Annotated in this window: 53 protein-coding genes and 2 pseudogenes (1 of these 55 cut by a window edge); 31 read left to right on the top strand and 24 right to left on the bottom strand. The window is 66.6% G+C overall.

Annotated features, from left to right (window positions below):
- Positions 1 to 102: pseudogene (locus EB75_RS30065) on the top strand (SCO1664 family protein); the annotation flags it as partial.
- Positions 103 to 170: 68 nt separating this feature from the next.
- A complete protein-coding gene (locus EB75_RS24865) occupies positions 171 to 836 on the top strand; it encodes a GNAT family N-acetyltransferase (RefSeq protein ID WP_073697924.1) in 666 nt (221 codons plus the stop codon).
- A 63-nt stretch (positions 837 to 899) separates the two neighbouring features.
- Here the strand turns inward: EB75_RS24865 and EB75_RS24870 are convergent, their stop codons facing one another.
- Complete coding sequence (locus EB75_RS24870) at positions 900 to 1,157, bottom strand: hypothetical protein (protein WP_073697925.1); 258 nt, start codon at positions 1,155 to 1,157, stop codon at positions 900 to 902.
- A gap of 138 nt (positions 1,158 to 1,295) precedes the next feature.
- Between EB75_RS24870 and EB75_RS24875 the strand changes: the two genes are divergently transcribed.
- Genes EB75_RS24875 through EB75_RS24890 form a run of 4 tightly spaced genes read left to right on the top strand, consistent with a single transcriptional unit; the run spans position 1,296 to position 5,682 of the window.
- Complete coding sequence (locus EB75_RS24875; protein ID WP_073697926.1) at positions 1,296 to 2,075, top strand: 3'(2'),5'-bisphosphate nucleotidase CysQ; 780 nt, start codon at positions 1,296 to 1,298, stop codon at positions 2,073 to 2,075.
- Positions 2,076 to 2,113: 38 nt separating this feature from the next.
- Positions 2,114 to 3,352: a cysteine--1-D-myo-inosityl 2-amino-2-deoxy-alpha-D-glucopyranoside ligase gene (gene mshC, locus EB75_RS24880; protein ID WP_073697927.1), complete on the top strand. Its 1,239-nt coding sequence runs from the start codon at positions 2,114 to 2,116 to the stop codon at positions 3,350 to 3,352.
- A 30-nt stretch (positions 3,353 to 3,382) separates the two neighbouring features.
- A complete protein-coding gene (locus tag EB75_RS24885) occupies positions 3,383 to 4,258 on the top strand; it encodes an SDR family oxidoreductase (protein WP_073697928.1) in 876 nt (291 codons plus the stop codon).
- Positions 4,255 to 5,682 (top strand): DUF1254 domain-containing protein, encoded by a 1,428-nt coding sequence (locus EB75_RS24890; RefSeq protein WP_142239807.1) that lies wholly within the window; start codon positions 4,255 to 4,257, stop codon positions 5,680 to 5,682. Before EB75_RS24885 ends, EB75_RS24890 begins: the two co-directional genes overlap by 4 nt.
- On the opposite strand, the gene EB75_RS24895 is transcribed toward EB75_RS24890, so the two are convergent.
- Positions 5,679 to 6,536 carry a PAC2 family protein gene (locus tag EB75_RS24895; RefSeq protein ID WP_174557722.1) on the bottom strand — a complete coding sequence of 286 codons (858 nt, stop codon included), beginning with the start codon at positions 6,534 to 6,536 and terminating at the stop codon, positions 5,679 to 5,681. The two genes, EB75_RS24890 and EB75_RS24895, sit on opposite strands and share 4 nt — an antisense overlap.
- A 265-nt stretch (positions 6,537 to 6,801) precedes the next feature.
- Between EB75_RS24895 and metH the strand changes: the two genes are divergently transcribed.
- The 3 genes from metH (at position 6,802) to EB75_RS24910 (ending at position 12,753) form a co-directional block, all read left to right on the top strand.
- A complete protein-coding gene (metH, locus tag EB75_RS24900) occupies positions 6,802 to 10,557 on the top strand; it encodes a methionine synthase (protein ID WP_073697930.1) in 3,756 nt (1,251 codons plus the stop codon).
- Position 10,558: 1 nt separating this feature from the next.
- The gene (locus tag EB75_RS24905; protein WP_073697931.1) at positions 10,559 to 11,224 is read left to right on the top strand and encodes an HAD family hydrolase; all 666 of its coding nucleotides are present in this window, start codon (positions 10,559 to 10,561) and stop codon (positions 11,222 to 11,224) included.
- A 77-nt stretch (positions 11,225 to 11,301) separates the two neighbouring features.
- Complete coding sequence (locus tag EB75_RS24910) at positions 11,302 to 12,753, top strand: sugar porter family MFS transporter (protein ID WP_073697932.1); 1,452 nt, start codon at positions 11,302 to 11,304, stop codon at positions 12,751 to 12,753.
- A 266-nt stretch (positions 12,754 to 13,019) separates the two neighbouring features.
- On the opposite strand, the gene EB75_RS24915 is transcribed toward EB75_RS24910, so the two are convergent.
- On the bottom strand, positions 13,020 to 14,426 hold the full coding sequence (locus tag EB75_RS24915) for an HNH endonuclease signature motif containing protein (protein WP_073697933.1): 1,407 nt from the start codon (positions 14,424 to 14,426) through the stop codon (positions 13,020 to 13,022).
- A 296-nt stretch (positions 14,427 to 14,722) separates the two neighbouring features.
- Here EB75_RS24915 and EB75_RS24920 point away from each other — a divergent pair, with 296 nt between their 5' ends.
- Genes EB75_RS24920 through EB75_RS24940 form a run of 5 tightly spaced genes read left to right on the top strand, consistent with a single transcriptional unit; the run spans position 14,723 to position 18,881 of the window.
- A complete protein-coding gene (locus tag EB75_RS24920; protein WP_142239808.1) occupies positions 14,723 to 15,766 on the top strand; it encodes a hypothetical protein in 1,044 nt (347 codons plus the stop codon).
- A 49-nt stretch (positions 15,767 to 15,815) separates the two neighbouring features.
- Positions 15,816 to 16,097, top strand: coding sequence for a phosphoribosyl-ATP diphosphatase (locus tag EB75_RS24925; RefSeq protein ID WP_043401046.1), 282 nt, complete (start codon positions 15,816 to 15,818; stop codon positions 16,095 to 16,097).
- Between the two features lie 20 nt (positions 16,098 to 16,117).
- A complete protein-coding gene (gene hisG / locus EB75_RS24930) occupies positions 16,118 to 16,963 on the top strand; it encodes an ATP phosphoribosyltransferase (protein WP_073697986.1) in 846 nt (281 codons plus the stop codon).
- Positions 16,964 to 17,014: 51 nt separating this feature from the next.
- Positions 17,015 to 17,518, top strand: coding sequence for a DUF4126 family protein (locus EB75_RS24935; protein ID WP_073697935.1), 504 nt, complete (start codon positions 17,015 to 17,017; stop codon positions 17,516 to 17,518).
- Positions 17,505 to 18,881: an FAD-containing oxidoreductase gene (locus EB75_RS24940; protein ID WP_073697936.1), complete on the top strand. Its 1,377-nt coding sequence runs from the start codon at positions 17,505 to 17,507 to the stop codon at positions 18,879 to 18,881. Before EB75_RS24935 ends, EB75_RS24940 begins: the two co-directional genes overlap by 14 nt.
- Here EB75_RS24940 and EB75_RS24945 read toward each other — a convergent pair.
- Genes EB75_RS24945 through EB75_RS24960 form a run of 4 tightly spaced genes read right to left on the bottom strand, consistent with a single transcriptional unit; the run spans position 18,865 to position 21,020 of the window.
- Positions 18,865 to 19,488, bottom strand: a complete 624-nt coding sequence (locus tag EB75_RS24945) for a flavodoxin family protein (RefSeq protein ID WP_073697937.1) — start codon at positions 19,486 to 19,488, stop codon at positions 18,865 to 18,867. The two genes, EB75_RS24940 and EB75_RS24945, sit on opposite strands and share 17 nt — an antisense overlap.
- A 9-nt stretch (positions 19,489 to 19,497) precedes the next feature.
- Entirely contained in the window at positions 19,498 to 20,019 is a 522-nt protein-coding gene (locus tag EB75_RS24950; RefSeq protein WP_073697938.1) for an SRPBCC family protein, read from the bottom strand.
- Complete coding sequence (locus EB75_RS24955) at positions 20,006 to 20,332, bottom strand: ArsR/SmtB family transcription factor (protein WP_073697939.1); 327 nt, start codon at positions 20,330 to 20,332, stop codon at positions 20,006 to 20,008. Before EB75_RS24955 ends, EB75_RS24950 begins: the two co-directional genes overlap by 14 nt.
- A gap of 55 nt (positions 20,333 to 20,387) precedes the next feature.
- Positions 20,388 to 21,020 carry a TetR/AcrR family transcriptional regulator gene (locus tag EB75_RS24960; protein ID WP_073697940.1) on the bottom strand — a complete coding sequence of 211 codons (633 nt, stop codon included), beginning with the start codon at positions 21,018 to 21,020 and terminating at the stop codon, positions 20,388 to 20,390.
- Between the two features lie 78 nt (positions 21,021 to 21,098).
- Between EB75_RS24960 and EB75_RS24965 the strand changes: the two genes are divergently transcribed.
- From EB75_RS24965 to EB75_RS24980, 4 genes are all read left to right on the top strand, one after another.
- On the top strand, positions 21,099 to 22,127 hold the full coding sequence (locus tag EB75_RS24965; protein ID WP_073697987.1) for an aromatic ring-hydroxylating dioxygenase subunit alpha: 1,029 nt from the start codon (positions 21,099 to 21,101) through the stop codon (positions 22,125 to 22,127).
- A gap of 32 nt (positions 22,128 to 22,159) precedes the next feature.
- A complete protein-coding gene (locus tag EB75_RS24970) occupies positions 22,160 to 23,233 on the top strand; it encodes an NAD(P)H-dependent amine dehydrogenase family protein (protein WP_073697941.1) in 1,074 nt (357 codons plus the stop codon).
- A 363-nt stretch (positions 23,234 to 23,596) separates the two neighbouring features.
- The gene (locus EB75_RS24975; RefSeq protein ID WP_073697942.1) at positions 23,597 to 24,460 is read left to right on the top strand and encodes a cyclopropane mycolic acid synthase family methyltransferase; all 864 of its coding nucleotides are present in this window, start codon (positions 23,597 to 23,599) and stop codon (positions 24,458 to 24,460) included.
- A gap of 102 nt (positions 24,461 to 24,562) precedes the next feature.
- Complete coding sequence (locus tag EB75_RS24980; protein WP_073697943.1) at positions 24,563 to 25,423, top strand: cyclopropane mycolic acid synthase family methyltransferase; 861 nt, start codon at positions 24,563 to 24,565, stop codon at positions 25,421 to 25,423.
- 69 nt (positions 25,424 to 25,492) lie between these two features.
- On the opposite strand, the gene EB75_RS24985 is transcribed toward EB75_RS24980, so the two are convergent.
- From EB75_RS24985 to EB75_RS25005, 6 genes and pseudogenes are all read right to left on the bottom strand, one after another.
- Complete coding sequence (locus EB75_RS24985) at positions 25,493 to 26,716, bottom strand: NAD(P)/FAD-dependent oxidoreductase (protein ID WP_073697944.1); 1,224 nt, start codon at positions 26,714 to 26,716, stop codon at positions 25,493 to 25,495.
- Positions 26,717 to 26,859: 143 nt separating this feature from the next.
- Positions 26,860 to 27,015: pseudogene (locus EB75_RS29020) on the bottom strand (MFS transporter); the annotation flags it as partial.
- 76 nt (positions 27,016 to 27,091) lie between these two features.
- Entirely contained in the window at positions 27,092 to 28,282 is a 1,191-nt protein-coding gene (locus tag EB75_RS24990; protein ID WP_073697945.1) for an acyl-CoA dehydrogenase family protein, read from the bottom strand.
- Between the two features lie 2 nt (positions 28,283 to 28,284).
- A complete protein-coding gene (locus EB75_RS24995; protein WP_073697946.1) occupies positions 28,285 to 29,415 on the bottom strand; it encodes an LLM class flavin-dependent oxidoreductase in 1,131 nt (376 codons plus the stop codon).
- Positions 29,416 to 29,723: 308 nt separating this feature from the next.
- A complete protein-coding gene (locus tag EB75_RS25000; RefSeq protein WP_073697947.1) occupies positions 29,724 to 30,524 on the bottom strand; it encodes a thioesterase family protein in 801 nt (266 codons plus the stop codon).
- Positions 30,521 to 31,354 carry a RecB family exonuclease gene (locus EB75_RS25005; RefSeq protein WP_073697948.1) on the bottom strand — a complete coding sequence of 278 codons (834 nt, stop codon included), beginning with the start codon at positions 31,352 to 31,354 and terminating at the stop codon, positions 30,521 to 30,523. Before EB75_RS25005 ends, EB75_RS25000 begins: the two co-directional genes overlap by 4 nt.
- 120 nt (positions 31,355 to 31,474) lie before the next feature.
- Between EB75_RS25005 and EB75_RS25010 the strand changes: the two genes are divergently transcribed.
- The gene (locus EB75_RS25010) at positions 31,475 to 32,332 is read left to right on the top strand and encodes a tRNA (adenine-N1)-methyltransferase (RefSeq protein ID WP_073697949.1); all 858 of its coding nucleotides are present in this window, start codon (positions 31,475 to 31,477) and stop codon (positions 32,330 to 32,332) included.
- Here the strand turns inward: EB75_RS25010 and EB75_RS25015 are convergent.
- From EB75_RS25015 to EB75_RS25025, 3 genes are read right to left on the bottom strand one after another with little or no spacing between them, the layout of a single operon-like run.
- Positions 32,329 to 32,622, bottom strand: coding sequence for a DUF503 domain-containing protein (locus tag EB75_RS25015; RefSeq protein ID WP_073697950.1), 294 nt, complete (start codon positions 32,620 to 32,622; stop codon positions 32,329 to 32,331). The genes EB75_RS25010 and EB75_RS25015 overlap by 4 nt on opposite strands.
- Before the next feature lie 6 nt (positions 32,623 to 32,628).
- Complete coding sequence (gene lppK, locus EB75_RS25020) at positions 32,629 to 33,156, bottom strand: lipoprotein LppK (RefSeq protein WP_073697951.1); 528 nt, start codon at positions 33,154 to 33,156, stop codon at positions 32,629 to 32,631.
- A gap of 16 nt (positions 33,157 to 33,172) precedes the next feature.
- Positions 33,173 to 33,670: an MTB12 family secreted protein gene (locus EB75_RS25025; RefSeq protein ID WP_073697952.1), complete on the bottom strand. Its 498-nt coding sequence runs from the start codon at positions 33,668 to 33,670 to the stop codon at positions 33,173 to 33,175.
- 167 nt (positions 33,671 to 33,837) lie between these two features.
- Here EB75_RS25025 and arc point away from each other — a divergent pair, with 167 nt between their 5' ends.
- Positions 33,838 to 35,676, top strand: coding sequence for a proteasome ATPase (gene arc, locus EB75_RS25030; protein ID WP_502689396.1), 1,839 nt, complete (start codon positions 33,838 to 33,840; stop codon positions 35,674 to 35,676).
- Positions 35,677 to 35,699: 23 nt separating this feature from the next.
- On the opposite strand, the gene EB75_RS25035 is transcribed toward arc, so the two are convergent.
- Complete coding sequence (locus tag EB75_RS25035) at positions 35,700 to 36,851, bottom strand: hypothetical protein (RefSeq protein ID WP_073697953.1); 1,152 nt, start codon at positions 36,849 to 36,851, stop codon at positions 35,700 to 35,702.
- 43 nt (positions 36,852 to 36,894) lie between these two features.
- On the opposite strand from EB75_RS25035, the gene dop reads away from it, so the two are divergent.
- From dop to prcA, 4 genes are all read left to right on the top strand, one after another.
- Positions 36,895 to 38,403: a depupylase/deamidase Dop gene (gene dop / locus EB75_RS25040; protein ID WP_073697954.1), complete on the top strand. Its 1,509-nt coding sequence runs from the start codon at positions 36,895 to 36,897 to the stop codon at positions 38,401 to 38,403.
- Between the two features lie 75 nt (positions 38,404 to 38,478).
- The gene (locus tag EB75_RS25045; RefSeq protein ID WP_064986355.1) at positions 38,479 to 38,673 is read left to right on the top strand and encodes a ubiquitin-like protein Pup; all 195 of its coding nucleotides are present in this window, start codon (positions 38,479 to 38,481) and stop codon (positions 38,671 to 38,673) included.
- Positions 38,670 to 39,512, top strand: a complete 843-nt coding sequence (prcB, locus tag EB75_RS25050) for a proteasome subunit beta (protein ID WP_168176121.1) — start codon at positions 38,670 to 38,672, stop codon at positions 39,510 to 39,512. Before EB75_RS25045 ends, prcB begins: the two co-directional genes overlap by 4 nt.
- The gene (prcA, locus tag EB75_RS25055; RefSeq protein ID WP_073697955.1) at positions 39,512 to 40,273 is read left to right on the top strand and encodes a proteasome subunit alpha; all 762 of its coding nucleotides are present in this window, start codon (positions 39,512 to 39,514) and stop codon (positions 40,271 to 40,273) included. The genes prcB and prcA overlap by 1 nt, the downstream gene beginning before the upstream one ends.
- Before the next feature lie 13 nt (positions 40,274 to 40,286).
- Here prcA and EB75_RS25060 read toward each other — a convergent pair whose 3' ends face one another.
- Positions 40,287 to 40,901, bottom strand: coding sequence for a TetR/AcrR family transcriptional regulator C-terminal domain-containing protein (locus EB75_RS25060; protein ID WP_073697956.1), 615 nt, complete (start codon positions 40,899 to 40,901; stop codon positions 40,287 to 40,289).
- An 83-nt stretch (positions 40,902 to 40,984) separates the two neighbouring features.
- Here EB75_RS25060 and EB75_RS25065 point away from each other — a divergent pair, with 83 nt between their 5' ends.
- The 4 genes from EB75_RS25065 to EB75_RS25080 all read left to right on the top strand — a co-directional run bounded on the left by EB75_RS25065 (position 40,985) and on the right by EB75_RS25080 (position 43,893).
- The gene (locus EB75_RS25065; protein WP_073697957.1) at positions 40,985 to 41,968 is read left to right on the top strand and encodes a nitrilase-related carbon-nitrogen hydrolase; all 984 of its coding nucleotides are present in this window, start codon (positions 40,985 to 40,987) and stop codon (positions 41,966 to 41,968) included.
- 11 nt (positions 41,969 to 41,979) lie between these two features.
- Positions 41,980 to 42,990 (top strand): agmatine deiminase family protein, encoded by a 1,011-nt coding sequence (locus EB75_RS25070; protein WP_073697990.1) that lies wholly within the window; start codon positions 41,980 to 41,982, stop codon positions 42,988 to 42,990.
- 152 nt (positions 42,991 to 43,142) lie between these two features.
- Positions 43,143 to 43,418 carry a DUF3303 domain-containing protein gene (locus EB75_RS25075; protein ID WP_073697958.1) on the top strand — a complete coding sequence of 92 codons (276 nt, stop codon included), beginning with the start codon at positions 43,143 to 43,145 and terminating at the stop codon, positions 43,416 to 43,418.
- A gap of 37 nt (positions 43,419 to 43,455) precedes the next feature.
- Positions 43,456 to 43,893 carry a VOC family protein gene (locus EB75_RS25080; RefSeq protein ID WP_073697959.1) on the top strand — a complete coding sequence of 146 codons (438 nt, stop codon included), beginning with the start codon at positions 43,456 to 43,458 and terminating at the stop codon, positions 43,891 to 43,893.
- Here EB75_RS25080 and EB75_RS30220 read toward each other — a convergent pair.
- From EB75_RS30220 to gabT, 4 genes are read right to left on the bottom strand one after another with little or no spacing between them, the layout of a single operon-like run.
- Positions 43,880 to 44,407: a hypothetical protein gene (locus EB75_RS30220; protein ID WP_353651661.1), complete on the bottom strand. Its 528-nt coding sequence runs from the start codon at positions 44,405 to 44,407 to the stop codon at positions 43,880 to 43,882. The two genes, EB75_RS25080 and EB75_RS30220, sit on opposite strands and share 14 nt — an antisense overlap.
- A complete protein-coding gene (locus EB75_RS25090) occupies positions 44,408 to 46,471 on the bottom strand; it encodes an NAD-glutamate dehydrogenase domain-containing protein (protein WP_073697960.1) in 2,064 nt (687 codons plus the stop codon).
- 53 nt (positions 46,472 to 46,524) lie between these two features.
- Positions 46,525 to 47,979: an NAD-dependent succinate-semialdehyde dehydrogenase gene (locus EB75_RS25095; protein ID WP_073697961.1), complete on the bottom strand. Its 1,455-nt coding sequence runs from the start codon at positions 47,977 to 47,979 to the stop codon at positions 46,525 to 46,527.
- Positions 47,976 to 49,316, bottom strand: a complete 1,341-nt coding sequence (gene gabT / locus EB75_RS25100; protein ID WP_073697962.1) for a 4-aminobutyrate--2-oxoglutarate transaminase — start codon at positions 49,314 to 49,316, stop codon at positions 47,976 to 47,978. The genes EB75_RS25095 and gabT overlap by 4 nt, the downstream gene beginning before the upstream one ends.
- A gap of 178 nt (positions 49,317 to 49,494) precedes the next feature.
- Here gabT and EB75_RS25105 point away from each other — a divergent pair, with 178 nt between their 5' ends.
- Positions 49,495 to 51,288, top strand: coding sequence for a biotin carboxylase (locus tag EB75_RS25105; protein ID WP_286150314.1), 1,794 nt, complete (start codon positions 49,495 to 49,497; stop codon positions 51,286 to 51,288).
- Between the two features lie 47 nt (positions 51,289 to 51,335).
- Complete coding sequence (locus tag EB75_RS25110; RefSeq protein ID WP_073697963.1) at positions 51,336 to 52,520, top strand: serine hydrolase domain-containing protein; 1,185 nt, start codon at positions 51,336 to 51,338, stop codon at positions 52,518 to 52,520.
- An 18-nt stretch (positions 52,521 to 52,538) separates the two neighbouring features.
- Here the strand turns inward: EB75_RS25110 and EB75_RS25115 are convergent, their stop codons facing one another.
- On the bottom strand, positions 52,539 to 53,555 hold the full coding sequence (locus EB75_RS25115) for an AraC family transcriptional regulator (protein ID WP_073697964.1): 1,017 nt from the start codon (positions 53,553 to 53,555) through the stop codon (positions 52,539 to 52,541).
- A gap of 119 nt (positions 53,556 to 53,674) precedes the next feature.
- Between EB75_RS25115 and EB75_RS25120 the strand changes: the two genes are divergently transcribed.
- The gene (locus EB75_RS25120) at positions 53,675 to 55,696 is read left to right on the top strand and encodes a fatty acid desaturase (RefSeq protein WP_073697965.1); all 2,022 of its coding nucleotides are present in this window, start codon (positions 53,675 to 53,677) and stop codon (positions 55,694 to 55,696) included.
- Between the two features lie 146 nt (positions 55,697 to 55,842).
- On the opposite strand, the gene EB75_RS25125 is transcribed toward EB75_RS25120, so the two are convergent.
- On the bottom strand, positions 55,843 to 56,323 hold the 3' end of the coding sequence (locus EB75_RS25125) for an APC family permease (protein WP_073697966.1). 1,055 nt of this gene lie beyond the right edge of the window; the window shows 481 of its 1,536 coding nt (coding positions 1,056-1,536); its start codon lies beyond the right edge, outside the window; it ends in the stop codon at positions 55,843 to 55,845.

Consider the following 56,323-nt stretch of genomic DNA (forward strand, 5'->3'; position numbering starts at 1 on the left):
CGGGACATCACCGGGTTGCAAGCGAGGGTTGTTGAACTGCTTGACAATCCGATCATGCCCACCCCGGATCGGCCCCGGCCGATCCCATGGCCGGCGTTTTGATCGCAGTTTGCAAACAGGTAACCGATTTACACCGCCCTACCCGTCGGTAGTGTTCTAGGCTCGTCCGCATGACCGACCACGACAGGGCCGCAGCCCGCCGCGAGATCACCGATGCCCTCCAGAAGGCACTCGACCGCAGGCACGAGGTGCTCGACGTCATCGTCGAAGCCGATAACAAGGACGCCGCCGTCGATGCCATCGCCAAGCTGCTGGGCACATCCCATGCCGGCGGCGAGCAGGTCATGGCCATGTCCTTCGACCTGCTGACCAAGGACGCCCGCAAGCGGATCGCCGACGAACTCGAAGACCTCAACTCGCAGCTGTCCTTCGCGGTGAAGGACCGCCCGGCCAGCTTCGGTGACGACCTGATCGTGCGCCAGTTCTCGGCCGGCGCCGACCGCGACATCTTTGCCGCGCGCACTGCCGACGTCGGCGCGGCCGGTGACGGTTCGGGCCGCGCGGCGGGCGATCTGGACGAGGAGATCAAAGCTGCCGTCGCCCGCGTCTCGGCGGAGGAGGCCGTCTGGCTCGTCGCCGAAGATGGCGGCGACAAGGTCGCCATGGTGTTCGGCGAGTTGCTGAACGGTGAGGTCAACGTCCGGATCTGGGTGCACCCCGAGTTCCGCCACCGTGGCTACGGCACCGCGGCCCTGCGCCGCTCGCGGTCGGAGATGGCGTCCTACTTCCCGGCCGTGCCCATGGTGGTGCGCGCCCCGGGCGCGACGCCGAAGTAGGCTGTGCCACAACGTAAAAGGGCTCCGGAAAACCCGGAGCCCTTTTGCGTTCCTGTCCTCGGATCAGCCGGAGTACGGCTTGGCCTTGACCGGCGGGGAAGCGACGGGGACAGGCTCGACGCTGCCGGGCGTCGTCGCGGTCGCGGTGGCACCGAAGTTCATGCTGCCGGTGGTCGGCTGGGTGTACTCGCCCGAGGCGGAGCCGTCTCCCGACCCGGCGACGGGCGTGACGGCCGGAGCACTGGCATGGATCGTGCCGTACCCGCCGAGCGCAACGCCCGCGACGATGCCGACCAATCCGAGTGTCTTCGCCACCTTCATGGCGTCCTCCTTCTTAATGGCTATCGCGTAAATAGTTGCTCAGATGTTATGAGCCCTATTTCGGCAGGACCTGCCAGCAGCCTGCAACGTGCCTGTGAATAGGCGGTTTCGGCTGTGACGTCCGCCTCGGCGATACTCATGGGCATGGAGGACAGCGGCAGGGCGCACAGCGATGTTGCGCTGGCCGCCGAGGTCGCGCAGGAGGCAGGGGAGTTCCTGCTGTCGGTGCGCGACCGCCTGGGCTCCCACGATCCGTACACCCTGGGTGCGGCCGGCGACCGGCACGCCAACACGCTGATCCTCGATCGGCTGCGGACGGCCCGTCCGGACGACGCCATCCTGTCCGAGGAGGCCGCCGACGATCTGGTGCGCCTGCGCTCGGACCGGGTGTGGATCGTCGACCCGGTCGACGGCACCCGCGAGTTCGGCCGCGGCCGGCCCGACTGGGCCGTGCACATCGCACTCTGGCAGCGCGACGGCAGCCCGCACGGGTCCATCACCGACGCGGCTGTCGCGCTGCCCGCGCACGGCGAGGTGCACCGCACCGACACCGTGACCGGCCCGCCGCCGCGTCGTCCCGGTCCCATCCGCATCGCCACGAGTACCTACCGGCCTCCGGCGGTGGTGTGGTGGCTGCGTGACGTGCTCGACATGGAGCTCGTCGGCATCGGCTCGGCCGGAGCCAAAGCCATGGCGGTGGTGCGCGGCGATGTCGACGCCTACGTGCACGCCGGCGGGCAGTGGGAGTGGGACTCGGCCGCCCCGGCCGGTGTGGTGCAGGCCGCAGGGCTGTTCGCGTCGCGCTTGGACGGCTCGCCGCTGCGGTACAACCGGCCCGATCCGTACCTGCCGGACTTCGTCATGTGCCGCCCCGAGTTCGCCGACACCCTGCTCGACGCCGTGCGCCAGGTGTCCTGATTCAGCCGTGTCTCGGGACACACCCTAAAGTCGATGTCATGCGATCGTGGCTGGCGCCCAGCGTCCCGAACCTGCCGGGCCGCGGCCCCGAACTTCGGCTCTATGACACTGCCGACCGTCAGGTCCGACCAGTCTCGGCCGGCCCGAAGGCCACCATGTACGTCTGTGGGATCACCCCGTACGACGCCACGCACCTCGGTCACGCCGCCACCTACCTGGCGTTCGACCTGGTTCATCGGTACTGGCTCGACGCCGGCCACGATGTCCGGTACGTGCAGAACGTCACCGACGTCGACGACCCGCTGTTCGAGCGGGCCGAGCGCGACGGCATCGACTGGCGCGCCCTGGGCGACCGGGAGACCGAGCTGTTCCGCCAGGACATGACGGCGCTGCGGGTGCTGCCGCCGCATGACTATGTCGGTGCGGTCGAGTCCATCGCCGAGGTCGTCGAGCTCGTCGAGAAGCTGCTGGCCTCCGGCGCCGCGTACGTCGTCGACGACGCCGAATATCCCGATGTCTACTTCCGGGCCGACGCCACCATGCAGTTCGGCTACGAGTCGGGCTATGACCGCGACACCATGCTGGCGCTGTTCGGTGAGCGCGGCGGCGATCCCGACCGCGTCGGCAAGGTCAGTCAGCTCGACGCCCTGTTGTGGCGGGTGCAGCGGCCGGGCGAGCCGAGTTGGCCGTCGCCGTTCGGTGCGGGCCGGCCGGGCTGGCACATCGAGTGCGCCGCGATCGCGCTGAACCGCATCGGTCCTGGTCTGGACATCCAGGGCGGCGGCAGCGACCTGACCTTCCCGCATCACGAGTTCTCCGCCGCGCACGCCGAATCGGTAACGGGGGAGCGGCGTTTCGCCCGGCACTACGTGCACGGCGGCATGATCGGCTGGGACGGTCACAAGATGAGCAAGAGCCGCGGCAACCTGGTGCTGGTGTCGCAGTTGCGGGCCGACGGTGTCGACCCGGGCGCCATCCGGCTGGGCCTGATGGCCGGGCACTACCGCGCCGACCGGTTCTGGAGCCCCGAGGTCCTCAGCACCGCGCAGGTCCGGCTGCAGCGCTGGCGCGCCGCCACCGCGCTGCCGGCCGGCCCCGATGCCACCGATCTGCTCGCCCGGGTGCGCCGCTACCTGGCCGACGACCTGGACACCCCGAAAGTCCTTGCCGCCCTTGATGGTTGGTCCACCGACGCACTCGAGTACGGCGGCCATGACGCGGCATCGCCACGGCTGGTGGCCGACGCGGTCGACGCACTGCTCGGGGTGACCCTCTAGTCACTTCACGGTGGGGGTACGTTTCGCAGCATGGGTTCTGTGAACGGGAAAGTCGTCTTCATCACCGGTGGTGCTGCGGGGGTCGGGGCAGAGGTGGCCCGCCGGTTGCACCGCAAAGGCGCCAAGCTGGTTCTGACCGACGTCGACGCGGCGGCGCTGGACGCCACTGCCGCCGCGCTCGGTGACGATGTCCTGACGGTGGTCGCCGACGTCCGTGACCTGTCGTCGATGCAGGCCGCGGCCGATGCTGCCGTCGAGCGCTTCGGCGGCATCGACATCGTGATGGCCAACGCCGGCATCGCCACCTACGGCTCGGTGCTGCAGGTCGACCCCGAAGCCTTCAAGCGCCTGCTCGACATCAACGTGCTCGGCGTGTTCCACACCGTGCGCGCCACGCTGCCGTCGGTCCTTCAGCGTCGCGGCTATGTGCTGATCGTGTCGTCGCTGGCGGCGTTCACCGCCGCTCCCGGTCTGGCGCCGTACAACGCCTCCAAGGCCGCCGTGGAGCAGTTCGCCAACGCCCTGCGTCTCGAAGTTGCTTACCGCGGTGTCGATGTCGGCTCGGCACACATGTCGTGGATCGACACGGCCATGGTCCGCGACTCCAAGTCCGATCTGTCGACGTTCGCCGAGATGCTCACGAAGCTGCCGTGGCCCATCAACAAGACGACGTCGATCGACAAGTGCGGCGAGGCGTTCGTGGCCGGGATCGAGGGCCGCAAGACTCACGTGTACTGCCCCGGTTGGGTCGCCGCGTTGCGGTGGCTGAAGCCGGTGCTGGCGACGCGCATCGGTGAAGCGCCGGTGGCCAAGTTCGTGCCTGATCTGCTGCCCCGCATGGACGCCGAGGTGGCCGCGTTGGGCCGCTCGTCCAGCGCGCACACCGAGGAGTTCGACAAGCGATGACGGTGCGGGTCGGCCTGGCCTCGTTCGGTCTCGTCGCACTGCTGTTGATGGTCACGGCCTGCTCCGGCCGCGACGCATCGAGTCCCACGCCGCTGCAGCCGCCCACCCCGGAGCAGGTACGGGCCATCGCGAAATCCGCTTACACGTACGGGTTTCCGATGGTCGACAACTACCGGATTCAGTATTCGTACTTCGCCGACAAGGCCGGTCCTGAGTACAAGGGCGCCTGGAACCAGGTCCATAACGTCGCTCGCGTCTACACACCCGAGGACAAGGCGATCCAGACGCCCAACTCGGATACGCCGTACTCGTTCCTGGGCGCCGATCTGCGCGCCGAGCCGCTGGTGCTGAGCGTCCCCGAAGTTGAACCGGGCCGCTACTACTCGCTGCAGTTCGTCGACGGCTACACCTACAACATCGCGTACGTCGGTAGCCGCGCCACGGGCAACGGCGCCGGCAATTACCTTCTGGCCGGGCCGAATTGGCACGGTGCGACGCCGGCGGGCATCGAGCGGGTGATCCGCAGCTCGACGGAGCTGGCGTTCGTGCTGTACCGCACCCAGCTGTTCGGGCCGAACGACATCGAGAACGTCAAGAAGATTCAGGCCGGCTACCAGCTGACGCCGCTGTCGGCGTACCTCAAGGAGCCGCCTCCGCCGCCGGCCCCGCCCATCGACTTCGTCGCTCCGCTGTCCGCGCAGGATGAGCGCACCTCGCCGAAGTTCTTCGAAATCCTCAACTTCGCAATGAAGTTCGCGCCGGCGCAGCCTGCCGAGGAAGTCATGCGGCAGCGCTTCGCGACCATCGGCATCGGTCCCGACGGTACCTTCCGCGCCGACAGTCTCACTCCCGAGAACCGCAAGGCCGTCGAGGCCGGGATGGCCGACGCCTGGGCGGCGTTCGAGACCTTCAAGAAGGACAAGTTCGACACCGGCGAGGTGACGTCGGCCCAGTTGTTCGGCACCGCAAGCGATCTCAAGGGAAACTACCTGTACCGCATGGCGGGCGCCGTGCTCGGCATCTACGGCAACACCGCGGCCGAGGCGATCTATCCGGGTGCGTCGAACGACAGCACGGGTGCGCCGCTGACCGGTGCGAACAACTACACCCTGCGGTTCGCCCCCGGACAGCTGCCCCCGGTCAACGCCTTCTGGTCGGTCACCGTCTACGAGATGCCGCAGAGCCTGCTGGTGGCCAACCCCATCAACCGCTACCTGATCAACTCGGCGATGCTGCCCACCCTGATCAAAGACCCCGACGGCGGCATCACGCTGAACCTGCAGAACAGGTCACCGGGGCCGGCGCGCGAAGCCAACTGGCTGCCGACCCCGACCGGACCGTTCGTCATCGCGATGCGGCTGTACTGGCCCAAACCCGAAGCACTCGACGGCACCTGGAAGGCCCCCAAGCCCGTGCGGGTCTAACGCCCTCTGCGCTTCAGGTACCGCTCGAACTCCGCGGCCAGGGCGTCGCCGTCGATCTTGCCGAGGGCCTCGTTCATGTCGACCTCGGCGTCGCCGCGCTCCTCGAGGGACTGCACATATTCGGCGATCTCCTCGTCGTCGGCCGTCATCTCGGTGACCGACTCTTCCCACTCCTCGGCCTGCGCCGGCAGGTCGCCGAGCGGCACCTCGACGTCCAGGGCGTCCTCGACGCGACGCAGCAGTGCGACGGTGGCCTTGGGGCACGGCGGCTGCGAGACGTAGTGCGGCACCGCGGCCCAGAACGTCACGGCCGGGATGCCCGCCTGCACGCACGCGTCCTGGAACACCCCGGCGATGCCGGTCGGTCCCTCGTAGCGGGTCTCTTCGAGCCCGAAGAACTTGGCCGAATCAGCCGAGTACGCCGCCCCGGACACCGGTACCGGGCGGGTGTGCGGCGTGTCGGCCAGTAGGGCACCCAGGATCACGACGGTGTGCACGTTCAGCTTGTCGGCGATGGCCAGCAGCTCGGCGCAGAAGGTCCGCCACCGCATGTTCGGCTCGACGCCGTGCATCAACACCACGTCGCGGTCCGATCCGGGCGGCCGGCAGTGCGAAATCCGCATGGACGGCCACACCAGTTCGCGCGTGACGCCGTCGATCTGCCGGATCACGGGGCGATTCACCTGGTAGTCGTAATAGCTCTCATCGTCGATCTCGACGATGGTCCGGGCCTCCCACATCGCGTCCAGGTGCTCGAGGGCGTCACTGGCGGCGTCACCGGCGTCATTCCACCCCTCGAACGCGGCGACGATGACGGCATCGTGCAGTTCGGGCAGGTCAGGGCCCTCGGGCAGGGGCCGGTCGGTGGAGCTCACACCGCCAGCGTAAGCCCTTATCGGCACCCGTGAGCGCTACCCCTGGGCGGGTCGGGCCAGTAAACGGTTTTGGCGCTCCGCCTACCATGTTCATGTGACTGCACTGGACAAACCGCTGTCCAACGTGGGCGTCCGAACCTCTGACAGCTGACGACGTAGACTCTTTGAGGTCGAGAGGCGTTGCAACGGATTCCAGTCTGGCTGGTATCCGCCACGCTCGGCAGAGTTAAGGACGCCTTCCGTAATGGAAGGAACGCATGTGACTGCCGCCCCCGGGAAAACCTTCGTACCCAACATCCGCCCTGACCGCACCGCCGAACTGACGGCTGCGCTGAACCAGCGGATCATGGTGATCGACGGTGCCATGGGCACAGCGATCCAACGGGACCGGCCCGACGAGGCCGGCTACCGCGGCGAGCGGTTCAAGGACTGGCCGAGCGATCTGGTCGGCAACAACGACCTGCTCACCCTGACGCAGCCGCAGATCATCGAGGGCATCCACCGCGAGTACCTCGAAGCGGGCGCCGACATCCTCGAAACCAACACGTTCAACGCGAACGCGGTCTCGCTCGCCGACTACGGCATGGAGGAGCTCGCCTACGAGCTGAACTACGCCGGCGCGGCCCTGGCCCGTGAGGCGGCCGACGAGTTCAGCACCCCGGAGAAGCCCCGCTACGTCGCCGGGGCGCTGGGTCCGACGACGCGGACCGCGTCGATCTCGCCCGACGTCAACGATCCCGGTGCCCGCAACGTCTCCTACGACCAGCTGGTCGCCGCGTACCTCGAAGCCGCAAACGGCCTCGTCGACGGTGGCGCCGACATTCTCATCATCGAGACGATCTTCGACTCGCTGAATGCCAAGGCGGCGGTGTACGCCGTCGAGACGCTGTTCGAGGAGCGCGGACGCCGCTGGCCGGTGATCATCTCGGGCACCATCACCGACGCGTCCGGGCGGACGCTGTCAGGTCAGGTCACCGAGGCCTTCTGGAACGCGATCCGGCACGCGAAGCCCCTCGCGGTGGGACTCAACTGCGCCCTGGGTGCACCCGAGATGCGGCCGTACATCGCCGAGATGGCCCGGATCGCGGACACCTACGTCTCCTGCTACCCGAATGCGGGCCTGCCCAACGCTTTTGGTGAGTACGACGAGTCCCCGGAGCGGCAGGCGTCCTATCTCGCCGAGTTCGCGCAAGACGGTCTGGTCAACCTGGTCGGTGGCTGCTGTGGCACGGCGCCGCCGCACATCGCCGAGATCGCCAAGGTCGTCGAGGGCAAGGCCCCGCGTGCGCTGCCGGACATCCCGGTGGCCACCCGGCTCTCGGGCCTGGAGCCGCTGAACATCACCGAAGACTCGCTGTTCGTGAACATCGGTGAGCGCACCAACATCACCGGTTCGGCCCGGTTCCGCAACCTGATCAAGGCCGAGGACTACGACACCGCCCTGTCGGTGGCCCTGCAGCAGGTCGAGGTCGGTGCGCAGGTCATCGACATCAACATGGACGAGGGCATGATCGACGGCGTCGCGGCGATGGACCGCTTCACCAAGCTGATCGCCGCCGAGCCGGACATCAGCCGCGTCCCGGTGATGATCGACTCCTCCAAGTGGGAGGTCATCGAGGCGGGCCTGAAGAACGTGCAGGGCAAGCCGATCGTCAACTCGATCTCCATGAAGGAGGGCGAGGAGAAGTTCATCCGCGAAGCGCAGCTGTGCCGCAAGTACGGCGCCGCCGTCGTCGTGATGGCCTTCGACGAGCAGGGGCAGGCCGACAACCTGGAGCGCCGCAAAGAGATTTGTGGACGCGCGTACCGGATCCTGACCGAAGAAGTCGGCTTCCCGGCCGAGGACATCATCTTCGACCCGAACTGCTTTGCGCTGGCGACCGGTATCGAGGAGCACGCGACCTACGGCATCGACTTCATCGAGGCCTGCGCCTGGATCAAGGAGAACCTGCCCGGAGTACACATCTCCGGTGGTATCTCGAACGTGTCGTTCTCGTTCCGCGGCAACAACCCGGTCCGCGAGGCCATCCACTCGGTGTTCCTGTTCCATGCCATCAAGGCGGGCCTGGACATGGGCATCGTCAACGCCGGCGCGCTGGTGCCGTACGACTCGATCGACCCCGAGCTGCGGGACCGCATCGAGGACGTCGTCCTCAACCGGCGCGAGGATGCGGCCGAACGGCTGCTGGAGATCGCCGAACGGTTCAACACCAAGGGTGCCGAAGAAGATCCCAAGGCGGCCGAGTGGCGCAGTCTGCCGGTTCGCGAACGGATCACGCACGCCCTGGTGAAGGGCATCGACGCCCACGTCGACGACGACACCGAGGAGTTGCGGGCCGAGATCGCGGCCGCGGGGGGACGGCCCATCGAGGTGATCGAGGGCCCGCTGATGGACGGCATGAACGTCGTCGGCGACCTCTTCGGCGCGGGCAAGATGTTCCTGCCGCAGGTCGTGAAGTCGGCCCGGGTGATGAAGAAGGCCGTCGCCTACCTGCTGCCGTACATCGAGGCGGAGAAGCAGCCCGGTGACGCCGACCGGTCCAACGGCACCATCGTGATGGCGACCGTCAAGGGCGACGTCCACGACATCGGCAAGAACATCGTCGGCGTCGTCCTGCAGTGCAACAACTACACCGTGATCGACCTCGGTGTGATGGTGCCCGCGCAGAAGATCCTGGACGCGGCCAAGGAGCACAACGCCGACATCATCGGGTTGTCCGGCCTCATCACGCCGTCGCTCGACGAGATGGTCAACTTCGCCGTCGAGATGGAACGCGAAGGCCTGGAGATTCCGCTGCTGATCGGTGGCGCGACGACCTCGCGTGCCCACACGGCCGTGAAGATTTCTCCGCGCCGTAGCGGTCCGGTGGTCTGGGTCAAGGACGCGTCGCGCTCGGTGCCCGTCGCTGCCGCGCTACTCGACGACAAGCAGCGTCCCGCCCTGATGGAGGCCACAGAGAAGGACTACGCCGCGCTGCGCGAACGGCACGCCCAGAAGCACGAGCGGCCGATGCTGACGCTGGAGAAGGCCCGCGCCAACCGCACGCCGATCGAGTGGGACGGCTACACCCCGCCGGTGCCGGCTTTCGGGACGGGGGTTCGTGAATTCCTCGATTACGACCTCTCCGAGTTGCGTGAGTACATCGACTGGCAGCCGTTCTTCAACGCCTGGGAGATGAAGGGCAAGTTCCCTGACATCCTCAACAACCCGGCGTCGGGCGAGGCCGCCCGCAAGCTGTACGACGACGCGCAGGAGATGCTCGACACCCTGATCAAGGAGAAGTGGCTGCGCGCCAACGGCGTCATCGGGTTCTTCCCGGCGAACGCCGTCGGCGACGACATCGAGGTGTACACCGACGACACCCGTACCGAGGTGCTGACCACGTTGCACAACCTGCGTCAGCAGGGCGAGCACCGTGACGGCATCCCGAACCGGTCGCTGGGTGACTTCATCGCGCCCCGGGACACCGGTCTGGCCGACTATGTCGGTGCTTTCGCGGTCACCGCGGGGCTGGGCAGCGCCGACAAGATCTCCGAATTCAAAGCGGCTCTCGATGACTACAGCGCCATCCTTTTGGAGTCGATCGCCGACCGGCTGGCCGAGGCCTTCGCCGAGCGGATGCACCAGCGGGTCCGTGAGGAGTTCTGGGGATACCAGCCCGACGAGAATCTGGACAACGAGGCGCTCATCGGGGAGAAGTACGTCGGCATCCGCCCGGCCCCCGGCTACCCGGCGTGCCCCGAGCACACCGAGAAGACGACGCTGTTCGGCCTGCTGGACGTGACCGGGCGGACCGGCATCGAGCTGACCGAGTCGATGGCGATGTGGCCCGGCGCCGCCGTCAGCGGCTGGTACTTCTCGCACCCGCAGTCGCAGTACTTCGTCGTCGGCCGGCTGGCTCAGGATCAGGTCGCCGACTACGCGAAGCGCAAGGGCTGGACCCTGCAGGAAGCCGAGCGCTGGCTCAGCTCCAACCTCGGCTACAACCCGGAGGACTGATTTGTTCAAGGCTGTCCTGTTCGACATGGACGGCACGCTCGTCGACTCCGAAAAGCTTTGGGACGTCGCGATGCACGCCTTCTACGCGCGGTACGAGGCCGTGCTGACCGACGCCGTGCGCGAGACGACGGTCGGCGGCTCGGCCGAGAACGTCATGCGCATCGTCTACGACGACCTCGGTCTGGACCCGACCCCGGAAGCCATGGCCGAGTCCGCGGACTGGCTACACGACTACACCGGTGAGCTGTTCGAGCAGGGGCTGCCCTGGCGGCCGGGGGCGCAGGAGTTGCTGAAAACCTTGGCCGCCAGTGACATTCCGCTGGCGCTGGTGACCAACACGCGTCGCGCGCTGACGGAGCAGGCGCTGAAAACCATTGGTAGTCACTACTTTACGGTCACCGTCTGCGGTGACGAGGTGCCCGACGGGAAACCGCATCCGGCTCCGTATCTGCGGGCTGCGGAACTGCTCGGGGTTGCTCCCGAGGACTGCCTGGCGATTGAGGATTCAGTGACCGGCGCTCAGTCGGCGGATGCCGCGGGCTGCGTCGTGCTGGTGGTTCCCAACGACGTCGAGGTGCCCGACGGACCGCGCCGCCGGCACATCGAATCGCTGGCGGGGCTGGGCATCGCCGATCTGCGGAACATCTACGTCGAAATGTGTTCGTAGGTGCCAGTTCTGGTCCGGTGACGCAGCCGCTGTGCGATTGTTGACGCACACCACGCAGCGCTGCGAAAGGACGTCCGATGTCCCATGGTCCTGTCGGCAACGACACCTCGGCGATCTTTGACGATGAAGAGTTCGACTCCGGCCGCAGCGCGGTGCGCATCGCGTCGGTCGCGGCGCTCGGTGGTCTGCTCTTCGGCTATGACAGCGCCGTCATCAATGGCGCGGTGAAATCGATCCAACTGCACTTTGCGATCGACAACAATTCCCTGGGGATCGCCGTTGCCTCGGCACTGCTCGGGGCCGCCGTCGGGGCCATGACGGCCGGGCGGCTGGCCGACCGCATCGGCCGCCTCGCCGTGATGAAGCTGGCCGCCCTGCTGTTCCTGATCAGCGCCATCGGAGCCGGGCTGGCGTGGAACATCTGGGTGCTGGTCGCGTTCCGGGTCATCGGTGGCCTCGGGGTGGGTATCGCGTCGGTGATCGCGCCGGCGTACATCGCGGAAACCTCGCCCGCCAGCATCCGCGGCCGGCTCGGGTCGCTGCAGCAGCTGGCCATCGTCAGCGGCATCTTCCTGTCGCTGGCCGTCGACGCCCTGCTGGCGCACCTGGCCGGCGGGGCGAGCAACATGCTGTGGCTGGGCCTGGAGGCCTGGCGCTGGATGTTCATCCTGATGGCCATCCCCGCCGTGGTGTACGGCCTGCTGGCCTTCACCATTCCCGAGTCGCCGCGTTACCTCGTTGCCACGCACCGGATTCCGGAAGCCCGCACGGTCCTCACCACCTTGCTGGGAGAGAAGAATCTGGAGATCACGATCGATCGCATCCAGCGGACGCTCGAGTCCGAACAGAAGCCCACCTGGCGCGACATGTGCAAGCCCGGCGGCGGACCCCTCAGCCTCTACGGCATCGTCTGGGTCGGTCTGGCGCTGTCGGTTTTCCAGCAGTTCGTCGGCATCAACGTGATCTTCTACTACTCGAATGTGCTGTGGGAGGCAGTCGGTTTCGACGAGAGTTCGTCGTTCCTCATCACCGTCATCACCTCCGTCGTGAACATCCTGACGACGGTCATTGCGATCATGCTGATCGACAAGATCGGCCGTAAGCCGCTGCTTCTCATCGGTTCGGCCGGGATGACGGTGACGCTGGCTACCATGGCCGTCATCTTCGGTACCGCCCCGCAAGTCAACGGTGTACCGCAACTGAGCGGCGTCGAGGGACCCGTCGCCCTGATCGCCGCCAACCTGTTCGTGGTCGCGTTCGGTATGTCGTGGGGCCCGGTGGTCTGGGTGCTGCTGGGGGAGATGTTCCCCAACCGCATCCGTGCCGCGGCGCTGGGTCTGGCCGCGGCCGGCCAGTGGGTCGCCAACTGGGCGATCACCGTCACCTTCCCCGAACTGCGCAGCATGCTGGGCGTCGCTTACGGCTTCTACGCGCTGTGCGCCCTGCTGTCGTTGGTGTTCGTCGCCAAGTGGGTGCGGGAGACCAAGGGCGTCGCGCTGGAGGACATGCACGCCGAATTGCTTGCGTAGCGCCGACAGCGAGCGTCTGCAATTGCAGTAGTGCACTACTGCAGCCGGCCACCGTTGCGAGCGTGACGATGAGTGCGGGGCGTCGGGCCTGCCCCGCGCTACGCACCAGCACCGCCCGCGTAGCGCGGGGTTCAGAAACGACCGAAAGCCACGGCGCGTCCATGCGCGAGTCAGCTGAAGGCGCCTGACGTCCCCGCTGCCGGCGCTGGGCAGCGGTCCACGTGGCACTGCCGTCGCGGCTTTGGATGCCGCGGCGGAATGCCGGATCAGTTTGTGGGACTGTCGCTTTCGCCGTCGTCATCGCTGCCTCCCTCTGGCGGGTACAGGGTGGGGTGCCAGTAGGTGTTGGTTCGTGGCTGTCCAACATCCAGTAGTGGTGGTGGGGTCCAGTGGGCGCGGCCGTTTGTCATGGCGCTGGTCCAGCCGGTGGTGTCTTCGAGGCGGTTGTCGCAGCCACAGGCCAGGGCCATGGTGGTGATGTCGGTTTGTCCGCCGCGGCTCCATCCGGGGATGTGGTGGGCCTGGCAGCCCGCGGCCGGGACGGTGCAGTCGGGGCGGGTGCAGCCCAGATCGCGGGTGAACAGGGCCAGGCGTTGGCCGGTGGTGGCGGTGCGCCGCGCCCGCCCCAGGTACAGCGGCACATCACCATGGTTGTCGAACACCGTGAGGTAGCAGGACGCGCCGGTGCGGGCGGCCAGGTTCAGTAGGTCTTTGACGGGGAGCTGGGTGCCGGTGTGCGTCACGGCGACCCCGGCCCGGTTCTCCAACTGCTCGAGGGTGCAGGTGGCGACGATGGTGACCGGGAAACCGTTGTGTTCCCCCAGATCGGTGGACAGCAGCAGCAGGCCGATGGTTTCCCAGGCATCATGCTGACGCTGCGCGGCGGTGCGGTGATCATGGTCGATCTGCTCCTGGGTCGGTGTCCCGGACGTGCACGGCACCGGGTCGGCGGGGTTGCACATGCCGGGCGCGGCGTATTTGACCATCAACGCTTCGTAGACGGCGCGGGCGGTCGGGGTCAGGACACCGCGCAGCTCGCTGCTGCCGTCGGGTCGCTGTTTGGACAACACCAGCGCCCGGTCGCGATCACAGTCCGGTTCCCGGTCCTCGGGTTCGGGACCATCCTGATCCAACTCGTAGAGCTTGCGCCGGACCACCGATCGCAGCGATTCAGGCGTGAGATTGCGGGCCGCGGCCACCAGCGCCTGCTCGGCGCCGTCGAGGCTGGCCAGGTCGGCCCAGGTGGGCAGTTTCGCGAAAAACGATTCGATGACATCAACATGATCACCATTGATCGCGCCTTCGGCGACGGCGGCGGCGACATGCGGGCGCAGCGGCGGCAGTAGTTCCCCGGTCAGGGACATGCGGGGCCCCAGCAGTTCGGCGTGCCGGACCCGGCGGCGGGCCTCGTCGCTGCTGAGCCGGTCCCGGATGCGCAGCGCGTCGGCCCAGTTCTTTGCCCCGATGTCTTTGGCCGTGGTCTGGGCCGCCAACGCGGCCTGGATGTGGTGATCGACCGCCGCGGAGGCGCACGCCAACCGTTGCCGCTCCGATTGCAGCGCCAGCAGCTCCGGCACCGACAATTGGCTGTAGTCCAGGGACGCCACCCGGGCCAGCGCCGTGCCGAGGCCGGTGTAGGCCTCGTCGACGGTGAGTGTGCTGGCGATGTCCATATTCGAACACTAGTACGAACCACCGACAAGTCGCTGTGCGGCGAATGAGTTGCCAGTTACCTGGTGTGACCATTGCAAACAGAATGGCAAAGGTTTCATTCGACCTGTGCCGCGGATGACGACCGGCCGCCGACCGGGTCTGAGGGGTGTCACGCGCTGACAGCTGATCGGTGGATAACTCCCAGGTCCCGCGACCTCATTTTTGACTACCGTGTTAATTGGTGGGCCGCTCGCGGTCGTCGCGGGTGGCTAGCCGGCATCCGGGCCGACGCCGCCGCTTAGACCAAGGGGCTGCCATGAGTACTGCTATCCGTCCGTGCATCAATTCATCTGTGGCGCTGTTGGTGGCAGGCGCTGTCGCCGCCACGCCGATCGTCATGCTGCCGGCGCATCAGGCGGCACCGGCGCTGAGTACCGTCGCTGTCCGTCCTGCTTCGTCGATAACCGACGCGCTCAACCTCTTCGGTGACCTCGTGGACTTCGGCTTCAATGTGGTGAGTGCTCCGGTCATCGGGATCGACGGCTTGCCGGAGTTCGCCATTGCGGCGGGTGTGGTGGCGCTCAAACACCCGGGGCTCGCGCCTAGTGCGTTGAGCGCTCTCGTGCAGTTGGCCCTCAATCCGGCGTATCCCGGTGCGGCGGGGTTCGTGTTGCTGAACCTCGAGCTTGTGAAGAACTTCTTGCCGCCCACGCTCGGGCCTTCGGTGTCCAAGGATCTGCAGAACTCGGCAGCCACGATCGGCGGACTGTTCACGGGCCTGCCCGACCCCACCACGGGCTTCGCCGCGATGGCCAGCTTCCTCAAGGCCCCGGGGCCGGCCCAAGTGTTGTCCGCGGTCACCCAGGTCGTTCCATCTGCATTGGCGGTGACTCATATGGTCGTGTCCTGGGCCGCTCACTTACCGGGAACCCTGGAGGCGACGGTCGAGTCGGCGATTCGCACGCCGGGCCAGATTCCAGGCTTACTGAGCAACCTGGTCACCGGCGTGCTCGGACAGACCGGACTGCTCGCCAACGTCGCGCAGAACCTTGAGCTCCCACTGGTCATGCTGCCGAAGCCGATCGGTGGCAACACCGGACTGGTGGCCACATTCGTGCAGAACGTCGTCAATGGTGTCTCGAGTTTCGTCGGCCATCTGCTGCCCACACCGGTGACGCCCAAGCCATTTGCCGCCGTTGCCCCGTCCAAGAGTGCCGCGCCGACGGCTACGGCGGCGTCGACGGCGGTCGCGGGCTCAACCCAGACCGGCACGAGTCAGCCCAATAAGAAACACGCAGATAAGCACAGTTCACACCACGTGACGTCGCCTACCGGTCACCAGGACAAGCACCACAAGTAGTGCGCCGTCGGCCCGGAGCGAGTGGCATTCGTTTCGCGCTGGGGCGGGCGTGAAACAATTGCAGCCCGTGAAGACCTTCGATGCGCTATTCGCCGAGCTCAGTGAGCGAGCGCAGACCCGGCCGGCCGGCAGCGGCACCGTCGCAGCGTTGGACGCCGGAGTGCACCATCTGGGCAAGAAGATCATCGAAGAGGCCGGCGAAGTGTGGATCGCCGCCGAGTACGAGAGCGACGACGAGCTGGCCGGCGAGATCAGCCAGCTCCTGTACTGGACGCAGGTGCTGATGATCAAGCGTGGCCTGACCCTCGACGACGTGTACGGCAAGCTGTGACCGGCGCATCGTCCAACGGCATGCTCCGCGTCGCCGTCCCGAACAAAGGAGCGCTCAGCGAGTCAGCGGCCCACATCCTGTCCGAGGCCGGGTACCGCCGCCGTACCGATCCCAAGGATCTGACGGTCGTCGACCCGGTGAACAAGGTCGAGTTCTTTTTCCTGCGGCCCAAGGACATCGCCATCTACGTGGGGTCCGGGCAGCTGGACTTCGGCATCACCGGCCGCGACCTGGCCGCGGAATCGATGGCGCCCGTCACAGAGCGGCTGGCACTCGGCTTCGGATCGTCGACGTTCCGGTATGCCGCGCCTGCGGGACGGGACTGGACCGTCGCGGATCTGGAAGGCAAGCGCATCGCCAGCGCGTACCCGAATCTGGTGCGGAAAGACTTGGCCGACAAGGGGATTGAGGCCACGGTCATCCGCCTCGATGGCGCGGTGGAGATTTCGATCCAGCTCGGGGTGGCCGATGCGATCGCCGACGTCGTCGGCTCCGGGCGGACCTTGGCGCTGCACAACCTGGTGGCGTTCGGTGAATCGCTGTGCGATTCAGAGGGGGTTCTGATCGAGCGTGCCGAGGTCGCGCCCGACCCGGCCCGCGATCAGCTCGCGGCACGCATCCAAGGCGTGGTGTTCGGTCAGCAGTACCTGATGCTCGACTATGACTGCCCGCGCAGCGTTTTGGAGCAAGCGACGGCCATCACGCCGGGCCTCGAATCGCCGACCATCGCGCCGCTGGCGGACGCCGACTGGGTTGCCGTGCGCGCCCTGGTGCCGCGCCGCCAGGTCAACGCCATCATGGACGAGCTGGCTGCCATTGGCGCCAAGGCCATCCTGGCGTCCGATATTCGGTTCTGTCGCTTCTGACCCACGCCGGTGTTAGCATCGCCGTAGGTTCCGCACCCTGACGGAGGTCACGTGACGCAAGCCCTGATACTGCTGTTCGCCTTACTCATCGGTGTGGTTGCGGGCCTGCGGGCCCTGACGCCGCCTGCCGTGGTGGCCTGGGGCGCCAAGCTCGGCTGGTTGCCGCTGGTAGGTACCTGGGCCGAATGGGTAGGCAACTGGATCACGGTGACAGTGCTGACCGTCCTGCTGGTGGTCGAGCTGATCACCGACCAGCTGCCCAAGACTCCGGCGCGCACGGTCCCATCGCAGTTCGGGGCCAGGCTGCTGACCGGTGCGTTCGCCGGTGCGGTCATCGGCGCCGGCTGGCACCACACGTTCATCGGCATGGGTGGCGGAATGATCGGTGCGGTGATCGGGACGCTGGCCGGCTACCACGCGCGTCGAATCCTGGTGGCGCGCAACGGTGGACACGACCTGCCGGTCGCGCTGGCCGAGGATGTCCTCGCGGTGGCCGGTGGCTTCGCGATAGCGGCTGTCGCTCTGAGCGCCATCGGTCCGTATGTCGTCCTCTGAGGCAATCGGATTCGACGCCGTCATCGTCGGCGCGGGGCAAGCCGGACCGCCCCTGGCGGGTCGGCTCAGCGAAGCCGGCCAGACGGTCGCGGTCGTCGAGCGCAAGCTGGTCGGTGGCACCTGTGTGAACTACGGCTGCATCCCGACCAAGACATTGGTCGCCAGTGCCTACGCCGCGCACCTGGCTCGACGTGGTGCCGTATACGGCATCAGCACCGGCGATGTCACGGTCGACATGTCAAAAGTCAAGGGCCGCAAGGACGGGATCGTCACCGCGGACCGCGACGGCGTCGAATCCTGGCTCGAGGGGATGGACGGCTGCACGCTGCTGCGCGGGCACGCCCGATTCGTGGACCCGCACACACTCCAGGTCGGTGACCAGCTGATCACCGGCAAGAAGATTTTCCTCAACACTGGCGGTCGCGCGACGGTCCCGGACATCCCCGGCCTCGCCGACGTCGACTACCTCACCAACGTGGGCATCCTCGATCTCGACACGGTTCCAGAGCATCTGGTCATCATCGGCGGCAGCTACATCGGCCTTGAATTCGCGCAGATGTTCCGCCGCTTCGGCGCCGAGGTCACTGTGGTCGAACGCGGGCCGCGGCTGGCCTCCCGCGAAGACGACGACGTCTGCGCCGCCATCAAAGACATCCTGGAGCGCGAGGGCATCACAATCCACCTGGACTCCAACGACATCCGGGTCTCGCGCGACGGCGACGGGGTGGCGGTCAGCACCGGCAGCGCCGTCGTCAAAGGCTCACATCTGCTGGTCGCCGTCGGCCGGGTACCGAACACCGACGATCTGGGCCTCGGAAAGGCCGGGGTGGCAACCGACTCCAGGGGCTACATCACCGTCGACGACCAGCTTCGCACCACTGCCGACCACATCTGGGCCATGGGCGACTGTAATGGCAAGGGCGCCTTCACCCACACGTCGTACAACGACTTCGAGATCGTCGCGGCCAACCTGCTCGACGACGAACCGCGCCGCGTCAGCGACCGCATCCCCACCTACGCGCTGTACATCGATCCGCCGCTGGGGCGAGCCGGGATGACCGAGGCTCAGGTCCGGGCGTCGGGGCGAAAAGCGTTGGTGGGCAAGCGCCCGATGACGCGCGTCGGCCGGGCCGTCGAAAAAGGGGAGACGCAGGGCTTCATGAAGGTCGTGGTCGATGCCGAGACCAATCAGATTCTCGGCGCGGCCATCCTCGGTGTCGGCGGCGACGAGGTGGTGCACTGCATCCTGGACCTCATGTCCGCCAAAGCCCCATACACCACGATGACGCACACCGTGCACATCCATCCGACCGTCGCCGAGCTGGTGCCCACCATGCTGGAGGGGCTCAGGCCCCTGCAGTAACAGCCTGTGCCACAGCACGTCCGGCGATCAGCTGGCGCGTGACGTCGGCGACGCGCCGGCCCAGGTGTTCGCATGTTGCGACGTCGGAAGGGTGTACCTCGTCCGGGTTCGCGTCGACGTCGGTGGCCGCCGCGGCGCCCAGCCAGAAGCCCAGCCGGTTCAGTTCGTCCTCGCTTGCGGCGGAGTGGTTCCAGCCCGGGCCCAGCCCCAGGTTCACCCAGTGCATGTGGTGTTGTGCGGCGAATACCGACAGTGAGACAAGGGCATTGAGCTTGTCGCCGCTCTTGCTTCCTGAGTTGGTGAAGCCCGCGGCGACCTTGTCGCGCCACGTGCCCTGCTGGCAGCGCCGGCCGGTCTGTTCGGCGAATGCCTGGAACGCCGCGGACACGTTGCCCATGTAGGTGGCGGTGCCGAAGATGATCGCGTCGGCGGCATCGAGGGTCTGCCAATCGTCTTCGCTCACATCGCCCAGCCGGATCAGGGTGACCTCCGCGCCTCCGGACTCCGCTCCGGCGGCGACGGCCGCAGCGAGAACCGCGGTGTGGCCGAATCCGGACTGGTAGGCGACGACCACCGACGGGGCATCATGAAAGGTGTTGTCTGACATCGTGTTCTCCTACGGACTGACGGGTGGGGCGTCGAGCGGGCTGTGTCCGGCGATCTCGGCGTATCGCTCCAGCCAGCCGGGTAGGGGAGTGCCGTCGAGCAGCGCCTGCAGCCGGTCGAGGAAAGCCTGTGTGCCAGGCCGGAATTCGTTGGCGTTGGGCACTCCGAGGCCGCGATGGGTCAGGCGCAGCAGGGTGCCGGTGCCGTCGGCCGTGAGTTCGTAGCGGACCACACCGGGTTCGACGATCTGCTGGTGCCATTCGTGTTCGAACACGTGCGGCGGATCCCAGACCAGGATGCGGCCCGTCATGCGCTTCATCTCCGGCGGCACGGGCGGGCCGGAGGCGACGGTCTCGATGGAGCCGCCTTCGCGGCCGTCGATGACGGTCTTGCCCATCCATGTATCGCGGTGCGCGGGCTCGGTGATGGCGGCCCATACCCGCTCGACGGGATGACGCAGTCGCCGCTCGAACGTCAGCGTCGCGCGGTCACCGTCGACGGTGACGACGCCCTCGAGTTCAGTGCCGGTCATGTTCCTCCTCGAATGTCGAATCCAGATGGCGCTCAAGGGCATCCAGATGATTGGTCCAGTAGCGGCGGTAGCGCTCGATCCACTGGTCCATCTCGACCAGGCCGTCGGCGCGCAGCGCGTAGATGCGTCGTTGGGCGTCGGGCCGGACCTCGACCAGGCCCACCTCCCGCAGCACGCGGAGATGACGGGAGACCGTCGGCTGCGTCAGGCCGGGGAGGGTCGCGACGAGTTCGCCTGCCGTCCGTTCGCCCTCGGCGAGTACGTCGAGCAGCGCGCGCCGGTTGGGTTCGGCGACTGCTTCGAAGACGTCCATGCGGCCAGTATGCCTAGACATCTATATAGATGCAACTGAATATTCTGCCGTCTGCTCAATCCGCCGTTTGCAGATAGGCGACCAGCGCGTTGGTCAACCCGCGCCGCGCAACATCGAGGTCTGCATAGGAACCCAGTTGCCGCTCGGAGACCAGGCCGCGCATCGCGCCCGGAATCAAGGTGGCGACCTCACGGACGCGTTCGGGGTCGGCGCCGAGGTCCTCGAAAGCGTTGCGGCAGATCTGCAGCCACGACTGGCCCCAGGAATGCAATTCGGCTGCGGTCCTTGGGTATAACCGCTCCAGTTCTGCATGATCGCGGGGCAGTGCGGCGCGTAGGTTCTCGATGGCCCGTGAATCGGGGGAGTCCAGGCCCGCGTAGAGAGTGTCGATGATGGTGGCGACGCGATTGCTCAGCAGGGCGTCGGAACTGATGGATGCGAACACGTCGGCCCTGCGTTCGGCCGTACGGTGAAGCACGGCGGCCCAGAAGCCGTCGGCGTCGCCGAATTGGTATTGCACGGCACCCCAGGTCGCGCCGATGTCCTTGGCAATCCGATTGGCCGAGACTGATCCGGGATCGCCCGAGGCCAGCGACTTCAGCGCGGCCTCCAGCATGTTCTCGCGGGTCGCCTGGCCGCGCCGATTCGTGCGCCGCGCCGGCGTCGACGCCTCCGTCGTATCGGTCATCTTCGAAGGATATCCCGCTGGAACCATTTTGATAGAGGGTGCTATGCAACTTTCATTGACTGTTCTATGCTTCGGTTCATGGCTAAGCCGCCTCTTTCGATGAGACCGACCGGCTGGTTTCAGGTTGCCTGGTCCGACGAGGTCGGCGTCGGTGACGTTCACACCATGAAGTACTTCGGTCGGGAGCTGGTCGCCTGGCGCTCAGAGTCTGGACGGGTCACCGTGATGGACGCCTACTGCGAACACCTGGGCGCGCACCTCGGGTTCGGTGGCACCGTGCGAGGCGAGGTGTTGCAGTGCCCCTTTCACGGTTGGCAGTGGAATCAGGAGGGGCGCAACGTCTGCATTCCCTACGAGAGCCGGCCCAACCGGGGGCGTCGCATCAAGACCTACCCGGTTACCGAGCGCAACGCATCGATCTATGTGTGGCATGACCTCCAGGACCGTGACCCGTTCTTCGATGCTCCCGATGTTTTCGCCAGTTTCGGTGACGGAAGCAGCGCAGCGGATTACTACCCGCAGCAGCGGTTGTTCGAGCAGGGCCGTGAGATGCACCCCCAGTATGTGCTCGAAAACGGCGTAGACTCCGCCCATTTCAAATATGTCCACGGGACACCGATCAATCCGGTCTTCACCCGGCACGACTTTGATGGCCCGGTGTCCTACGTCGATTTCACCATCACCTTCGAAGGCGACGACGGCCAGCGGATCGAGGACATCAACAGCGGAGTGGAGGCAATCAACGGCGGCCTCGGCATCGCGGTGACCAAGAGTTGGGGAATGATCGACAATCGCACGATCTCGGCCATCACCCCTGTCGACGACAGCACCTCCGATATCCGTTTCATGGTCTACATCGGGCGGCCCAAGGGCGACGTGCGTAACCCCGATCGGGCTCGTGTCAGGGCCGAGGAGTTCGGCGCCGAAGTCATCCGGCAGTTCCGCCAGGACATCCACATCTGGTCGCACCAGCGCTATTCCGATCCGCCCGCTCTGGCCAGCTCGGAACTCGAAGGATTCACCGCGATCCGCAACTGGGCATTGAAGTTCTACCCTGACGGCAAAGGTGGCAGCGCCGCCGACCTGGCTGCCCGATCCCCGCACTGATCAAGACCATTCTCGAGAAGGAAGGCATCGCCATGCCGATTACTGTTTTTCAGGTCGCGACCGGCAACGTCGGCTCCGAGATGATCAAGCGGATAGCGGATCGACCGGATCTCGAACTTGTTGGTGTGCACTGCTATTCGCCGGACAAAGTCGGCAAGGACGCCGGCGAACTCGCCGGCATAGCGCCGAACGGTGTGATCGCCACCGGAACGATCGAGGAAATCATCGCCGCCAAGCCTGATGTGCTGACCTTCCACGGCGTATTCCCCGACGAAGATCTCTATGTCAAGGTGCTCGAGGCCGGCATCAACATCGTCACCACCGCCGACTGGATCACCGGCTTCCACCGCGATACCAATCACCCGCACCACTCGGGTAAGCCCGTCACGCAGCTGCTCCAAGAGGCCTGCGAGAAGGGCAATTCCACGTTCTACGGCACGGGTATGAATCCGGGTCTCAATCAGATCCTCGGGGTGGTGTGTTCGGCCGACGTCGCCGAGATCGAGAACGTCACCACCATCGAGTCCGTCGACGTGTCCTGCCATCACTCGAAAGACACCTGGATCGAGGTGGGATACGGTCTGCCCGTTGATGATCCGTCGATCCCGGGCAAGCTGCGGAAATACACGGAGGTCTTCGCCGACTCGGTCTACATGATGGCCGACTGCTTCGGGCTCGAGCTCGACGAGGTGAAATTCGAATACGAGCTCGGTGCCTGCACCAAGGATGTCGACCTGGGCTGGTACACGCTGCCCAAGGGCTCACTCGGCGGCAACTACATCAAGTACCAGGGCATGGTCGACGGTGTGCCGCGCGTCGAGACCCACCTCGAATGGCAGATGACGCCGCACACCGAACCGCACTGGAACATCAAGGGCTGCTACATCACTCAGATCAAGGGCGATCCCTGCGTCTACAACAAACACATGATCTACCCGAAACCCGGTGTGGACCTGTCCAATCCGGACAACTTCGCCTCGATCGGCATGACGGTCACAGGAATGCCCGCGCTCAACGCCATCAAGTCCGTGGTCGCAGCCCGTCCCGGCATCATCACCAGCGCCGACCTGCCGCTGCGCGGCTTCGCCGGACGATTCAAGCTCTAGCCGTACTGGGCAGTGAGGCTGGTGACGGTCGCCTGATCGCTGGTGGACCTTCAAGGCTGAGGCGCGTTGTTACTTGTCAACGCGGGTCAGCGGGGTGGGTTTGTGCTACAGCCCGGCGAATGTCGATGAAACCCTCCGCCTGCGACATCGGCAATTCTCTATCAATTTCCGCGGCAGACCCATCCAACACGGCCTGGGCTTCGAATCCCGGTTGCTCGCTCTGGCGAACGGTGCCGGAACCGAGACATGTCCTGACCAACACGTACGCGCGCGGATCGTCACCGTGGCCGGTCTGACCGACGCGTACCCCGATCAAGTGCTACCTGACCCGTTGCCGGGACCAGGTGCCATGAGAGGACGTCCATGACTGCAAAGCTCAAACCTCACTTCGAGGACGTGCAGGCGCACTACGACCTGTCAGATGACTTTTTCCGGTTGTTTCTGGATCCCAGCCAGACGTACAGCTGTGCGTTCTTCGAGCACGACGGCATGACCCTGGAGCAGGCCCAGATGGCCAAGATCGACTTGGCTCTCGGCAAATTGGGTCTGAGACCCGGTATGACGTTGCTCGATATCGGCTGCGGCTGGGGTGCCGCGATGCGGCGGGCGGTCGAGAGCTACGACGTCGACGTCATCGGTCTGACGCTGTCGAAGAACCAGGCCGCCCACGTCGAACAACTTCTGGGCACGATGAACACGACGAGGTCCCGTCGGGTGTTATTGGAAGGGTGGGAGCAATTCGAGGGTTCGGTTGATCGGATCGTGTCCATCGGGGCGTTCGAGCACTTCGGCCACGATCGGTATCCGGCGTTTTTTCGCATGGCCTACGACGCGCTGCCCGCTGATGGCAGCATGCTGCTGCACACCATCTGCGGTATCGAACCGCGCCGGGCTGCGGAACTCGGCATACCTCTGACCTTCGAGTTGGCCCGGTTCGTCAAATTCATCCTCACCGAGATCTTTCCCGGCGGACGACTGCCATCGGTTCCGATGGTCCATGAGCTGGCCACCGCCGCGGGCTTCCGGATAACTCGGGTCCAATCGCTGCAGCCGCACTACGCGCGGACCCTGGACCTGTGGGCAGCGTCGCTCGAGGCCCACCGCGATGAGGCGATCGCCATCCAATCGGTGCAGGTCTACGACCGGTACATGAAATATCTGACTGGCTGTGCGGATATGTTCCGCCTCGGTCAAGTCGACGTGAACCAATTCACCCTGGAGAAATAGTGGATCGGACTGTGACTCATTACCGGACTGGCCTGAACATGCTGAGCACTGCTGTGCTCAGTGGGGAGGGAGAAATTCGTGGCAACTGATTCTCGTGACGATATGCGTCCGCATTTCGAGGACGTCCAAGCCCACTACGACCTATCTGACGATTTCTTCGCCCTGTTCCAGGATCCTTCACGTACCTATAGCTGCGCTTATTTCGAACCGGAGAGTTTGACCTTGGAGCAGGCGCAGATCGCGAAGATCGACCTGAACCTCGACAAGCTGGACCTCAAGCCGGGGATGACGTTGTTGGACATCGGCTGCGGCTGGGGCGCCACTGCCAAACGCGCGGTCGAGAAGTATGACGTCAACGTCATTGGACTGACGTTGTCGAAGAACCAACGAACCTATACCCAGCAACTCCTGGACACCATCGACACCACGCGAACCCGGCGCGTGCTGTTGCATGGTTGGGAGGAGTTCGACGAACCTGTCGACAGAATCGTATCCATCGAAGCCTTCGAGCACTTCGGGTTCGAACGCTATGTGGAATTCTTCAAGAAATGTTTCGATATTCTGCCCGGAGACGGCCGGATGACGATTCAGAGCAGCGTCGGCTATCACCCGTATGATTTGCACGCGGACGGAAAGCAGATCACCTTCGAGACCGCGCGATTCATCAAATTCATTGTCACCGAGATTTTTCCGGGCGGGCGGATCCCGACCACCGAGATGATGATTGAACACGGTGAACGAGCCGGCTTCGATGTTCCCGAGGCGGTGTCGCTTCGGTCGCACTATATCCGGACGTTGAATATCTGGGGCAACGCGCTGGAGGCCAATTACGAAAAGGCCGTCGAGGTCCAGTCAGAAGAGGTCTATCAACGCTTCATGAAATACCTCCGCGGGTGCGAACGCTACTTCACCGAAGGTTTGCTCGACGTCACCCTCGCCGCGTACCACAAACAGGCGAATTAGGGCGGATGGGCGGCTGTGGAGGCGGCTCGAGGCCGTCGCAGGCTTCGGGTCACCTCCACACAGCCGTGGCTAGCAGTTCCTCCGTGACGTGTGCGTGTCGCACGCGCCCGGGGATTCTCGTCGCGGGTCGGTCCACTGTTCCCAGAACAGCATGCGGGCTCGAAACGACGGATTGCCGACGGCGTCGAGTACGTGTAGTCCGGCACTGGCGATGGCCGGTATGCCGACCATCTTGTGGAACCAGCGGCCGCGCCGGTATTCCGTGCCCCAGGCCTCCTCTACCCGCTGGGTGTAGTTGGTGAAATCGTCGGGACCGCCGTTGGTCAGAGCCGCGATGGCGCATTCACCGGCGGCCAGCCCGGACTGCAGGGCTTTTGATATCCCCGCCCCTGATGCCGGCCGAGCGGCGCCGAGAGCATCCCCGGCGAACAGGACGCCGGGTCGCCACGGCGGCCAGGTGGTGAATCCCATTGGTAGTCGCCAGGCTTGCAGGGCTTTGGCTTTCATCAATTCGTGGGTCGTCGGCAGCTGCCAGTCGGCGGGGAGATCGGCGAGAAACTGGCCCAGCAGCTCTGTTGCGTTGATCTGATGCCATTTCTTGTAGCTGTTGACGTACCCCAGTCCGATGTTGACTCGGCCGCCGCCGAGGGGGAACACCCAGCCGTAGCCGGGCAGTTGATCGCCTCGGAACTTGAGCTGCAGATGGACGTCGAGGGAGTCGACGTCGGGGCGGTTGGCCGTCATTTCAGCGCGGATCGCGATGGCGGCGTAGCCGTTGTAGCGGGAGGTGAGGTTCAGCGTCCGCTTCAGCGGGGAATGGGCGCCGTCAGCCGCGATCACCGCATCGGCGCGGACCCGTTCTCCGCTCTTGAGGACCACCCCACAGACCCGGCCACGGTCATCGACGATCGCCGATGCGACTTCGGCGCCGCGGCGCACCTCGGCCCCGCAGTACTCGGCACGGTCAAGCAACATCAGATCCAGCTCCAGACGCCGCGCCACATGGCCGTGATCGGGCATTCCCGGACGGTCCGGGAATGCCAGGTCCCACCGGTTCGGGCTGTAGACGGTGGCTCTGTTGACTCGATGGAATTTCGCGACCTGCTCGGCCAAACCCATTTTCTGGATGAAGCTGACCGCCCGCGGCGTGAGACCGTCGCCGCACGGTTTGTCACGCGGAAACTGCGCCTTGTCGAACACCACAACCCGGGCACCGGTCTGCGCTGCCTGCCATGCGGCGGCCGCGCCGGCGGGACCGCCGCCCACAATCGCCACGTCGTAGTGCTGCGTCATGGGACCCTCACTTCCACCGGCGTCCTGAGCCTGCAGGTGCTCACATTGGTTATTCGGAACCGAGGTGAGTGCGGATGGGTGCGAGCGAACCTGCTTGGTTCAGGTGGCTGGTGCGCGTCTGGTTCGCGCAAGGGGCAGACGTGCAGCGCCTCCTCGGCGAGGTTGTCGAGTTCCTTGCCCTTGGTCTCGGGTCCCAGCAGGTAGCCGACGATGGCGAGTAACCAGATGGCCGACAGCGCCAGATAGGGCGTCTGGACGCCGTAATGGCCGATGGCCCAGCCGACGCCGGTCGGCGCGGCGCCCGAACCTGCCGGCCACGCTATCGGGTACCGATCACCGTCTGGATATTCAGAATCCGCCGGATCGCAAGGGCATTCAGATCTGCCCGTGGTTCGGCGGTGCCACGTGGGAAAGTTCCCACGCGCCGATGTGGTGGTACTTCCAGTCGACCGGGTCGTGCACGCTGTGGGTGCGGGCGTTGCGCCAGTGTCGGTCGAGGCCATGACGGCGGTCGGTTCCGCTGGCCCCGGTCAGTGCGAACAGCTGGCTGGCCACGTCGACGGCGACGTCGCTGGCGAAGGGCTTGGCCTGGGCCACTGCGATGGAGCCGTGCGCAGCGGCGTCGGGATCACTGACGTCGAGACCGATGTCTTCGAGTTCTCTTGCCGCCCAACGTAATAACTCGATGGCCGCGCGGGTGCGGGTGGCGAGTTGGCCGAATCGCAGCTGGATGTGCGGGTCTTCGCTTGCCGAGCCGGCGCGTCCGTACCGCACCGCCTCGAAGAACGGGCGGCTACGGGTGCGGACGAACTCTCCGGCGTCGGCCAGGGCGCCCTCCGCGATGCCGGCTTCGATGGCCGCGTGCACGAGCTGTGCGCGGGCGCCGAGAAGTTGCGGTTTCTCGAACGCCGACCAATACGGCACCACCAGGTTGCTGTCGATCGTGACGCCGTCCAGAGTGGTGGTGCCACTCACGGTGGAGCGTTGGCCCATGGCGGCCCAGTCTTCGTCGACGGTCACTCCGGGTGCGTCACGTTCGACGAACGCCAGCACCAGACGGTCATCGGGGTCGAGCGCACTGACGGCCAGCCACTGCGAGGTGATGGCACCGGTGCAGTAGTACTTGGTGCCATCTACGCGCCAGCGCGTGCCGTCGTTGCTCAGGCGCGTTTTCAGATCCTGGGCATGGTGGCCGCCGCGCTCGGCGAGCACAGGCGCGATCCGGGCACCGTTGACGACCGCAGGCAAGATGCGGGCGCGCTGCAGGGGAGTGCCGAGCAGGCACAGGATGTCCACGGCCAGGAGATGGCCTTGTGGGATCTGGGCAAGGGCCGGATCGGCCGCCGCGACGATTCTGACGACCTCGGCCACCGTCCGGGGCCCCAGCCCATCTCCGCCGTCCTCGACCGGCACCGTGATGGCCGGCAGGCCCAGGTCCCCGAACTCGGAAACTTCGGTGCGGGGCACAGCGCCGAGCCGATCACGTTCGGCTGCACCGGGTTTCACCGCTGCCGCGAATTCCTCTGCGACGGCGACGATGTGCGCGTGCGTCCGGGGAGCTGCCATGCTCAAGGCCGATCAGCGAGCAGTCCGCGTTCCGCGAGTATGGGAGTGACGCCCTCGCCGAAGGTATAGGCCTCTTCCAGATGCGGATAGCCGGACAGGATGAACTCGTCGAGACCGAGCTCGTGATACTCCGCGATACGGTCGGCGACCTGCTCATGACTGCCGACCAGGGCAGTGCCGGCGCCGCCGCGAACCAGCCCGATGCCGGCCCACAAGTTGGGGGACACCTCCAAGTTGTCGGTTCGGCCGCCGTGCAGGGCCGACATCCGCCGCTGGCCCTCCGACTGCGAATTACGCTGAATCTGTTGGGCGCGATTGATGCTCTCGGCATCGAGGCCTGCCAGCAGCTTGTCGGCCTGTGCCCACGCCTCCTCTTCGGTGGGGCGGCTGATGACGTGCAGACGAATCCCGAACCGCAGATCTCTGGTCGCCAGTCGCGGCCGGCCCAGGTTCTTGACCTGGTGGCGTACCGCATCGAGCTTCTCGGCGACCTGGGCGGGCGGTTCACCCCAGGTCAGGTAGACGTCGGCGTGTTCGGCGGCCACTTCCAGCGCTTCGGCCGAGGACCCGCCGAGGTAGATGTCAGGCCAGGTCTCGGCAGGGATGATGGTGGCGTTCTCCACCGACAGGTGTTTGCCGGTGAAGGTCACCGGTTCGCCGGACCACAGTTGCCGGAAGATCGTCAGGAACTCGGCGGCCCGCTCATAGCGTTCTGCCTTGCCGAGATGGTCGCCGTAGCGGCGCTGTTCGACGTCGTCGCCGCCGGTAACGACGTTGAGCAGCAAGCGATTCCGCGAGATTCGCTGGTATGTGGCGGCGGCCTGGGCAACCAGTGTCGGCGCTTGCAATCCGGGCCGGAAGGCCACCAGATACTTGAACCCTACGGTGCGTTGGGTCAGCGCCGCCGTGAACACCCAGGCGTCCTCACACCAGCTGCTGGTGGGAGTCAAGGCGCCGGTGAACCCGAGCCGCTCCGCGGCACCGGCCACCAGGGCGAGGTAGTCCAGGTCGGGGGCGCGGTCCGCGCCGAAGGCGTCCGCTCGGCTGCCGGCCGCGCCGACGGCGTTGCCAAGACTCAGGTCGCTGCGTGAGTCGCCGTTGGTGGGCAGGAACCAGTGCAGAGTGATCGCCATCGGTCTACCGGTGCCGCGAGAGCTCGGGGCGCGCAGGATCAGTGGTGGTCAGAACGGTCATGGCTCAACTCCCGGAAACGTAGCGCCGCCGCTGAAAATGCAGTCGCGAAATCAGGCGGTTCGCTCTGGAATATAGAACGCAGCACGGCCGCCCGGTGCGGTCCTTGATCCGGCTCCAGCGGTCGCGAGAGGCCTGACCACCGGCAGTGTCGTCGATCCGCTAAAGATCATTCTGATTCCAACGGTGGCCTGGTTTCGCGACAGTATCGGCGTGCAGCCGCTCAATTCGATCGAGCGAATGCCAACGCTCAGCGCCGCTGGACCAACAGCGTCTGCGCTGACGTCCCGATAAAGCCCTGCTCGTCGAACAACTCGGCCGTCGTCGACCCGAGGCCGTCGGGCCCGATCGAACCGCGCGCCCGCAGGCAGAACTCCGAGCCGACCGGAGCGCGGTGCAGGTGCACCGTCGTGTCGGTGTTCATGAACATGAACTCGTCCGGATCCAGCGCCGCGCCAACGCCATTCGCGGAATCGACGACCATCGCCAGCCGCTGCAGGTCGGTCGTCTCCTCGTCGTCCACCAGTGAGATCAACGGCCGCATCCACACCACCGCGGCGTTGGCATCGTCGGGCTGCGGCACCCAGGTGACGGTCTCCAGATAGCCTGGCCGGCCCTGCCACAAATGCCGGAAACCCGTGTCGGGCACGCGCCCCATCGGCGGGTAGCGATCCAGCGCGGCGTCCCGGGTGTCACTGGTGGCGATCAGCCACGCCGACATCCGCGCCACCGCGCGCTCGGACCCGTCAGGTTGGGTTGCCGTCATCTCCGCGGTCATCATGCAGATACGAGAACCCGGCCGCGACACCCAGGCCCGAACCGCAACGGGCACAACGGGAATGGCGCCCAAGATGTCGAGGGCCAGCCGGCCCACCTGCATGCCGCGGCCGGCAGCGAGCTCCTCGATCACTTTGGTCAACAGCGCCAGCGGCGGTGACCCGTGCTGAATGCTGGTATCCCAGTTGCTGCCGGTGCCTTCGGTCGATTCGAACCGTTGCAGATCGCCGCCAACGCCACCGCCGTCGAGCCGACGGTAATAGCAGTCGATCATGCGGCGCCGAAGTTGTCGGGCCAGCCGGGATACGGCGGGGGAGTGCCACCGAAGGCGGGACACAGGTCCTGATGCGTACACCAGGAACAGAGCTTGGACGGGTTGGGCCGGAAATCACCGGTCTCGCCCGACTTCTGAATGGCGTGCCAGATGGCCATCAGCGTCTTCTCGAACCTTTCCAACTCGGCCAGGTCGGGGCTGTAGTCGAGCACCTGACCGTCGGCCAGATACAGCAGCCGCAGCCGCGCGGGCACCACGCCGCGCATGCGCAGCAGAGCCACTGCGTAGAACTTCATCTGGAACATGGCCTTGAACTCGGCCAGGGCCCGGGCCGCGGGCGGGGCCTTGCCGGTCTTGTAGTCGACCACGCGCAGCTCACCCGTCGGCGCGACATCGATCCGGTCGACGAATCCGCGCAGCAGCGTGCCGTCGGACAGCTCGACCTCGACGCGCTGCTCGCAGCACTGCGGGTCGAACCGCGTCGGATCCTCGAGCCGGTAGTAGCCCGACAACAAGGTGCGGGCCTCGTCGAGCAGCGTCTCCCGTAGCTCGGGTGCGATCTCGTCAGCCAGCTCGGGCTTCTCCGCCACCACCGCATCCCAGGCCGGCGTGACCAGGGACAGCGCGGTCTCGGGCACCCGGTCCGTCGCCGGCAGCGCGTACAGCCGCTCCAACGCGGCGTGCACCACCGAACCACGCAACTGCGCGGTCGACGGCGGCTCCGGCAGCCGGTCGATGGCCCGGAAGCGGTAGAGCAGCGGGCACTGCTTGAAGTCACCGGCACGCGACGGCGACAGTGCAGGCCGTCGGACAGCGGCGGCCGAAGTCATGCGCGATCCGCCTTCGGTTCCTCGCTCGCGGTGGTCATGCCAGCAGCTTAGGGCCGCCCCACGACAGAATTCGCGAACCCCGGCCGTCTGCCCGGACGGGTCGGCTGGCAGGCTGGCCCGGTGAGAATCACCGGACCCTTCACCGTCGGCGACCGCGTCCAACTGACCGACGCCAAAGGCCGGCACTACACGATGGTGCTGGCGACGGGTGGGGAGTTCCACACGCACCGCGGCATCATCGCCCACGATTCGGTGATCGACCAGCCCGAGGGCAGCGTCGTCAAATCCACCAACGGCGACCCCTTCCTGGTGCTGCGCCCACTGCTGATCGACTACGTCCTCTCGATGCCGCGCGGCGCCCAGGTGATCTACCCCAAGGACGCCGCCCAGATTGTGCACGAGGGCGACATCTTCCCGGGCGCAAGGGTTTTGGAGGCCGGCGCCGGCTCGGGCGCGCTGACGTGTTCGTTGTTGCGGGCCGTCGGTCCGGGTGGTTCGGTGACGTCCTACGAGGTCCGTGACGACCACGCCGTGCACGCGGTGCGCAACGTCGAGACATTCTTCGGCGAGCGGCCCGAGAACTGGAACCTGGTCATCGCCGACCTGAACGACTACGACGGTGCGTCGGGGGCGAGCGAAGCGACGGGGGGTGGCGAGGTCGACCGCGTGGTGCTCGACATGCTCGCGCCGTGGGACGTGCTGGAGACGGTCTCGAAAGCGCTCGTCCCGGGTGGCGTCCTGATCGTCTACGTCGCGACCGTCACGCAGCTGTCCAAGACGGTCGAGGCACTGCGCGAGCAGCAGTGCTGGACCGAGCCGCGGTCGTGGGAGTCGCTGCAACGCGGCTGGGACGTCGTCGGCCTGGCGGTGCGCCCCCAGCACTCGATGCGCGGCCACACCGCGTTCCTGATCAGTGCCCGCCGGCTGGCCCCGGGGGCAGTGACGCCGCAGCCGCTGCGGCGCAAGCGCAACATCTAGTCGTCGCTGCTGATCAAACCCCGTCGCACAGACAACAATTCGATCTCAGGTCGCGCGGCGACCAGACGTTCGGCGGCGTCGAGAAGATCGACGACGTGCCGGTGGTCGGCCGCCACCGCCGACATTCCGATCAGGGCCCGCCGGTGCAGGTCCTGATTACCGCTTTCCGCCGCAGCGACCAGGAACCTGCGGCGCAGTTCGGCGATGATCGGCCGGATCACCGAGCGCTTCTCCTTCAGCGAATGCACGTCGCCCAGCAACACGTCGAACTCCAGCCACCCGATCCACACGCAGACTCAACGCGCGGGCGGCGCCGCAGTTCCCGGAGCGCCGGTTTGTCCCAGCTTCAGCAGCAGGGTCGCCGTCCGCCGGTTCAGCTGCCAGCCGTCCTTGATGGGACTGAACTCCATGGGGAACGTGAACTTGTTGTCCGGCGTGGCGACGGGACTCATCGTGATGGTCGCGACGATGTCGCCCGGCTGCCCGGACGACCACAGCAGGTCCGTCGCCGTCACCGTCATGGGATTGAAGCCGTTGTCGCGCAGCGCTCTGGTGAAGCTGTCGAGCGCGGCCTCGTCCTCGGCGGTGCCGTATTGGATCAGTCCGATCTTTTGTGCCGAGGGCACCGCCGGGTCCGCGATTTTGTACAGCACCGCGGTGAGCGCGTCGGGCGCCGGCAGCGGTGCGGCCTTGGGTGCCCTGGTTTCGGTGGTCAGCAGTGAACGGGGCATCGGGTCGGCAGGCGGCTCGACGTGTTCACTGCACCCGGTCAACCCGATCGCCGCCGCGATGGCGGCGATCAAGCTTCCGCGGGCTGGCTTCACCGGCTCCTCCTGGCGGCTACTTCACCGACGACAGCAGGGCCATGGCCGACCCCTTGGACAGTTGCCAGCCGGTCGGGCTGGGGCCGGCGACGAAGGTCAGCGGCTGCGCAGCGGTGGCTCCGGTGGCGGCCGTGGCGGTGACGTTGGCCGTCGCGGTGCCGTCTCCGAGGTCATCGATGTCGGCAACGGCAAAGCTCATGGGGAACACGCCCTGCTTCACGGCGTTGCTGTACGCCCGGTCGGCGGTGATGGCCTCGAGCCGGCCGACGCCGCCCTGGATGTAGCTGCCCTTGGACCCGGCGAAGCTGCCGGCGGCCGTCAGCCCGGTGAGCGTGGACACCAGCGACGCCTGCAGGCCGGGCGCGGGCGCCTGGGGCAGCGGCACCTGGCGAACAACGGGCGCGACCGCAGGGGAGGCCGGCACGGCCGTCTGGGAAGCCGACGTCGTACCGACGGCTGCCGCACCTACTAGGGCGGTGGCTGCGATGCCGGTGACGAGGGATTTGACGATCACTGCGGTCCTTTCGATGAGCCCGACTCGCGTATGAGGTTAACAGCGCGGTCAGGGCAACACCCGTGTGTCGCGATTCCTTGAGCGCCCATGAATGACGGATGGCCGGTAGCGTTGAGGTATCCGCCGCACCAACTTCCGGTGTGGGAAAGGAGCGCAAGATGTCTGAAATGGATCGCCCGGACGCCTTCGGCAGCCCGGGCCTACCTCGTCAGAACCCCATGTCCAGCACCGATGCCGCCGAGTTGGCGCGGCTTCGCAGCGAGACTGCGGCGCTGCGCGAGCAGCTCGCGACTGCCGCCGCGACGCACCGCGGACCGCGTGACGTGCAGCAACTCGAAGCTCGTATCGATTCGCTGACGACTCGCAACGGCAAGCTGATGGACACCCTCAAAGAGGCGCGGCAGCAGTTGCTGGCGCTCCGCGAGGAGGTCGACCGGCTGGGGCAGCCGCCGAGCGGCTACGGCGTCCTGCTGCTCACCCACGACGACGACACCGTCGACGTCTTCACGTCCGGTCGGAAGATGCGGCTGTCGGTGTCGCCGAACATCGAGGTGTCCGAACTCAAGCAGGGCCAGACCGTCCGTCTCAACGAGGCGCTGACGGTCGTCGAGGCCGGCTCGTTCGAGGCGGTCGGTGAGATCAGCACCCTGCGCGAAATCCTGAACGACGGAAAGCGTGCCCTCGTCGTCGGCCATGCCGACGAGGAGCGCATCGTCTGGCTCGCCGAGCCGCTGATCGCGCTCGAATACCTGGACCCTGAGGTCGCCGAGGTGCTCGAAGGCATCGACGACCTGGCGGACGAGCGGGCGCGCAAGCTGCGGCCGGGTGACTCGCTGTTGGTCGACAGCAAGGCCGGCTACGCCTTCGAGAGGATCCCGAAGGCCGAGGTCGAGGATCTGGTCCTCGAAGAGGTGCCCGATGTCAGCTACGAGGACATCGGTGGCCTGACCCGGCAGATCGAGCTGATCCGCGACGCGGTCGAGCTGCCGTTCCTGCACAAGGACCTGTACCGGGAGTACGCGCTGCGGCCGCCCAAGGGCGTGCTGCTGTACGGCCCTCCGGGTTGCGGCAAGACGCTCATCGCCAAGGCCGTCGCCAACTCGCTGGCCAAGAAGATGGCCGAGATCCGTGGCGACGACGCCCGGGAGGCGAAGAGCTACTTCCTGAACATCAAGGGCCCCGAGCTGCTGAACAAGTTCGTCGGCGAGACCGAGCGGCACATCCGCCTGATCTTCCAGCGGGCGCGCGAGAAGGCCTCCGAAGGCACCCCGGTGATCGTGTTCTTCGACGAGATGGACTCGATCTTCCGCACCCGCGGTACCGGCGTGAGCTCCGACGTCGAGACCACGGTGGTGCCGCAGCTGCTGTCGGAGATCGACGGTGTCGAGGGCCTGGAGAACGTCATCGTCATCGGCGCCTCCAACCGCGAGGACATGATCGACCCGGCCATCCTGCGGCCCGGCCGCCTGGACGTGAAGATCAAGATCGAGCGGCCGGATGCCGAAGCGGCACAGGACATCTTCAGCAAGTACCTCACCGAGGAACTGCCGGTGCACGCCGACGACCTGGCCGAGTTCAACGGCGATCGGGCGCTGACCATCAAGGCCATGATCGAGAAGATCGTGGACCGGATGTACGCCGAGATCGACGACAACCGCTTCCTGGAGGTCACCTACGCCAACGGCGACAAGGAAGTCATGTACTTCAAGGACTTCAACTCCGGCGCCATGATCCAGAACGTCGTGGACCGGGCCAAGAAGTACGCCATCAAGTCGGTGCTGGAAACCCAGCAGCGTGGTCTGCGGGTGCAGCACCTGCTGGACTCGATCGTCGACGAGTTCGCCGAGAACGAGGACCTGCCCAACACCACCAACCCCGATGACTGGGCGCGGATTTCGGGCAAGAAGGGCGAGCGGATCGTCTACATCCGCACCCTGGTCACCGGCAAGTCCTCGAGTGCCAGCCGGGCCATCGACACCGAGAGCAACCTGGGTCAGTACCTGTAGTACTCCCGCTCGCCGATCGCGGCTCAGCGTCCGCGGTCGGCGAGGTAACGGTCGCGCGCATCCAGCCGGCGGCGCAGGCTGTCGACCTGGGGGTCGACGAACTCGGCCCGGTATTCGGCGTCGGTCGTGGTGCGTCCGGTGATGTACATGAAGGTCAGTGCACCCAGGAACAGCGTCGTCTGGATCAGCGACTCCGGGATGGGCAGCGTCATGCCGAAGATGCTGCCGTCGAGCGAGCCGTTGTTGCGCGTCCATTCCGACAGCAGCTTGGGGCTGATCAGGATCAGCCCGAGCACGAGGAAGATGAACGCCGTCACCAGCGCGACGATCAGGAGCTGCAGTACCTGGGACATGGCCAGGACGAACACCACATTGACGCGTTCGATGCGGGACAGCGGGATTCGGTAGGCGGGCGCGGGCAGGTGCGCGAACGGTGTATCGGCCAGGATCGCGTTCTGGTCTTCGGGGGCATCGGGTTCGGTGGCCGTCATGATCGGCCGGGCCCGGTCGACGGTTGTCGCGACGACGAACGCCACGGCGATCAGTGCCAGGAAGCCCAGCGCGCACCACAGTCGCGTCCGGCTGATGATCGCCGCCATCAGCCAGACATAGGTGTTGAAGAACACCAGCACTGTCAACAGCATGATCGGCAGAGCTCGCACGAACAGGCCGCCCACGAGGGTCAGGTTGTGAGCCGTGGTGTCCAGGGCCCAGCCCACGATCGAGCCGATTCCGGTCGCCGTGCAGACCAGGATGACGGCGACGACCACGCCGACGTAGACCAGATTGCTGCCGACTTTCGGGCCCGGACCGCCGAACAGCGCGCCGACGACACAGACCGCAACCGATACCGCGGCGGCACCGGCGCGGTTGCGCCATGTCGAGATGCGCGACACGAGCCAGCCGACCAGCGCGGCGACCGGCGCCACCAGCAGGAGTAGGGCGAGGACGAACCATTCGGTCCGAGTGGGCTGACCCTCGATGTTGATGGTGTGCCGGCCCGTGACGGTGGTGACGAGGATCGAATTGGCCATGAACACCGCGAACCCGGCCAGGGCGGATGCCGATCGCTGCCACAGCCGCCGCACCAGCACCCCCGGACGCAACACTGCGGGCAGACCCCGGCGCAGGAACCAGGTCTCGGCGGCGACCCGGTCGGCTCGCGATGTCGTCATGCGGTTAATCGTGGCGTATCGACAGCCGTCTAGTCTTGGCGGCATGCAACGGATCATCGGAACTGAGGTCGAATACGGCATTTCTTCGCCGTCTGATCCGACCGCGAACCCGATCCTCACGTCCACGCAGGCGGTGTTGGCGTACGCGGCGGCCAGCGGCATCCAGCGGGCCAAGCGCACCCGGTGGGACTACGAGGTGGAGTCCCCGCTGCGCGACGCCCGTGGCTTCGATCTGAGCCGCTCCACGGGGCCGGCACCGATCGTCGATGCCGACGAGATCGGCGCCGCCAACATGATCCTGACCAACGGCGCCCGGCTGTATGTCGACCACGCGCACCCGGAGTACTCCGCTCCCGAGGTCACGGACCCGATGGACGCGGTCATCTGGGACAAGGCCGGCGAGCGCGTCATGGAGGCCGCGGCGCGCTACGTCGCCAGCGTGCCCGGCGCGGCCAGGCTGCAGCTGTACAAGAACAACGTCGACGGCAAGGGCGCGTCGTACGGCACGCACGAGAACTACCTGATGAGCCGGCAGACGCCGTTCAACTCGGTGATCGCCGGGCTGACGCCGTTCTTCGTGTCACGTCAGGTCGTCACCGGCTCGGGCCGTGTCGGCATCGGGCAGTCGGGGGATGAGCCGGGCTTTCAGCTGACCCAGCGCGCCGACTACATCGAGGTCGAGGTCGGTCTGGAGACGACGCTCAAGCGCGGCATCATCAACACCCGCGACGAGCCGCACGCCGACGCCGACAAGTACCGCCGGCTGCACGTCATCATCGGTGACGCCAACCTGGCCGAGACGTCGACGTACCTCAAGGTCGGCACCACCTCGTTGGTGCTCGATCTGATCGAGTTCGGCCAGGCCGAGGGCATCGACCTGTCGGACCTGGCGCTGGCCCGTCCGGTGCACGCGGTGCACGTCATCAGCCGCGACCCGTCGTTGCGCGCCACCGTGGCGCTGGCCGACGGCCGCGAACTGACCGGCCTTGCGCTGCAACGCATCTACCTGGACCGCGTGGCCAAGCTGCAGGAGCGGCGCGATCCCGATCCGCGCGCCGACCACGTCATCGAGACCTGGGCGCACGTGCTTGATCTCCTCGAGCGCGATCCGATGGAATGCGCCGAACTCCTGGACTGGCCGGCCAAGCTGCGCCTGCTGGAGGGCTTCCGCCAGCGCGAGAACCTGAGCTGGAACGCCCCGCGTCTGCACCTGGTGGACCTGCAGTACTCCGATGTTCGTCTGGACAAAGGTCTGTACAACCGCCTGGTGGCGCGCGGCTCGATGAAGCGGCTGGTCACCGAGCAGCAGGTGCTCGATGCGGTGGAGAACCCGCCCACCGACACCCGCGCCTACTTCCGTGGTGAGTGTCTGCGCCGGTTCGGTGCGGACATCGCCGCGGCCAGCTGGGACTCGGTGATTTTCGACCTCGGCGGCGAGTCGCTGGTGCGGATTCCGACGCTGGAACCGCTGCGTGGAAGCAAGGCCCACGTCGGTGCGTTGCTCGATTCGGTGGACAGCGCGGTCGAGTTGGTGGAACAGCTGACCACGTAACTGCTTGTGTTCCCGGGGAACCCGGGCGCGGACCGGTAGTGTGAAGTCAGAGAATCGAGCAATCAGGAGGCGGCGATGGCTCAGGAACAGACCAAGCGCGGTGGCGGCGGCGGCGAGGACGACGACCTCTCCGGCCCGTCTGCCGCAGGTCAGGAACGTCGCGAGAAGCTCGCTGAGGACACCGACGACCTGCTCGACGAGATCGACGACGTGCTGGAAGAGAACGCTGAGGACTTCGTGCGCGCATACGTCCAAAAGGGCGGCCAGTGACGGCAGCGTTCGGGCCTTTCTCTGATCGACTGGATGTCACCTCACCCCACCTGAACCTGTCCTCGTTTTCGGACTTTCTCAGCCGGCAGGCGCCCCATCTGCTGCCGGCGGTGGGGACTTCGGTGACTGGCGGTGCCGACCTGCCCCACGGCACGACCATCGTCGCGATCAAGTACCCCGGCGGCGTGCTGATCGCGGGGGACCGGCGGGCCACCCAGGGCAACATGATCGCCAGCCGTGACGTGCAGAAGGTGCACATCGCCGACGACTACACCGCGACCGGTATCGCCGGCACCGCGGCCATCGCGGTGGAGTTCGCGCGGCTGTACGCCGTCGAGCTCGAGCACTACGAGAAGCTCGAGGGCGTGCCGCTGACGTTCCGTGGCAAGGTCAACCGGCTGGCCATCATGGTGCGCGGCAATCTCGGCGCGGCCCTGCAGGGTTTCGTCGCGCTGCCGCTGCTGGTGGGCTACGACCTGGACGACTCCGATCCGGGCAACGCCGGTCGCATCGTCTCGTTCGACGCCGCCGGCGGCTGGAACATCGAGGAAGAGGGCTACCAGTCGGTGGGCTCGGGGTCGCTGTTCGCCAAGTCGTCGATCAAGAAGCTGTATTCGCATGTGACCGACGCCGATTCGGCGCTGAAGGTCGCCATCGAGTCGCTTTACGATGCTGCTGACGACGATTCGGCCACCGGTGGACCGGACTTGACACGTGGCATCTATCCGACCGCGGTACTGATCGGTGCCGAGGGCGCGGAAGAGGTCACCGAGGAGCGGATCGCCGCGCTGGCCCGGGAAGTGATCGCCGAGCGGACCCGCGCGAGAGGTAATGCCTGATGAGCTTTCCGTATTTCATCTCGCCCGAACAGGCGATGCGGGAACGTTCCGAGCTTGCGCGCAAAGGAATTTCGCGCGGCCGCAGCGTGGTTGTGCTGGCCTACGAGGGTGGCGTGCTGTTCGTCGCCGAGAACCCGTCGCGGTCGCTGCAGAAGGTCAGTGAGCTGTACGACCGGGTGGGTTTCGCCGCGGTCGGCCGGTTCAACGAATTCGACAACCTGCGGCGCGGCGGCATCCAGTTCGCCGACACCCGGGGCTATGCCTACGACCGTCGTGACGTCACCGGCCGGCAGCTGGCCAACGTCTACGCCCAGACGCTCGGCACCATCTTCACCGAGCAGGCCAAGCCCTACGAGGTCGAGCTGTGCGTCGCCGAGGTCGCGCACTACGGCGAGACGAAAGCCCCTGAGCTGTACCGGATCACGTACGACGGGTCCATCGCCGACGAGCCGCATTTCGTCGTGATGGGCGGTACCACCGAGCCGATCATCGCCGCGCTGAACGACTCCTACGAGGAGAACGCGAGCCTGGCCGACGCGGCGAAGGTTGCCGTCGACGCGCTGCACGCCGGTGCCGGCGATCGGGTGCTGGGTGCATCGACGCTCGAGGTGGCCATCCTGGACGCCAAGAAGCCGCGGCGCGCGTTCCGCCGGATCACCGGTGCCGCGTTGGACGCGATCCTGCCGAAGGCGGAAGCAGAGGCCGACGGCAAGGCTGAGGCGAAGGACGGCGTCAAGCCTGAGGGCGACGCGGCCGAGTAATCACTCGGCGCGATCACCCGGAAAGCGGGACCGCCGCCAGGCCGCGCAGCAGCACCGCGACGCCGAATTCGAAGGCGTCATCGGCACGTTCGGGTTTGGCGCTGCCGGTGGCCAGCGCCGCCGCGAACTCCGGTCCGACCTCGGCGCCCGTCTGCCACGGCTCGTCGGGTGCTGCGACATCGAGCGCCGAGCCCAGCACGAACGAGTCGATGAGCGTGATGGCGCGCAGCGTGTCCGCGGGATTGAATCCGGCGCGGCCGAAGGCGACGGCCAGCGTGTTGTACATCGTCAGGGCGTGGTCGCTGTTGACCGCGTGTGAGGTCAGCAGCGGGATGAGCCGCGGGTACCGGGCGTAGCTCTGCCGGTAGGACCGCATGATGTCGGCGACGACATCGGTCCACGGGCGTGCGGAGTCGTCGGCGGGCAGCGCGACGTCGGACATCGCCCGCTCGCGCAGCAGTTCGACGATCTGTTCGCGGCCGGCGACGTGGTTGTACAGCGACGACGGACTGACCTTCAGGGCCCGGGCCAGTTCAGGCACGGTGAAGCCGCCGGTCTTGTTGACCAAATCCATTGCTGCACCAGCGATGCGATCCGTGGATAGCAGCGGTTTGGAGGGGCGGCCCATGGAATCTTTCTACTACCTCTTTACAAGGACGGGTAAGTGGGGCCACAATAAAACGAATCCAATTCGTTTTAGGAGTCCCGCTGATGATCACCCTGACCGCCACCGCACCCGAGCCGCTCTCCCGCAGCACCGAGTCGACGCGACCCCCGGTACGGGTCGGCCTGGTGCAGCACCGCTGGCGTTCCGATGCGGACGAGCTGGCCAAGGTCCTGCGCGACGGCATCGACCGGGCGGCCGGCGAGGGCGCCACTCTGGTCTGCCTGCCGGAGATCACGCTGCTGCGGTACCCCGCCGACACCCCGGCCGGCCCCAACCCGGGCGACACCGCCGAGGACCTGCTCGAGGGCCCGACGTTCGCGCTCGCCGCCGAGGCGGCCCGCGCCAACGGCGTCTTCGTCCATGCGTCGCTGTACGAAAAGGCCCCCGCTGCAGACGGTTTGGGCTTCAACACGGCGATCCTGGTGTCACCGTCGGGTGAGCTGGCCGGCCGGACCCGCAAGATGCACATCCCGATCTCCGCCGGTTACTACGAGGACACCTACTTCCGGGCCGGCCCGGCCGAGGGCAACCCGTACCCGGTCTACGAGCCGGCGGGGCTGGGCGCCAAGCTGGGCATGCCGACGTGCTGGGACGAATGGTTCCCCGAGGTGGCCCGCAACTACTCGCTCGGCGGTGCCGAGATCGTCGTCTACCCGACGGCCATCGGTTCCGAGCCGGTCTTTCCCGCCTTCGACACCCAGCCGCTGTGGCAGCAGGTCATCGTCGCCAACGGCATCAACAGCGGCCTGTTCATGGTGGTGCCCAACCGCACCGGCGACGAAGGCGCCGTGACGTTCTACGGTTCGTCGTTCATCTCCGACCCCTACGGCCGGGTGCTGGTGCAGGCGCCGCGCGACGAAGAGGCGGTGCTGGTCGCCGATCTGGATCTCGACCAGCGGCGTGACTGGTTGGAGCTGTTCCCGTTCCTGCTGACCCGCCGGCCCGACAGCTACGCCGCGCTGACCGCGCCGGTCGATGTCCAGCGCCCGTACGGTGCCGGCCACGAAGCCACGGCGGTCGTGAAGTGACCCGCTATGTGATGCCTGCCGAGAGCGCGCCGCAGGACCGGGTATGGATGGCGTTCCCCTCGGAAGGTTATTCGTTGGGGGACAACGAGACCGAACACCACGAGGCGCGTTCGACCTGGGCGGCCGTCGCGCACGCGGTGCTGGAGTTCGAGCCGGTGACCGTGGTGGTGGACCCCGCGGAAATGGCTGCCGCGCGGCGCTATCTGTCCGCCGAGGTCGACATCGTCGAGGCCCCACTGAACGACGCCTGGATGCGTGACATCGGACCCACGTTCGTGCACGCCGACGACGGTTCGGTGGCCGCGGTGGACTGGGTCTTCAACGGTTGGGGCGCCCAGGACTGGGCGCGCTGGGATCGCGACGCGAAAATCGGTGCCGCAGTGGCTGATTGGGCCGGGGTGCCGGTGGTCAGTTCCAACCTGGTCAATGAGGGCGGCGGCATCCAGGTCGACGGGCAGGGCACAGTGCTGGTCACCGAGACCGTCCAGCTCGATCCCGGCCGGAATCCGGGTGCCACCAAGGCCGATATCGAAGCCGAGTTGGCCCGCACCCTTGGCGCCACGCACGCCGTCTGGTTGCCGCGTGGCCTGACCCGTGACTCAGAGCGGTTCGGCACCCGCGGCCACGTCGACATCGTCGCGGCCATCACGTCCCCGGGGCGCCTGCTGCTGCACGCGCAGCATTCCGACGCACATCCGGACCACTTGGTGTGCAAAGAGATTCGCGAAGCTCTCGCTGACACGACGGATGCCGCGGGCCGGCCCTGGGAGATCGTGGAACTGCCCGCTCCGGAGCTGTTGACCGACGCCGAGGGCTACGTCGACTACAGCTACATCAATCACCTGGTGGTCAACGGCGGCGTCATCGCGTGTGCGTTCGGCGATCCCCGCGACGCCGATGCGGCCGCGATCCTGGCCGAGCAGTACCCCGGCCGCCGGGTGGTCAGCGTCGACGCCCGGCCGCTGTTCGAGCGCGGCGGCGGCATCCACTGCATCACACAGCACCAGCCGTCGGCGCAGTGATCTGATCTCAGCCGTTTGGCTGATGCTCAGCTGCCCGAGTGGTGCTTTATTGAACTCATCGCCCCATGGACGCCGCTGATGTTCGGGAGGTCGCGACGGCTCCTCGGCCGCGACACGCAGTGCCCGACAAGTGACTTCAAAGGCGGCTTCTCATGAAATACCTGGTGCAATGGCATGCCATCGATCCGGCCCGGATGCGGGCGACGGCCGAACACTTCCTGCAGACGGGGGCAAAACCGCCCGACGGAGCTACCCAACTCGGCAGGTGGTTCGGCCTCAACGGCAGCGGCTGCTCGGTGATCGAGGCTGCTGACGCCAAGCCGGTGTTCGAGCTCATCTCCGAATGGCAGGAATATCTCCAGATCGAAGCCACCCCGGTACTCGAAGACGACGAGTTCGGGGGCATCGTGGCCAAGCTCTACGGGTAGCGCGTTTGATCGGGGCCGTGCTGGGTAGCATCCCGGCATGGCGATCAAACTCGAGAACGTCGGCATCGCTGTGCGCGATCTCGACGCGACCATCGCGTTCTTCACCGATCTCGGACTGACCGTCGTCGGTCGTACCACCGTCAGCGGTGAGTGGGCCGACACGGCCGTCGGCCTCGATGGCAACCACGCCAACATCGCGATGCTCGAGACGCCGGACGGCCATGGTCGCATCGAGCTGTTCGAGTACATCCATCCCGAGGCCATCGAGTCGGAACCCACGCGTCCCAACGACATTGGCATGCACCGCGTCGCGTTCTCGGTCGACGACATCGATGCCGCACTCGAGATCGCCGCGCGGCATGGCTGTCATCCGCTGCGAGGCGTGGCGACCTACGAGGACATCTACAAACTCACCTACGTCCGCGGGCCCAGCGGCATCATCGTGATGTTGGCCGAGGAGCTCAAGAAGAGCTGACCGCCATCAGCCGGCTGACCGCGGCGCTCACCCGGTCGCGGTTGCCGTCGCCGTTGCGCAGCACCCACGATGTCAGGTGCTCGAGCAGCTCGCGGATTTCCAGCAGTGCCTGAATGCGCCCGCTCTCATCGGTTTTGCCGGTCAGCACCTCGGCCCACAGGGCGTCGAGATCGAGGATGTCGCGCACCGTCGCGTAGGCCATCGCCACTTGCGACGTGCTCACCGACAGGCGTTCCTGCATGCGGTAGATGGTGCCCGGGCCGACGCGGTTGATCAGCTCACCGGCGACCGACGTCGCGACGATCTCGCGGCGCAGCGGATGATTCGCGATCTCGGTCCCGGCGTGCGCAGCGATGGTGGCGGGGAAGTACTGCTGCAGCCGGCCGACGAACATCTCGTGGTCCGGCACGTCGGAGGCAAGCAGTTCCCGCGACACCAGGTTCTTGGATTGCGCCAGCAGCACCGCGATTTCGGGCCGGGTCAGTCCGAGTCCGACGAGCCGGCGGCGATCCAGTTACTGCTTCGACGGCAGACCTTCGACGTCGGGATCGACACCGGCCTCGTCCTGCAGGTTGCCGATGAGCCGCACGTGCCGGTCCAGCAGGGAGCCGGCCTCGGCGGCAGCCATGCTGATCGCCAGAATCTGGTCGGCGTTGTCGGCCAGCACCCGGGCCGCGACATCGTCGGTGGCGCCGGCGAGCAGCGCATTGCGTTGCGCCGTGGCGATGTTGCCGGAGTCCAGCGCGATCTTGAGGTTGACCTCGAGATCCGAGGTGGCGACACCCGCGGCGTTGTCGATGAAGTCGGCATTGACGCGGCCACCGTTCAGCGCGAACGCGATCCGGGCCTGCTGCGTCAGTCCCAGGTTGCCGCCCTCGCCGATCACCTTGCAGCGCAACTGCGATGCGGTGACGCGCACCCGGTCGTTGGCCTTGTCCTGAGCGTCGGCGTCGGTCTCGTCATCGGCGCGGACGTAGGTGCCGACGCCGCCGTTCCACAGCAGGTCGACCGGCGCCCGCAGCACGGCGTTGATCAGCTCGTCGGGCGTGCATTCGGTGGCTTCGATGCCGAGGGTCGTCCGGGCCTGCGCCGACAGCGGGATCGACTTGGCGGTGCGCGGCCACACGCCGCCGCCCGCCGAGATCAGTGCCGGGTCGTAGTCCTGCCAGCTCGAGCGGGGGAGCGCGAAGAGCCGCTCGCGCTCGATGAACGATGCCTCGGGGTCCGGATTCGGGTCGAGGAAGATGTGCCGGTGGTCGAAGGCGGCCACCAACTTGATGTTGCGGGACAACAGCATTCCGTTGCCGAACACGTCGCCGGACATGTCGCCGATGCCGGCGACGGTGAACGGGTCGACGTCGATGTCGTGGCCGGCCTCGGCGAAGTGCCGGCGTACCGACAGCCACGCGCCGCGGGCGGTGATGCCCATGGCCTTGTGGTCGTAGCCTGCCGAGCCGCCCGAGGCGAAGGCGTCGCCGAGCCAGAAGTCGTACTCGGCGGCAATGGAATTGGCCAGATCGGAGAAGGTCGCGGTGCCCTTGTCGGCGGCCACCACGAGATACGCGTCGTCGCCGTCGGGGCACACGGTGCGGTCGGGATGCACGATCTTGCCGTCGACGATGTTGTCGGTGACGTCGAGCAGGCCGCGGATGAAGGTGCGGTAGCCCGCTGCAGGATCAACGGACGTGGGATCGGCCGCGGTCGACCGCAAGACGAAGGCACCCTTGGCGCCGGTCGGCACGATCGGGGCGTTCTTCACGGCCTGCGTCTTCATCAGGCCCAGCACCTCGGTGCGGAAGTCCTCGGCGCGGTTCGACCAGCGCAGGCCGCCGCGGGCGATGGCGCCGCTACGCAGGTGCACGCCCTCGACGGAGTCCGAGTGCACGAAGATCTCGCGGTAGGGGACAACGGGTCCGGTGATGGACAGGCGGGACGAGTCGATCTTGAACGACACGTAGTCCTTGGGGCTGCCGTCGGGTCCCACCTGGAACCAGTTGGTACGCAACGTCGCGCTGACGAACGCGTGCAGCGCCCGACGGATCCGGTCGTCGTCCAGTGAGGTGGCGGCGTCGACAAGGCCGGCAACGTCGCGGTCCGCCTGCTCGACATCAGCGGCTGCGTCAGGGTTGAAGCGGGCGTCGAACAGCACCAGCAGCGCGTTGACGAAATCGGGTGCGGCCACCAGGGATTCGATGATGTAGTCCTCGGAGAACCCCAGTCCCGTCTGCCGCACGAACCGGCACGCCGCACGGATCAGCACCGCGCGGCGCCAGTCGATACCGGCCGAGGCGATGAGCATCGCGTAGCGGTCGACGGTCCAGTGCCCCGCGATGGCTGCCTCGCAGGCCTGCGCGACCAGGTCGCGCGTCGAGTCGGTGAGCGAAAGGTCGCCGAACTCGTAGCAGTGTCCGTTGTCGTCCGCGTGGTAGGAGGCGACCCGCAGGCCGAAGTGCTCGAACATCGCGCAGACATCGGCGAGCAGCGGCGGGTGCCCGGGCCAGCGTATCAGGGCATGCATTTGGGCGTGGTTGTTCAGCCCGTCGGCGTCGGAAGACACCCGGGCAGCGTTGATCTGCATGGGAGGACTACTCCGGTCTATTTATTTGGAGGTCTGTTTGTTTGGAGGGGGAGTTACTGCAGGGCAATGTATTTGGTCTCGAGGTATTCCTCGATGCCCTCGCTGCCGGCCTCGCGGCCGATGCCGGATTCCTTGATGCCGCCGAACGGTGCCGCCACATCGGAGATGACGCCGCGGTTGACGCCCACCATGCCTGCTTCGACAGCCTCGGCGACCCGCAGGGCCCGGTCCAGGCCCTTGGTGTAGATGTACGCCGCGAGGCCGTACTCGGTGTCGTTGGCGGCGTCGATGCCGGCCTGCTCGCCGTCGAATCCGATGATCGCGGCGACGGGTCCGAAGATCTCCTCGCGCAGGAGGCGGGCGTCGGTGGACACGTCGGCGAGCACGGTCGGCGGGTAGAAGAAGCCTTCGCCTTCAACGGGTTTGCCGCCGGTGGCCACAGTGGCGCCCTTGCTGATGGCGTCCTGTACCAGCTCGTCGACCGTCGCCCGCTGCTTGGCGGTGATCAGCGGCCCGACCTGGCTGCCGGCCTGGTCGCCCGGCCCGGTGGCCAGTGCGGCCATGCGGGCGGCGAGCTTCTCGGTGAACTCGGCGCGCACCGCGTTGTCGACGTGGATGCGGTTGGCGGCGGTACAGGCCTCGCCCATGTTGCGCATCTTGGCGGCCATGGCGCCGTCGACCGCGGCGTCGAGATCAGCGTCGTCGAACACCACGAACGGCGCGTTGCCGCCGAGTTCCATCGAGGTGCGCAGCACCCGATCGGCGGACTGCGCCAACAGCTTCCGGCCGACACCGGTGGAACCGGTGAAGGTCAGCTTGCGCAGGCGCGGGTCGGCCAGCAGCGGGCCCGTCAGTCCGGCGGCATCGGTGGTCGGCAGGATGGACAGCACACCGGCCGGCAGCCCGGCGTCGGCGAACACCTGGCCCAGCAGCAGCATGGTCAGCGGGGTCTCGGCCGCCGGCTTGACGATCATGGTGCAACCGGCTGCCAGCGCCGGCCCGATCTTGCGGGTGCCCATGGCGAGCGGGAAGTTCCACGGCGTGATGGCCAGGGTGGGGCCGACGGGCTGCTTGGTCACCAGGATGCGGCCGTTGCCGGTGGGCGACTGCGTGTAGCGGCCGTTGATCCGCACCGCTTCTTCGGCGAACCAGCGCAGGAACTCGCCGCCGTAGTTGACCTCACCCTGGCTCTCTGCCAGGGGCTTGCCCATCTCCAGAGTCATGGTCAGGGCGAAGTCGTCGCGGCGTTCCATGACCAGTTCCCAAGCGCGCCGCAGGATTTCGGCGCGTTCGCGGGCCGGGGTGGCGGCCCACGATGCCTGCGCGGCGACGGCTTCGTCGAGGGCGCGGGCGCCGTCGGCGGGGGAGGCGTCGGCGACCTCGATGAGCACGGCGTCCGTGGCGGGGTCGTGCACGGCGAACCGGGCTCCGGTGGATGCGGGGACCTGCAGGCCGCCGAGCCACAGCTCGGTGGGCATGGACTCCAGCAGTGTGGTGCGGTCGATCATCGGGCTGCCGCCATTTCGCGCACGATGTCGCTCAGGACGGCGATGCCCTCGTCGAGCAGTTCGTCGCTGATCACGAGCGGCGGGAGCAGGCGGATGATGTTGCCGTACGAGCCACAGGTCAGGAGGATGACGCCGCGCTTGAAGGCCTCTGCCGCAATGGCTTTCGTCAGTACGGGGTCGGGCTCATTGGTACCCGGTTTGACGATCTCGATGGCCAGCATGGCGCCGCGGCCGCGGACGTCGCCGATTACTCCGGTGTCGGTCAGGGCCCGCAGCTTGGGCACCACCGAGGTTTCGATGGCGCGGGCGCGGGCCGGCAGGTCCATTTCGGCCATGGCGTCGAGCGTGGCGAGGGCCGCGGCGCAGGCGACGGGGTTGCCGCCGTAGGTGCCGCCCAGGCCGCCGGGGTGCACGGCGTCGAGCAGGTCGGCGCGCCCGGTGATGGCGGCCAGCGGCATGCCGCCGGCGATGCCCTTGGCCATCGTAATCAGATCAGGGATGATTCCTTCTTGCTCGGAGGCGAACCACGACCCGGTGCGGGCGAAGCCCGTCTGCACCTCGTCGGCGATGAATACGACACCGTTTGCCTTACACCAATCAACAAGGGTGGCAAGGAATCCCGGCGCGGGCACGATGAATCCGCCCTCGCCCTGTACGGGCTCGATGATCACCGCGGCCAGCGAGGCGGCGCCGATCTGGGTCTCGATGCGGCTGATGGCGGCCTTGGCCGCGGCTTCGCCGGTCAGTCCGTCGCGGTACGGGTAGGAGGCCGGCATGCGGTAGACCTCCGGGGCGAAGGGACCGAACTGGCTCTTGTAGGGCATGGCCTTGGCGGTCAGCGCCATGGTCATGTTGGTGCGGCCGTGGTACGCGTGGTCGAAGGCGACGACGGCCTGGCGGCCGGTCGCCAGGCGCGCGACCTTGACGGCGTTCTCGACGGCTTCGGAGCCCGAGTTGAAGAATGCGGTGCGCTTCTCGTGGTCGCCGGGCGTCATGGCGTTGAGCCGCTCCGCGAGCTCCACGTAACCCTCGTACGGGGTGATCATGAAGCAGGTGTGCGTGAAGCGGGCGGCCTGCTGCGCCACCGCCGCGGCGACACCGGCGTGCGATGCGCCGACGCTGGTCACGGCGATGCCCGAACCCAGGTCGATGAGCGAGTTGCCGTCGATGTCGACGATGACGCCGCCGTCGGCATCCGCGGCGTACACCGGCGCCGAGGAGCTGACGCCGGCGGCGACGGCGGCCTGCCGCCGCGCTGACATTTCGCCCGATCGCGGACCGGGCAGAGCGGTGACGATATTGCGCTTCTGCGCCAGGCGATAGGTGATGTCGGTCATCGGTTGCTCCTGGTGATCGAACGGCTTGTGTACTGCCGATTCTGTTCGGTTCGAGCCGGAATGACCATGTCCATCATGTTGATATGAAGATGGTTCGGCGCGCCATTTTGTCGTGTGTGTCGCGGCGCCGCCGAAACCACACTGTGAACACCGCCAACGACACGACCAGGGGTGAACAGTGACCGAACCAACTCGCCGCACCACAGCCCGCGGCACGCGCGCCGCCAAGGCCACGACCACGGTGAAAGCGCCGGCCAAGACACCGGTGAAGGCTTCGGCCAAAGCCCCGGCCAAGACTGCGGCGAAGACTCCGGCCAAGGCGCCGGTCAAGACTGCGGCCAAGACCCCGGTCAAGACTGTCGCGAAGACCCCGGCCAAGCGGGCCGTCACCCGTACCGTCAAGGCAGCCGCCGACGTGACGCCCGTCGTCCCGTCACCGGCACCCGAGGTCAGCGTGGGGACCGACGCCGCATTCGCGTCGTCGCCCTCCTCGACGCGGCACCTGCGGAACATGCGCAATATCTCAGAAGTCCGGCACTTCTTCCGCACCAACGACGTGCCCATCTACTTCGTCGGCGCCACCCCGTTCAACCTGCTGGGGCTGGACCGCTGGGTGCGCCGGTTCTCGTTCGTCACCTACTACGACGGCTGGGACGGCTCGCATCCGCACGTGTTCAGCCCCCAGCACAAGCCCTACCGCGAGTTCGAGAGCGGCGAGGAGATCAACAACTGGCTGCTGCGCAATCCCGAGGTGCGCGCCCACATGCAGCGTGGCCTTGCGCCGGGCGTCCGGCCCAAGGTGGCCATGGTGTTCTTCGACGCCGAGACCGAGGCCATCTGCGCCGAACTCGGCTACGACCTGATCCTGCCGCCGGCCGCGCTGCGCGAGCACCTGGACTCCAAGCTGGTCACCACCCGGCTGGGCAACGAGGCCGGCGCCCCCAGCGTGCCCAATGTGCTGACCAAGGTCGACAGCTACGAGCAGCTCACGGCCGCGGCCGAAAAGGCCGCGTTGGGCAATGAACTCGTCGTGCAGACGCCGTACGGCGACTCGGGCAAGACGACCTTCTTCATCTCCTCGGAAGCCGACTGGCGCAAGCACGCGCCGCACATCGTCGGTGAGGACATCAAGGTGATGCGCCGGATCAACAACCGGCCCGTCGCCGTCGAGGCGGTGCTGACCCGGTGCGGCACCATCGTCGGTCCGTTCATGAGCGAGCTGACCGGCTATGGCGAACTGACCCCGTACCGCGGCGGTTGGTGCGGCAACGAGATGTACCCCGACGTGCTGACACCTGAACGCCGCGCTGCGGCAACGCAATTGGTGCGACGGCTCGGCGACCGGCTGGCGGCCGAGGGTTACCGCGGTTACTTCGAGGTCGACGTGCTGATCGACACCGATGACGGCGAGGTGTACCTGGGCGAGCTCAATCCCCGCATCAGCGGCGCGACGTCGATCACGAACGTGACGGCTGGGGCTTACGCCGACGTGCCGTTGTTCCTGTTCCATCTGCTGGAGTACATGGACGTCGACTTTGATCTCGACGTCGACGAGATCAACGAGCGCTGGGAGCAATTGGCGTCCGCCGACGTGTGGAGCCAGATGGTGATCAAGGAGACCAGCGATACCGTCGAGCAGCTGGTCAGCACCCCGGCGACCGGGCACTACGCGCTTGACGCCAACGGCGCGTTGGTGTTCCGCCGGGCCGCACTGGACTGGCATCAGTTGCAGGATGAGTCCGAGGCGTTCTTCCTGCGGATTTACCCGGCCGGTGACTACCGGTGGAAGGGCGCTGATCTGGGCGTACTGGTGACCAAGGGCCGGTTGCAGTGGGACGCCGCGCAGGGCGGCACCGCGCTGACCATCCGCGCCCGGCACCTGATCGACTCGATCCGCGCGTTGTACCGCGGAGTTCCCTTGGCGCAGCCCGGGGCACCGGCGGTCCAGGGCGGGGGAGCGAAGTCTCTATGATGAGGGCATCGCGCCGGCTGAATCGGCGTCGGGCGACAGGAGCGGCCGTGCTTGGTGCAGACCCCGGCCGCACCCCGTCCGCGATCTCGCTGGCGAACTGGCAGTCCGCGCCGCACCTGCACTGGTCGTTCCAGCACGTCGCCGAATTGCTGCCCACCGCAACCATTTCCCGTGGTGCGGGGCCGGTGGCACCGCTGCCCGCGGCCCAGTCCGACGTCTCGGCCATCGCGGTCACCCTGCCCGACGGTGCACCGTCGACAGTCGGGCAGGTCATGGCGGCGACCGCCACCGACGGCTGGATCGTCACCCACCGCGGCCGGGTGCTCGCCGAGCAGTACTACGGCGGCATGCAGCCCGACACGGCGCACCTGCTGATGTCGGTGAGCAAGACACTGGTGGCCGCGGTGGCCGGTGCGCTCGTCGGTACCGGTGCGCTCAACGTCGACGCGCTGGCCTCCGATTACGTTCCGGCGCTGGCCAATTCCGGCTACTACGGGGCGACGGTCCGGCACCTGCTCGACATGCGCTCGGGCATCGCGTTCTCCGAGGACTACCTGGACCCCGCCGCCGAGGTGCGGGTGCTGGAACAGGCCATCGGGTGGGCGCCGCGGACACATCCCGACGTTCCCGGCACCATGTACGACTTCCTGCTCACCCTGCGGCAGAAAGTGCCGCACGGTGGACCTTTCGAATACCGTTCGTGCGAAACCGATGTGCTCGGCTGGGTGTGTGAGGCCGCGGCCGGCACCCGGATGCCCGAGCTGATGTCGCAGCTGGTGTGGAGCCGCATCGGCGCCGCCCACGATGCGAACATCGGCATCGATTCGATGGGCAGCGGCATGTTCGACGGCGGCATCAGCGCCTGCCTCACCGATCTGGTGCGGTTCGGTTCGCTGTATCTGGGCGACGGGGTCTCGCTGCTGGGTGAGCAGGTGCTGCCTGCCGCCTGGATCGCCGATACCCTTGCGGGAGGCGCGGATTCGCGCGAGGCGTTCGCCTACAGCCCGGGCGACAACCGGATGCCCGGCGGCATGTACCGCAACCAGGTCTGGTTCCCGTACCCCGGCAACGATGTGCTGTTGTGCCTGGGCATCCACGGCCAGATGATCTACGTCAACCGCCCCGCGGGTGTCGTCGCCGCCAAGCTGTCCAGCTGGCCGCTGCCGCAGCACGCCCACATGCTGTTCTCCACGCTGAATGCCTTCGACGCGGTGGCTGCCGCGCTGATGTGACCCGGGTTTCGGGCCGAGCTACTTCCGCGCCCTGCGGAAGTAGCTCGGTGCCGTGCCTTCCCAGCGCTTGAAAGCGTGGGTGAAGTTGGCCGTTTCGGCGTACCCCAGGTGCCGGGAAATCTCCTCCACCGAGAGGTCCTGCTGAAGCAGTTCGACGGCGAGGTGGCGGCGCACCTCGTCGAGTAACGCGCGATACGACGTGCCTTCGGCCGCCAGGCGACGGCGCAGGGTACGCGAATCGATGTGCAATTCGTCGGCTATGGTCTGCATCGCCGGTAGTTCACCGGGATTGTGCAGCAACCGGCTGCGGACCTGGCCGGCGACGCCGACGCGAGACAGCCTGCGTTCGAGCAGGTCTCGACACTGCTGTTCGAGCTTGCGCGCTGTGTTCGCGTCGGCGAGCGGCGACGGCATGTCCAGAACGTCGTGGCGGGCGGCAAGACGGTTGGTGCGCTGACCGCAGCGTACGTCGGATCCGGCTAGCCCCCACAGTTCGGCGAGCTTCGCGGCGCGCTCGGAATCGAGCGTGGTCTCGACCCACGTCGGCGTCAGCGCGAGGTGGGCGCCCTGTGTCGCGGCCACGAATCCGGCGAGGTCCCGCTCGACGATGAAGGACCGCACGTCCTTGGGTAGTTCGCTGTCGTCGGCGATGAGGTAGCCGTACTCGTCGTCGGTCTCCACCGAGAACCGCAGGTGCGTGGGAGACAGGGCCAAGTAGGGCAGGATCAGTTCCACGCCCTGGCGCAGCGTGGGACTGGCCAGGATCAGGAAGCCGAGCAGGCCTGCGCGTCCCAATGTCGAGTGCAGCCCCACCTCGATGCCCACGCCTGGTCTATCGCCAAGTCCCGCAATGATATTGCGTATGACATCGAATTCCTGGTGAGCCCAGATCTCGGCGTTCTCGTCGTCCAGTTCGGCCTCGGTCAGTCCGCTTCCCGCCAGGCAGTCCGCGGCCGTCATGCCGTGTGCAATTCCGCCCTGCACCATGATGCGGACGCCTTCGGTGCCCCGCGGCACCGCCCAGACCGGGGCCATTCCCACTGTCCGAAAATACCAAATCGTCGTCCCGTTGGAACATTCAATCGCGTAGGCCCCGTCCGTAGCGTTTTCTCCGGACGCAACCAACGGTGGTTGCCTGAAAGACGGAGTGTCGAATGCCGCCAATTGATGTGGTCGACCGGGCAGACAGCCAACCCGCTACGCGAACGGCGCTGCCGGATCCCGGCGAGCAGGTGCCCAAGCTGGCATGGCCGACGGTCGCGCTGTTCCTCGCGGGAGCCGTGGCATTCGTTGCGTCCACCGTGGCCTACCTCGTCGGCGCCGCGCCGACGTGGGTCCCCATCGTCGTCAATGCGGTGGTGACCTTCACGATGTTCACCGTTCTCCACGACGCGGTGCACTACGCGATCAGCTCCACCCGTTGGGTCAACGGGTTGGTCGGACGGTTCGCGGTGTTGTTCGTCCAGCCGATGATCTCTTTTCCCTCGTTCGGCTTCATTCACATTGAGCACCACCGGCATTCGAACGACGACGAGAACGATCCGGATACCTTCGCCTCCCATGGGCCGGTGTGGCAGCTGCCGTTCCGCTGGGCAGTGCTCGACGTCTTCTACGGTGGCTATCTGATTCGCAAGATACGTAGTCGACCGAAGGCGGAGATCGCCGAAACCTTGGTGTGCGCGACTCTTTCGGTGGTCGGACTCATTGCCGCGATCATGTCGGGCCACTTCTGGACACTGGCCGTCGTCTTCATCATCCCGCAGCGGATCGCGGTGGTCGTCTTGTCGTGGTGGTTCGACTGGATGCCGCACCACGGTCTGGAGGACACCCAGCGCAGTGACCGCTATCGGGCGACTCGCGCCCGCGTCGGTATGGAGTGGCTCTACACCCCGTTGATGTTGTCGCAGAACTACCACCTGGTGCACCACCTGCATCCGTCGGTGCCGTTCTACCGGTACACCAAGACCTGGCGCCGTAACGAGGAGGCGTACCTGGACCGTAACTCCGCGATTTCCACGGTGTTCGGTCAGGAACTCGACTCCGACGAATTCCGGGAGTGGAAGCAGCTCAACGGAAAGCTCGGTCGACTGCTACCGGTTCGGATGCCGGCCCGCTCGAGTTCCCCGCACGCGGTATTCCACCGGATTCCGGTGGCTGCGGTCGATCCGATCACCGCGGACAGCACCTTGGTGACCTTCGCAGTGCCGGAGGCGCTGCAGGATCAGTTCCGCTTCGAACCGGGTCAGCACGTCTCGGTGCGCACCAACCTCGGTGGCGAAGGTGTGCGTCGGAGCTACTCGATCTGTGCGCCGGCCACGCGGGCGCAGCTGCGGATCGCGGTGAAACACATTCCGGGAGGGACGTTCTCGGGCTTTGTGGCCGACCAGCTCAAGGCCGGCGACGTCCTCGAGGTGATGACCCCGGCGGGCAGTTTCAGTTCCGCGCTGCATCCGCTGCATCGGAAGCACTATGTAGGTCTGGTGGCCGGCAGCGGTATCACGCCGGTGCTGTCGATCCTGGCCACCGTCATGGAGCTCGAAACCGAGAGTCGCTTCACTCTCATCTACGGCAACCGAGACAAGGAATCGACGATGTTCCGCGTCGAACTCGACCGCCTCGAATCCCGCTATGCCGACCGCCTCGAAATCCGGCACGTGTTGTCGAGCGAGCCGCGGCACATCCCGGAATTGTCCGGCCGCATCGATGCGGAACGGCTGACTCGTTGGCTCACAACGGATCTTCGTCCCGACACGGTGGACGAGTGGTTCCTGTGCGGCCCGGCCGCAATGTCCACTGGTGCGTACGAGACGTTGATCGAGCGCGGCGTGGACCCGGAGCGCATCCACCTCGAGCTGTTCACGGGCTTCGACCGCGCCGATGCGCCTGCGCGTGACTACCAGCCTGCAACCGTCACCGTGCAATTGTCCGGAAGGAAACAGACTTTTGACCTACGCGCCGGCGACACGATCCTGGAAGGCGCACTGCAAACAGGTAGCAGCGCACCGTACTCCTGCATGGGTGGCGCGTGCGGTACCTGCCGGGCCAAACTGCTCACTGGCACAGTCGACATGGACCAGAATTTCGCCCTTGGGCGCAGCGACCTCGACGCCGGCTACATCCTCACCTGCCAGTCGCATCCGACCAGCCCGACTGTGTCGGTCGACTACGACGCCTGACGGCAGCCGCCGCGTTGACCCTGCGCCCACGCACACGGCTACTCGGTGTTTTGCGCCCAGGTTGCAGGGTCAACGGGCACAAGGCAATTGGCCCACACGATAAACGCCCCGCCATGCCGAAGCATGACGGGGCGTATCGAACCGACTCAGGGGAGCGGCGGTGTATCCATCGTCAGGGTCTCTCCGCGGAAGTACGCCGGCTGGGCAGCCCGCATGACGAGCATGAGGACAGCCCCGAAGAGCAGGATGCCGAAGCCGAGGTAAAACACCAGGCCGATGCCGCCGATCTCCGCGCCGCTGCCGCTGGCCGTCGGATCCATACTGACGAGCACCGACTTGACGAAGACGGAGAGCAGCATGACACCACCGAGCAGTGGGAACACCAGCTTGTAGATGATGTTGTGCAGGTTGAGGAACAGTTCCTTGCGGAAGAACCAGACACAGGCGAACGCCGTGATGCCGTAGTACCAGCAGATCATGATGCCAAGGGCCGCAATGGTATCCAGCAGCGTCCGCTCCGACAGCAGCGTCACGATGGTGTAGAACGCGGCTGTCACGACGCCTGCGACGACGGTGCTGTACACGGGAGACAGTGTGCGAGGGCTGATCTGGGCGAACTTCTTCGGG

The sequence above is a fragment of the Mycobacterium sp. ST-F2 genome (genome assembly GCF_001905655.1).
Lineage (GTDB): Bacteria > Actinomycetota > Actinomycetes > Mycobacteriales > Mycobacteriaceae > Mycobacterium.

What these genes read in the sequence shown, in the direction of transcription:
- EB75_RS24865 (WP_073697924.1), top strand. Translation starts at nt 171, where the DNA reads ATGACCGACCACGACAGGGCCGCAGCCCGCCGCGAGATCACCGATGCC.
- EB75_RS24870 (WP_073697925.1), bottom strand. Translation starts at nt 1,157, where the DNA reads ATGAAGGTGGCGAAGACACTCGGATTGGTCGGCATCGTCGCGGGCGTT.
- EB75_RS24875 (WP_073697926.1), top strand. Translation starts at nt 1,296, where the DNA reads ATGGGCATGGAGGACAGCGGCAGGGCGCACAGCGATGTTGCGCTGGCC.
- mshC (WP_073697927.1), top strand. Translation starts at nt 2,114, where the DNA reads ATGCGATCGTGGCTGGCGCCCAGCGTCCCGAACCTGCCGGGCCGCGGC.
- EB75_RS24885 (WP_073697928.1), top strand. Translation starts at nt 3,383, where the DNA reads ATGGGTTCTGTGAACGGGAAAGTCGTCTTCATCACCGGTGGTGCTGCG.
- EB75_RS24890 (WP_142239807.1), top strand. Translation starts at nt 4,255, where the DNA reads ATGACGGTGCGGGTCGGCCTGGCCTCGTTCGGTCTCGTCGCACTGCTG.
- metH (WP_073697930.1), top strand. Translation starts at nt 6,802, where the DNA reads ATGGAAGGAACGCATGTGACTGCCGCCCCCGGGAAAACCTTCGTACCC.
- EB75_RS24910 (WP_073697932.1), top strand. Translation starts at nt 11,302, where the DNA reads ATGTCCCATGGTCCTGTCGGCAACGACACCTCGGCGATCTTTGACGAT.
- EB75_RS24915 (WP_073697933.1), bottom strand. Translation starts at nt 14,426, where the DNA reads ATGGACATCGCCAGCACACTCACCGTCGACGAGGCCTACACCGGCCTC.
- EB75_RS24920 (WP_142239808.1), top strand. Translation starts at nt 14,723, where the DNA reads ATGAGTACTGCTATCCGTCCGTGCATCAATTCATCTGTGGCGCTGTTG.
- hisG (WP_073697986.1), top strand. Translation starts at nt 16,118, where the DNA reads ATGCTCCGCGTCGCCGTCCCGAACAAAGGAGCGCTCAGCGAGTCAGCG.
- EB75_RS24940 (WP_073697936.1), top strand. Translation starts at nt 17,505, where the DNA reads ATGTCGTCCTCTGAGGCAATCGGATTCGACGCCGTCATCGTCGGCGCG.
- EB75_RS24945 (WP_073697937.1), bottom strand. Translation starts at nt 19,488, where the DNA reads ATGTCAGACAACACCTTTCATGATGCCCCGTCGGTGGTCGTCGCCTAC.
- EB75_RS24950 (WP_073697938.1), bottom strand. Translation starts at nt 20,019, where the DNA reads ATGACCGGCACTGAACTCGAGGGCGTCGTCACCGTCGACGGTGACCGC.
- EB75_RS24955 (WP_073697939.1), bottom strand. Translation starts at nt 20,332, where the DNA reads ATGGACGTCTTCGAAGCAGTCGCCGAACCCAACCGGCGCGCGCTGCTC.
- EB75_RS24960 (WP_073697940.1), bottom strand. Translation starts at nt 21,020, where the DNA reads ATGACCGATACGACGGAGGCGTCGACGCCGGCGCGGCGCACGAATCGG.
- EB75_RS24965 (WP_073697987.1), top strand. Translation starts at nt 21,099, where the DNA reads ATGGCTAAGCCGCCTCTTTCGATGAGACCGACCGGCTGGTTTCAGGTT.
- EB75_RS24970 (WP_073697941.1), top strand. Translation starts at nt 22,160, where the DNA reads ATGCCGATTACTGTTTTTCAGGTCGCGACCGGCAACGTCGGCTCCGAG.
- EB75_RS24975 (WP_073697942.1), top strand. Translation starts at nt 23,597, where the DNA reads ATGACTGCAAAGCTCAAACCTCACTTCGAGGACGTGCAGGCGCACTAC.
- EB75_RS24980 (WP_073697943.1), top strand. Translation starts at nt 24,563, where the DNA reads ATGCGTCCGCATTTCGAGGACGTCCAAGCCCACTACGACCTATCTGAC.
- EB75_RS24985 (WP_073697944.1), bottom strand. Translation starts at nt 26,716, where the DNA reads ATGACGCAGCACTACGACGTGGCGATTGTGGGCGGCGGTCCCGCCGGC.
- EB75_RS24990 (WP_073697945.1), bottom strand. Translation starts at nt 28,282, where the DNA reads ATGGCAGCTCCCCGGACGCACGCGCACATCGTCGCCGTCGCAGAGGAA.
- EB75_RS24995 (WP_073697946.1), bottom strand. Translation starts at nt 29,415, where the DNA reads ATGGCGATCACTCTGCACTGGTTCCTGCCCACCAACGGCGACTCACGC.
- EB75_RS25000 (WP_073697947.1), bottom strand. Translation starts at nt 30,524, where the DNA reads ATGATCGACTGCTATTACCGTCGGCTCGACGGCGGTGGCGTTGGCGGC.
- EB75_RS25005 (WP_073697948.1), bottom strand. Translation starts at nt 31,354, where the DNA reads ATGACTTCGGCCGCCGCTGTCCGACGGCCTGCACTGTCGCCGTCGCGT.
- arc (WP_502689396.1), top strand. Translation starts at nt 33,838, where the DNA reads ATGGATCGCCCGGACGCCTTCGGCAGCCCGGGCCTACCTCGTCAGAAC.
- EB75_RS25035 (WP_073697953.1), bottom strand. Translation starts at nt 36,851, where the DNA reads ATGACGACATCGCGAGCCGACCGGGTCGCCGCCGAGACCTGGTTCCTG.
- dop (WP_073697954.1), top strand. Translation starts at nt 36,895, where the DNA reads ATGCAACGGATCATCGGAACTGAGGTCGAATACGGCATTTCTTCGCCG.
- EB75_RS25045 (WP_064986355.1), top strand. Translation starts at nt 38,479, where the DNA reads ATGGCTCAGGAACAGACCAAGCGCGGTGGCGGCGGCGGCGAGGACGAC.
- prcA (WP_073697955.1), top strand. Translation starts at nt 39,512, where the DNA reads ATGAGCTTTCCGTATTTCATCTCGCCCGAACAGGCGATGCGGGAACGT.
- EB75_RS25060 (WP_073697956.1), bottom strand. Translation starts at nt 40,901, where the DNA reads ATGGGCCGCCCCTCCAAACCGCTGCTATCCACGGATCGCATCGCTGGT.
- EB75_RS25065 (WP_073697957.1), top strand. Translation starts at nt 40,985, where the DNA reads ATGATCACCCTGACCGCCACCGCACCCGAGCCGCTCTCCCGCAGCACC.
- EB75_RS25070 (WP_073697990.1), top strand. Translation starts at nt 41,980, where the DNA reads ATGCCTGCCGAGAGCGCGCCGCAGGACCGGGTATGGATGGCGTTCCCC.
- EB75_RS25075 (WP_073697958.1), top strand. Translation starts at nt 43,143, where the DNA reads ATGAAATACCTGGTGCAATGGCATGCCATCGATCCGGCCCGGATGCGG.
- EB75_RS25080 (WP_073697959.1), top strand. Translation starts at nt 43,456, where the DNA reads ATGGCGATCAAACTCGAGAACGTCGGCATCGCTGTGCGCGATCTCGAC.
- EB75_RS25090 (WP_073697960.1), bottom strand. Translation starts at nt 46,471, where the DNA reads ATGCAGATCAACGCTGCCCGGGTGTCTTCCGACGCCGACGGGCTGAAC.
- EB75_RS25095 (WP_073697961.1), bottom strand. Translation starts at nt 47,979, where the DNA reads ATGATCGACCGCACCACACTGCTGGAGTCCATGCCCACCGAGCTGTGG.
- gabT (WP_073697962.1), bottom strand. Translation starts at nt 49,316, where the DNA reads ATGACCGACATCACCTATCGCCTGGCGCAGAAGCGCAATATCGTCACC.
- EB75_RS25115 (WP_073697964.1), bottom strand. Translation starts at nt 53,555, where the DNA reads ATGGCCCCGGTCTGGGCGGTGCCGCGGGGCACCGAAGGCGTCCGCATC.
- EB75_RS25120 (WP_073697965.1), top strand. Translation starts at nt 53,675, where the DNA reads ATGCCGCCAATTGATGTGGTCGACCGGGCAGACAGCCAACCCGCTACG.